The following is a 57,671-nucleotide window of genomic DNA, read 5'->3' as shown; positions in this document are numbered from 1 at the left end:
ATAAAATCAGGCATATCAGATTTTAATGAAGAATTACTTATGGAATTAAAGAAATTTGCTGATATAGATTTATTTTATAATGTGCAACCGAGTAAACAAGAAATTCTTGATAATTTTGCTTTTTATAATATTGAAGAATTATATAAAGATAGTATTCGCTCTAAATATGATACAATCGTATATCATATGGGTAATAATGTAGAATATCATAAATGTATTGCTGAAACATTTATGCAGTTTCCTGGTATTTTAGAGCTGCATGATTTTTCACTGCATAATTATCTTGCAGGAGATACATATGTACGAAATGATGTTCAAGCTTATGTAGAAGGTGTTCGTTATAGTCATGGAGAAAAAGGCGTAAAAATAGTTCAGAAATTTATAGCTGGACAAGCAAAAGCTCCATGGGAAACTCATTCCTTGGAATTAACTGTGAATAAACACTTAATAGATCGTGCAAAAGGTGTTATTGTTCATTCAGATATGGCTAAACAAATGGTAAAAGGTATAAGACCTGAGGTTCCGGTAATTAATATACCTCTGCACACGCCGGATATTTTAGCAGATTATGAAGTGAATAAAATTGAAGCTAAGAAAAAATTGAATATAGACGGTAAAACTTATGTATTTGGATCGTTTGGCTATGCAACTAGGGCAAAAAGAATAATTGAAACGCTAGAAGCATTAGGTATGTTTTATAAAAAAGTAACTAAAGATTTTCATTACTTCATAGTTGGTAAAGTGGATGGTATTGATGTTGAAAGTAAAATCCAAGAGTTATCAATTCAAGATAATGTAACTGTTACTGGGTTTACTGAGTTAGAAGATTTTAAAACTTATATGAGTGCGTGCGATATATGTATTAATTTAAGGTATCCTACACATGGCGAATCTTCAGCTAGTTTGCATCGCATGTTAGGGATGGGGAAAGCTGTTATCGTCTCAAATATAGGTAGCTTTGATGAATATCCAGATGAAATTGTTTTAAAAGTTCGGTGTGATTGCGATGAAATAACAGATATCTACAATGCATTATGTGAACTAACAAATAATAGTTCAATAATGAAGCAGCGAAATAAAAGTGCTTTTGAGTATGCTAATAAGTATTGCAATTTGGAAATGAATGCATGCAAATATTTTGAATTCTATCAGAATGTATGTAATAACAGTTTTATTGAAAGAGGAATAGATTATTTTATTGACAAGCTATTTGAACTAAATATTGTAGAAGAACATTATATTGACTACTTGATTAATGTGAGAAAAATTAATAAAATTATTGAAAGATATTAATAATCGTTTACAGATAAGGAGAAAACGATGAATATAAATTTGAAAAGAATAAATTGGGATTTGGCTTCTAGAACAATAATAATTATTTTTTTTATTGTTTTTATGTTATTAGCAACATTGACACCAACAGCTCCAACTGGTGAAAGCGATGATTATATGTTGTCTACTATATCATTGGAAAATAGGTTTTCTTTAAGAATGACAGAAAAAGATGTTGAACAAGCAAAAAAAGATTTTCCAGAGCATTATGCATATATAAGGGCCTCATGGGATAACGGTATGCCAGATTATTTTAGTATTGTTAAAGGGGAAGTATATCCATGGTACATGGGTACTTATTCGATAACTTGTATTCCTATGAAAATATTACTAAAAACATTGGGATTAAGTCAATCGTATGCATTCGCAATAACAAATATATTTTGGTACGTTCTTTCACTTTTGGTAGTATTTTTTAAATTAAAAGTGAGTCGAAAGAATGTTTTTTTTACAATCTTATTATTAGTAAGTACACCAACAGTGCTTTATTATTTTTGGCCTTCTGCTGAAATTTTTATCTTTTCATTAGTTGTTATATCATTAGTATATTTTACAAATAGTAATCATAAATTAGCTGGATTATTTGTTTCGTTGGCGGGTACATTAAACCCAGCTATTATGGCATATGGAGCAGTGATTATATTAGACTATTTTACTAAAATGTATACTGAATCAATACAAAAAGGTGAAAAAAACATTATTAATGTTTTGCTAAAAAATATAAAAGATATCATAATTCTAATAATCTGTTTTCTGCCATCATTAACAACATTTATATATAATTACATTCATTTTAAAATGTTTAATTTGCAGAATGTACTCGGTTTAGCGAGGACTGACCTTATATTTGAAAGATTTTTAACGTATATCTTTGATTTGAATTTGGGATTTTTACCTTATTTCACAATTGCATTATTTTTATTTTTTGTTATTGCAATATATGGAATTTTTAAGAAGGATAGAATGTCACTAATGTTTATTTTAGCCTTTTTGCTTACTGTATTAACATATTCTAGCACTTGGCATATAAACTGTGGAATGACGGGAATAGCAAGATATAATGCGTGGACTTTTCCAATAATGATATTCTTTTTAACTACTCAAGCCACACGAATAATATCTGGTAAATCAGTGAAAAAATATTTATATAGTTTATTACTATGTTCTAGTATTTTAACTACTACTATTGTTGTTTATATAAGAAAATCAGAGACGGGAATGGATTACCGATATTTTTCTCCTATTGCATCTAAAATACTTGATAATTTCCCCTCTCTTTATAATCCATATAGATACACGTTTATTTCAAGAACAAATCATATAGATGGTGGATACTGGGAAGAGACAACAGAGCCAGTTATTTATACTGATAAGGATGGATTTATCAGAAAAATTTTACTAAGTCCTAATACTACCACTAATTTATTAGATTGTATAAAAGGTAGTGAATCTGACTTAAAAGAAATCAAGAAAGAATTAAATGATATTAATGACTATAATAAATGGAATTATATAAATATCGGAAAAAACATTGAACTTAAAACTAAGGTTTATAATGCCCCAGAAGAATTTATTGCAAGTGGAGATCAGGATATTCAAAAATTCACAAAAGGAGTTTATGGAAATGAAGGTTCCTTTAATTGGTTATCTTCAAATGCTTTGATATGTCTAGTAAGTAAAAAAATTGAAATGCATGGTTTGAATTCCAAATTTAATATACCAATAGATTTGAATAGATTAAGCAATGAATCATTAAAGATTGATTTTTATGTTAATGACATTTTAGTCGAAAGTATTCCAATTAATAAAATAGGTAGCTATAATATTCATATTGATAAAAATAAAATTAAAAAAGCGGATGATCAATATTATGAAATTAAAATAATTACAAATGGAGTATATAATCCATACAAAGCAGGAGTGAGTCAGGACAACAGAGATTTAAGTATTCAATTAGAATATTTGGGTTGAAATTATTATTTATTAGGATTATGAAAGGTAATAAGTAAGATGATTCATATAAAAAAGAAAAGACTATACATAATTTCATTGTTTTTTTTAGTACTAGTAAATATAATTTTTTTTATAGGCTGGCTAAGCCCTATCTATGCTATTATATGTTGTTTGGGTATTGGAATATGTTTTATAAAGGCTAGTAATGTAATTTGCAATACAGTTCTTCAAAATGATTGTATTGACATAGAAATAAGTGCTATAATATTATTAACTGTTTTAGTAACTTTAATTGTTTTTTTATCTGGTATAGGAGGTTTTTTTTCGCAAACTTATGATCATATAGCTAGAAACCCTATTTTTAGAGATATTGTAGAACAGAAATGGCCTGTAGTTTACAGCGAAACAAACAATGCATTAGTTTATTATTTTGGATATTGGCTATTACCTGCAATTGCAGGCAAATTAGGAATATTAATTTTCGGTAATTATATTGGTTGGGAAATTGCCAATATTGCATTGTTTTTATATAGTGTGTTTAATATTTTATTAGTATTACTTCTAATTATGTCGTTTATATCTAAAAATGCACCCATTAAAACGATAAATAAAAAAATAATTATTATAATAGTAAGTATTTTCACAGTATTTGGTGGGCTAGATATTATAGGATATATATTTAGGCAGCTTTTGCAAGTAGGTACAATGAATGATTTTGTAAATCATCATATAGACCATTATTTTAAAGAAGCTGCAGTGATTAATGGTAATTTAATACAATTAATGTATGTTTTTAACCAAACAATACCCGCCTTCATAGCAACTTGTTTGTTTGTTAACCTTAAGGAAAATTATTCAATTTATGCATTACTCGGATTTTCTATCCTTATTTCATCACCATTTCCTTTAATTGGTTTAGCCACACTTATGATAATATATGTAATTAAATTAGCATTAACAAAGAAAATTAATGTGAAAGAATTATTTTCAATTCCTAATTGTATCAGCACACTAATATTCTTACCAATTTATTATTTATTTTATCATGGTGCTAGCAATATTATTACAATAAAAAATATTGTAGCGACATATGGCATTAAAAGGAGTATACTTGTTGTTATAATTGTATTTCTGCTTGAATTTGGCTTATATACATTTTGCATTATACATGAATATAAAAAGGATATTTTGCTATATGCTGCAAATATATCGATGGTTGTATTTTTCTTTATTTCTTTAGATGGTACAATGGATTTTACTGCAAGAACTACAATACCTGGATGTTTTTATATTATGATTTTGGTAATTGAATTTATCTGTAAAAAAGTTAAAACAGATAAAATAACATTTGGTATTTATGGTCTTATCATATTGTTATCGATAGCAGGTATATCTCCATTAATTGATTTAACTAATTTGGTAAGTCAAATATATCAAATGGGTACCGTACGGGTTCCCTTTGATCCGTATTATACTCTTAGAGATAAAAGTTATGATTCTGACATTTGGTTTTTAAAACAATATGTAGTAGAAAATCCATCTGAAGATTTATTTTTTAAAAAATTAAGCAAGATGGAAAAAATTGAGGATAAAAATCTACCAATCATAACTACCAAACAAAAAGATGGAATTACGTATATTTCAAAAGTCACTTTAACTAAAAGTTCTATAGCTAAATTTTTATCGGTTATTCACTCTAAAGACATAAGTTATCTGAATAACAAATTGAGTGATATTAAACTTGATGATAAAATATACGTAATTGAATTTGATGACAATATGGTTTTTCCTAACAATAGACAACCACTGGACCCGAATAATTTGAAACTGGAAATTAGTTGGGACAATTATGCTAAAAAATATAGTGAAAACAATACGAAAATATTGGCCGATATTAAAGTGAAAAATATTAGTAATACAACTATATTAGCAGGGCAATTGGAACAACCAGCGTTGCGGACTGGTATAGTAATTTCTCTTCTTACAGAAGAAGGCGAAATAATTACCTACTCATATAGTTATGTATATACATTGTCGACAATTTTTCCGGGACAGGAAAAGACATTCGTGGTACCTATACCAAAACCAATGGAAAAGGGAAAATATAAATTGTCAGTTGATTTCTTTCAAGATGCGGACTTGAACGGAGATAATGCATTTAATTACAATAGTATAAATTATAAAAAAAATATTTTTTATGATATTATAATAAAATAAAAGAGTATTTAATATGAAAATTTATTTTTGATCTCAAAGTGATGGTTTTCTTATGATAGTTATAATTGGTTCTTTGTTAAATAACCGTAATTTTCTAACTGTTTAATTTTTATAATAATTAAAATTTATAAACGGGTAAATACCATGGGATCAGCATTTTATTGTCATTAGTGACATAAAATTGTAAGATATTATATTATTAGAGTATGATTGAAAGGAGAGTATGGGAGTTTAAATTATATATTCCATATAAACGTAAGATGAAAGTTGTATTGTTAGCAGGAGGATTTGGAACACGAATTAGCGAAGAGAGTCATTTAAAACCCAAGCCAATGATTGAGGTTGGCGATATGCCAATATTATGGCATATAATGAAATCGTATTCAGCTTATGGTTATAACGATTTTGTAATCTGCTGTGGTTATAAGGCTTATGTTATTAAACAATATTTTGCAGATTACTATTTTCATAGAAGTGATATTACTTTTGATTTTGCCGATGGTAATAGACTTGAGATACATGATAATTTCGCTGAGCCCTGGAAGGTAACACTTGTTGATACTGGGCTCAATACAATGACAGGAGGTCGTATTAAACGTATTCAAAAGTATATAGGCGAAGAGCCTTTTATGCTTACATATGGAGATGGAGTAAGTGATGTAGATATACAAAAGCTGGTTGAATTTCACAAGTCTCATGGCAAGATAGCTACCATGACAGCAATTCAACCTGATGGTCGGTTTGGTGTATTGGATATTAACAACAATCAAATTAATGCATTTCGGGAAAAAAGCAAACAGGACAGTGGATATATTAATGCTGGATTTATGGTATTAGAACCTCAGATTTTCAATTATATTAAAGATGATAGCACTATATTAGAAAAAGAGCCACTAGAGACAATTGCTAGCGAAGGACAATTAATGGCGTATAAACACAGAGGGTTTTGGCAATGTATGGATACTCAACGTGACAAGCAGCAGTTAGAACAACTATGGGAGAGTGGCAAAGCACCTTGGAGGATTTGGTAATGTTGGATTTTTATAAAGGTAAGAAAGTATTTATCACAGGTCATACTGGGTTTAAGGGAACATGGTTGACAAAAATGTTAGTGAATTTAGGTGCGGAAGTAACAGGATACTCTTTAAATCCTAACACAGTACCAGATTTATTCTCTATAAGTAAGGTAAAAGAAAAGATTACATCTGTTATTGGGGATATCAGAGATTTATCCTCACTAAAAAAAGCAATTGATAATGCTCAGCCTGAGATTGTTTTTCATCTTGCAGCTCAGCCAATAGTGCGTGAAAGTTATATAGATCCGCTATATACATATGAAACTAATGTAATGGGGACTGTAAATGTTTTGGAATGTATTAGAACAACTAATTTTATAAAATCTTTTCTTAATGTTACAACAGATAAAGTATATGAAAACAAGGAATGGGAATGGGGATATAGAGAAAATGATCCATTGGATGGTTTTGATCCATATTCAAACAGTAAATCATGTTCAGAACTTGTAACACATAGTTATAAAAAGTCTTTTTTTGCGGATAGTAAAGTAGCAATTTCTACAGCTAGAGCAGGTAATGTAATTGGAGGTGGCGATTTTGCAAATGATAGAATTATACCGGATTGCGTAAGAGCGGCTTTTAAACATGAAACTATTATTGTAAGAAATCCACATTCTACGAGACCTTATCAGCATGTATTGGAGCCTTTATATGCGTATTTATTGATTGCTATGAAGCAATATGAGAATCCTGATATTGCAGATTTTTATAATGTAGGACCGGATGATATTGATTGTATAACAACTGGGACATTGGTAGATCTATTTTGCTCAAAATGGGGTGAAAATCAAGAATGGGCAAATATATCATTAGATGGACCACATGAAGCTAATTTTCTTAAGTTGGATTGCTCAAAAATAAAAAATATATTTAATTGGAATCCGAGATGGAGCGTTGAATTAGCAATTGAAAAAACAGTGGAATGGTCTAAGGCATATCAAAAGGGAGAGAATATACCAGAATTGATGGACAAGCAAATTATAGAATTTATGAAATAGATAAAGGGGCACAAAAGATGAAAAGTATACTTATTACAGGAGCTAATGGGTTTGTCGGAAGTCATTTAACTAAGTTATTTTCTGATAGAGGTAAAAAGGTATATGCATTAGTTCAGAAGGATACGAATTATGAATCTATAAAAGACTTGGATAATGTAAAAATTATGATATTCGACTTAAAAAATGTTCAAGAAATACAAAAAGAGTTGCCTTTAAATATCGATGTACTTTATCATTTAGCTTGGGTAGGAGTTAGTTCTACACTCAAAAACGATGAAGAAATACAGTTAAAGAATATAGAATATAGCTTAAATATATTAAAACTAGCTCGGGAAATAGGTATTAAAAAGATTATTTTTACTGGATCTGTTTCAGAATATGCATATAATAAGGAAGCAGTGAGCGGAATAGATATACCTAGTCCAGCTGATTTTTATAGTGCTACAAAGGTTGCAACACATTACGTTTGTGATATTTACGCCAGACTAAACAATCTTAATTTTATTTGGGTTTTAATTTCTAGTATATATGGTCCGGGTAGGGAAGATAATAATTTGATTACATATTCAATTAAGTCGTTTTTGAAGAAAGAACGTCCAAGTTTTACGAGACTTGAGCAGAGATGGGATTATATATATATTGATGATTTATTGGAAGCTTTATATAGTGTTGGAGAAGCTGGAAAAAATCAAATGATTTATCCAATTGGAAGCGGCGAAAATTTTCAACTATATCATTATGTTAAAGTCATTAGGAATTTAATTGATAAGAATCTACCAATAGGAATTGGAGATTTACCATATAAAACCAAACAAATTGATAATTCTGTTGTTGACATATCAAAGTTAAAAAGTGATACAGGATATATTCCTAAATATTCATTTGAAAGAGGGATATCAAAAACCATAGAGTATTTCAAGCAAAAATATACAGAAGAATGAGGTTATATATGATGTACGATTGTATTATTGTAGGTGCTGGTTTCTGCGGTAGTGTTATAGCAAGAAAGTTGGCGGAAGAATCCAACAAAAAAGTATTAATCCTTGAGAAAAGAAACCATATAGCCGGAAACGCTTATGACGAATTTAATGAATATGGAATACTGATACAAAAATATGGACCTCATATATTTCATACAAATAGTGATGAAGTTTATGCATTCATTACTCGATATGGAGCATGGAAAGATTATAGATTAAATTGCGAAGTTTTTATGGATGGAGTATATACTCCTTCACCTTTTAATTTTAAAACAATAGATACCTTTTATCCAGAGGAATATGCAAGAAAATTAAAACAGAATATTTTAGAAGAATACCCTAATCGAGATAAAGCTACAATAGTTGAAATGTTAGAATCTAAAAATCCTATTGTTAAACAGTACGCTAACATGCTTTTTGAAAAAGATTATAGTCTATACACTGCAAAGCAATGGGGAATAGAGCCTAGCAAGATTGATATTAGTGTATTAAAGAGGGTTCCGGTTCGTTTTAATTATGAAGATAGATATTTTGATGACAAGTATGAATGCTTTCCTAAAAAAGGGTATACTAATTTTTTTGAAAATTTATTGAACCATGAGAATATTACGGTCAAAACCAATATAGATGCTTTAAAAGAAATACAGATAGATGATAAAAAAGGAAAAGTCTATATTAACTCAATAGAAACTAAAGTTCCGGTGGTGTTTACTGGTGCCATTGATGAATTGCTTGCTTATAAGTACGGTAAACTCCCGTATCGTTCACTATATTTTAAATATGAAACAAAGGACCTGGACAGCTTTCAAAATGCTCCTGTTGTTGCTTATCCTCAGGTGCCAGATTATACTAGAGTTACTGAATATACAAAACTTCCCCATCAAGATGGTCATGGTAAAACTACAATTGCATATGAGTATCCTTTACAATATAAATATGATAGTGATTTAGAAATTGAACCCTATTATCCTATTATAAATGATAGTAATTTTAACCTTTATAGTGAATATTTAAATCATTTAAAAGATATTAAAAGCTTATTTTTGTGTGGTAGATTAGCGGATTATAAATACTATAATATGGATAATGCTATAGAAAGAGCTTTTTTAGTATATCAATCTATTATAAAGTATATCTCTGATTAATGTAAAGTGCTAACAGATAAAAATATCGAAAGGATATATGATAATGAAAACAATAACTATAGTAATTCCAACTTATAAAGAAGAGGCAAATATAGTGCCTGCTTATGAAGAAGTTACAAAAGTAATGACTGAAGAATTAATAAATTATAATTATGAAATTATGTTTATAGATAATGATTCACCTGATAATACTAGACTATTGATTGAACAACTTTGTAAAAAAGACAGGCATGTTAAAGCAATATTTAATGCAAGAAATTTTGGTCAAATGCGTTCACATTTTTATGGGTTAAGGCAAGCACAAGGAGATTGTGCAATTTTATTACATGCAGATTTACAAAATCCTCCCAAAGTTATGGTTGAGTTTGTAAAAGAGTGGGAAAAAGGAGCTAAAGTTGTAATTGGGATAAAGGATAATAGCAAAGAAAGCAAATTTATGTTCTTTGCAAGATCTTGTTATTATAGAATTATGGCTAAAATTTCAGATGTAGAGCAAATAAGACATTTTTCCGATTTTGAACTGCTTGACAAAGATTTTTTGGATGTAATAAGAGATTTACACGATCCCATGCCTTATTTAAGAGGCATTGTTTCAGAGTTAGGTTTTAAAATGGCAAGAGTGCATTACTCTCAAAATAAGAGAGAAAGAGGAAAGACTACTGCTAACTTTAAGGTGCTTTATGATTTTGGAATGTTAGGAATTACTTCATATTCTAAATCCATTATGAGATTAGCAACAAAATTAGGGTTTGTATTATCCGGGATTAGTGTAATTATAGCAATAGTTACATTTATTATGAAAATTTGCAACTGGAATTCATTCCCAACTGGTGTTGCGGCTATTGGAGTTGGAGTATTTCTCTTGGGTTCGGTTCAACTGTTTTTTATTGGTTTTTTGGGAGAATATATCTTAAATATCAATACAAGAATTATGGATAGACCTCTAGTAATTGAAGAAAAAAGAATAAATTTTGATAATATAGAAGTAAATGAATAATTATAGAAGGTAAATATCGAAAAAGTTATTTTTACCTTTTAAATTAAAAAGGATAAGCTAACATGAAGATAAGTATAAAGTTAATTCGTGAAATAATATTATATGGTATAATTGGAATTATAAGTTCAGGAACTGATGCAACACTTTTTACAATTATGGTCTATAAGTTATCTTTTCCAAGTATATTGTCTAACTGTATAAGTGTTTTTGTCGGTATAATTATTAGTTTTATTCTCAACATTAATTTTAATTTTAAAACAAAAGATAGGATGCTAAAGCGCTTTACATTATTTTTCTCAATAGGTATGGTTGGATTAGGTCTATCTACTTTTATTATTACTTTAGGAGAAAGGTTACAGTTTAATATTTTTATTGTTAAGCTAGGATCGATTATTATAGTTGCATTAATACAATACATATTAAATAAATTTATATCATTTAAAAAAAATAATATAGTTACAAAACAATTTTAATAATAAAATATGTAATTTCAATGTTTGTAATAGTAAGTTTTATGAAATTCAAAAAACCTTAAAAGCCTCGTTTCTATACAATATAATCTAAAAAATTAATAATTTAGCTTATATTGTATTAACAGGCTAATACATATATTAGAGTAGTAAGGATCGCCAATATTCTAGTGTATCTAAAATGGTTCTGTCAAGGTTGATAATACCATTCCAAGCAGTACAATCATGTAATTTACGTATATCAGCCTCAATTAATGGTATATCCACAGGTCTCAATTTGTATCTATCAACATCAACTTTTATATTTACTTTAGTATGTGTAAGTATTCTCTGAAGAATTTCTTTTATGGAAATTGCATTTCCGCAACCAACATTATAAGTTTCGCTAGCATGTCCCTTTTGAATTAACAAAGAATAAGCCCTTACTACATCACGAACATCCGTAAAATCTCTTTTAACATCTAAATTGCCAACTCTAATCACTGGTTCCCTCAATCCCTTTTCGATTTCAGCAACCTGTTTACAAAAATCAGCAACTACAAACATAGGGGATTGTCTGGGACCAATATGATTAAAAGCTCTAACCATAATTATGTCCATTTGGTAAGCATCTGAATAAATCTTTCCAATCATGTTTTGACATGCTTTTGTGGCAGCATAAATATTACCAGGGCGGACATGATTGTTTTCATTAATAGGTATTTCATCTGGTAATACATAGCCATATTCTTCACCAGAACCTATTAATAGAATTCGTGGTTTATAATCTAATTCCTTTACAGCATCTAATACATTTACACAGCCTTTAATATTTACATCTATTGTAAGGGCAGGATTTTTCCATGAAAGTGATACTGAGCTTTGAGCTGCTAAATGAAAAATATAATCTGGATGTACCTCATTTAATATTGCGAATATCGCTTTCTTATCTAATATATCTAAATCATAAATAGAGATATTATCTTGTTCAATGATTTCATTTTCCAGCTTCGTAACTGCAACTGACCATCCACAATCATTAAGTAGATGGTCAGTCAGATAGTATCCAACGAAGCCGGCGCCTCCTATAATTAATGCTTTCATAAGACACCTCCATATTGGTTTTATGTAGACTATTTTATATTGCTAATTTTTATTTCTTTTGCAACTAATTCCATATCATTGGTAATCATTCTCTCGACAAGATTGGCAAAGGATATCTCTCTTTTCCAACCTAAGTTTTTTTCTGCTTTAGTTGGATCGCCTAGTAATATATCCACCTCAGCCGGGCGGAAGAATTTGGGATTGATTTTGACAATAGTTTTACCAGTAGCTTTATCAACTCCGATTTCATCAACTCCGTTTCCCTGCCATTCAATGGTAATATCTACATGGTTAAATGCGATTTCCACAAATTCACGTACGGTTCTTGTTTCATTTGTTGCAATTACATAATCATCCGGAGTATCCTGCTGAAGCATTAACCACATAGCTTTTACATAATCTTTGGAATGACCCCAGTCACGTTTGGAATCCATGTTACCAAGTTCTAAATGATCCTGAACTCCTAACTTGATTCTTGCAACAGCATCTGTAATTTTTCTTGTAACGAATTCTTTACCTCGGCGTTCACTTTCATGATTGAATAATATGCCGCTGCAAGAGAATAAATTGTAACTTTCACGATAATTCTTTGTAATCCAGTGACCATATAGTTTTGCAACACCGTAGGGACTTCGTGGATAAAAGGGAGTAGTTTCTTTTTGAGGTATTTCTTGTACTAAACCAAACATCTCACTGGTGGATGCCTGATAAAAACGGGCTGTTGGTTTTACTGTCCGAATTGCCTCTAACATATTAGTTACACCAAGTGCATCAATATCAGCAGTTGCAAGAGGTTGTTCCCAACTAGTAGCTACAAAGGATTGGGCAGCCAGGTTATAAACTTCATCTGCCTGAGATATTCTCATGGCACTAATTAATGATATTACATCTGTCATATCAGCATAGATAAAATTAATTTTATCTTTAATATGTTCCACATTGCCGTAATCTACAACACTCTTTCTTCTCATTATTCCATATACATTATAGCCTTTTTCTAAAAGCAATTCAGCGAGGTATGAACCATCCTGTCCTGTAATTCCGGTAATTAAAGCATTTTTCATATTAGTAACTCCTTGGTTTATGTTTTTTCTTTATAGGATAATAATTCTACTTATATGTATTCATTTCTATTACATATTTTAAGATTCTCTAGAATCTTTTTTATATCTCCGGCACTGTCTTTATCGCATATAAGAGTAGCATCTTCCGTATCAACAACTATAAGATTTTCTATTCCTACAGCAGCGATTAATTTCTTTCCGCCTTCAATAATGCAGTTCTTTGATTCGATTGTTATAACATTACCATCAACAACATTGCCATATTCGTTGGATTTTTTGATCCGTTCCACTGCAAGCCAGGAACCCACATCATCCCAACCAAAGGTTCCCGGAAGTGTATATATATTCTTAGATTTTTCCATAATGCCATAATCAATGGAAATAGACTGAAAATTTCTAAATTCCTTTTCGAGGATAATTTCTTCTTCTTCAGTGCCTATTGATTCTTGAATATTTAAGAGACCTTGATATGTTACAGGCATAAGTTCTTTCATTTTATTAAGGATAGAAGATACTTTCCATACGAACATTCCGCTGTTCCACAGATATTCATCTGTAGCCAAGTATTCTTTCGCTACTTCAAGACTTGGCTTCTCAACAAAACGGTCTACCTCAAAGGCTCGTCCTTCTCCAAGGCTGGGATTAAACTTAATGTAGCCATACCCTGTTTCCGGATAATCGGGTGTAATCCCAATTGTAACAATATTACTATTTTTCTGAGCTATTTCGCTGGCATCTTTTAAAGTATTTATAAACATACTGTTATATTTTATTAAGTGATCAGAGGGTAATACCAGCATGATAGCATCATCATATTTATTAGCTATATGTACAGCTCCCAAACCAATACAGGGGGCAGTATTCCTACTATAAGGTTCACATAGGATATTCTCTTTGGGTATATTGGGTAGTTGTTCAAGAACGAGAGATTTATAATCCTTGTTAGTAGATATATAGATATCCTCCATTGCAACTAGTGGCAGTATCCGTTCAATCGTTAATTGAATCATGGTCTTGCCATCACCAGTGAGAGATAGAAACTGCTTTGGTAAGTTTTTTCTACTTTTGGGCCAGAAACGTTCACCACGTCCACCAGCCATTATTAGTGCTGTTGTTTTCATTTGTTGGTTTTCTCTCCCTTATATGTTTGATTATTCACATATTTATATATTACATGATAGCTTAGGATATTGCAAATATATCTTAAAATAAATACATAAACATAGCTTGCAGTTCTTATTTGATAATTTATTTATGTGAGTTTATTCATAATAAAATATAACAATATGTATTTAATACTACTTTATACTACTTAGTAGTATTTCCTAATTTAAGTTAAAAAAAATGCTAGTATGTATATAAGAGAATAAAATCTAAATAATCTATAACATGAAAGGAAGCAAATCGAATGGAATCAATACTCAAAAAATTATATTATAGTAACATTACCCAAGATGAAATTAATTATACCAATACCCCTGAATACAAAAATTATAGCCTTAAGATTATTGAAGTTATGGAATTGTTAAAGAAGAAGGTAGGAGATGAAGATTATAAAACCATTGTTAAATTAATAGAACTGCATACGGAATCAGGAGCATATGAATCCGCAGATGCCTTTGCCTGCGGGGTTAAATATGGTGCGTTAATTATGTTAGAGGTATTACAGGACAAAATTTATAATAAAAGCTCGAGTTTAGACAAACAAACCAATAACATATGAGTTTCATAATGTAATTCAGAAAGTCATTCAATAATATCATTCAGAAGATATAAACAATTCTATCCCATTAACCGAAATAATCATGGTATTTTATTTATTTCAAATAAACAGGCTGAATTCAAGAACAGCTAATAGGATATGAATCAGTCTCATATAGAAAGAAGAGTCAACCAATGACAGCAAAAAAAATCATCCTCTTCAAAGGTCAAATCGAAACCCTTGGCTATTTCTCAGAACAACTAGCCAAAGCCTTTCACCAAATGGGTTATGAAGTATATATCTTTGATTTTGGTAAAGAATACCAAGGCATCAACGACCTCATCTGGTTCTGTGAAAAAGAGAATACCGTAATGATCACCTTCAACTTCATAGGAATCAACGGTGAAGAAATCTTCGATGTTGGTAACGGAATCACATTATGGGATCAGCGTGAAATCTTGTGTGTAAATATCATAGTAGATCATCCCTTTTATTATCACGAATTATTGAAGAAGCCACCGAAAAGATATCTTTTATTCTGTATTGACCAACACCATGTAACATATATGGAGCGGTTCTTCCCTGAAATAAAATACGTTTCTTTCTTACCCCTTGGCGGCACTAAGTTAAGCGATGTTTTTATTCCATATGAAGATAGAAAGTACGATATTGTTTTTACCGGTAATTACACCCCGCCGCATACCTTTGATAAATACATGAACCGGATTGATGAAGACTATACAAGGTTTTATCGTACCATCATAGAGGACTTAATGAATAATCCGGACAAGACCATAGAAGCAGCAATAGAAAAGCAGACCAGAGCAGAAATAGAAGGTGTCACCGAGGAAGATTTAAAGAATGCATTTGCATCTATGATTTTTATAGACCTGTATATCCGATTTCATTTCAGGGGGTTAGTGGTGCAAACGCTAGTCGATCATGGTTTTCGTGTTGATGTTTTTGGAAAGGGCTGGGATTTGCTCCAATGCAGGAAAAAGAGTAATCTGATTCAACATGGTCCAGTCGATTCCCAGGAATGTATCCGTAATATAATGGATTCCCGGATCTCCCTTAATGTTATGCCCTGGTTTAAAGCGGGTGCCCATGACAGGATTTTTAATTCCATGTTAAGTAAGGCTGTCTGCCTAAGTGATGGCAGTACATATATACAGGAGCAGTTTACGGATAATGTGGATCTGTCGGTGTACTCACTAAAGAATATTGACAGGCTTCCAGCAATTACAGAGGCTTTGTTAACGAATATAGAAAAAGCGAAGGTTATTGCGGAAAGTGGATATCAAATGGCCTTAGCAGAGCATACCTGGCGGAATCGTGCTACAGTGTTGTCGGAGGCAATTAAGCGGGAAGATATGTGGTAAATAGTTAACTTGATTTAAAGAGCTTTTTATCGGCTAAACTCGCTTATGTCTTAATATGTCAAAATAGTAAAACTATTGTCATTTAATGGTGAATGTCATGGTTATTATTACCGTTTAATTTCTGTAATGCATGGATTATTGCAAAATATACTAAATTATTATAAATTTCTACAATTGAACTGTGAAGCGAAAAAATATAATATAAGTAAGTAAATATATAATTATGAAGTATTAATTTTGGACGGCATTGCAGAGAAGACAAAACAAGACGAACAAAGTGAGGAAAAGTACAAATGAAGAATGGAAAAAGAGGCGTTAGAAATTGGCTGGTAAAACTGATGGTAGGTATCGTATTCGTATCATCTGTACTAACTAACCCAGGTACAAAAGCAGAAGCAGCAGTGAAAGCACCGGTAATTTCAAAGGCAGTAGATGTTGTCGTTGGCGGAACGTACCGTTTTGAAATTAACAACCGTGTAAAGAATTCGACCTGTCAATGGACATCAAATAACAAGAAGGTTGCAACGGTAACGAATAAGGGGGTAGTAACTGGGGTAAAGAACGGTACTGCCGATATTACCTGTAAGGTAGAAACGTCGAAGGAGACAGTTTACTTACTCAGTAAAGTAACAGTCAGGGATTTAGCAGAAGCCGTTAAAATCAGCAACAAGGTTACTACATTGAACTTAGGACAGAAATATGATTTAAACAGAACCCTTACCCCGGCTGATTCCAACGACAGAACGATTTGGAGTTCTTCCAATACCGGTATTGCAAAACCTGACAGCCTTGGTAAAATCACTGCATTAAAGGTGGGAAAGGTTAAGATTACGGCTACGACTCTTAGTGGTAAGTCAGATACAGTCACCATCCAGGTGGTGGATAAAGAAGGCACCGTCAAGAATCAGACTGAAATAAATAGAATGCTGAACAGCGGAGCAGCACAAATTACTCTTAAAACAAAGGCTGCAATTAATATTAATATACCGGAAGGCAACTATCAAAAGCAAACCCTTATCGTGGATGCTCCCAATGCTGATGTGACGAATAAAGGTATCTTTAAAGCCGTGGAGATCCGTCATATAAAGGCAAATACCTGGTATGAGGAGGCAGTTGGAAATATTATTAGTGTATCTGCTCCAACCTCCAGGGTAGCTGTCATCGACGGCGCTTGTGCATCGATTCATGTTACTAGCGGCACTGAGAATTTTACGTTACTTAATAATGGAGCAGTGGACGAGCTGCGAATAGATGCAGCAGCTCATGTTAATATTAGCGGAAATCCCACTGCTTCGACTCCGGTATATGCCAATACAGCCGGTGCTACAATCACTTCCAGTATTCCATTAACCTTAGCTTGTACTGAAAAAATTAATCTAGTTATCCTGCCAGGAGCGGAAGCAACCATTATTCAGGTTGAAAGTGAGGACTTAATACCTGTCATTACTGGAAGTTCTCCGATAAAAGTTATTGTGGGAACTGGTGAAAATGCAAGAAGTATAGAAGTAGAGCCTACGAATGCTTCGGTGAATGACACAGTCGGCGGAACACCTTCTACACCAAATGAACCGTCGAACCCAGGTACTCCGTCAAATCCGGGTATGCCCACTAATCCGGAAAATCCAGCAGTAGGTTCTATTGCCGGTCGTGTTACAGTAGTTTCGGGAAGTAGTATTAGTGTATCAGAAGATGCAACTGCCGAAGCCATTACCCTGGAACCCCTAGCCGGTGCTAATGTTCGGATTCTTAAGTATGTTGGTGATGCTGCAAGTGCAATCGAGGCGATTAATACCAATCCGGATGTGGTAGTACCCTGTGTCACCGGAGATGGCTATTTTACTGCGAATAATCTGGAAACGGGTAATTATATAGTGGTATTTGCAAAGCAGGATTACAAAGTCATAGTAAAGCTTGCCACAGTAGAAGAGAATTCAGAAAGTGTTGTAAATGCAACAATGGATAAGCTAGAACCTGGGGAAGATATTACAAAGGGTATTGCCAATGGTTTAATCATCAATTCCCTTACCGGTATGGCAGTGGATGAAAATCTTGAGTTTACCTTACAAATATATAGTGGTTTTGATAATACCACGGATTTGATTTCGACAGAAACAATAGAGGGCGGAGTTTACAGTGTCCAGCTTGCGGAAGGTCATTATACATTTAAACTAACCGATACCAGGACACCAGAAGACGGTGTAACTTATAAAACAGCGACCCACAATGTTATTGTGCTTGGTGGTACGCTTTTTACGAATCAGGATATTAGTTTAACTTTGTTAGAGGATTAAAAATAGAAAGCAGGCATTCTCCTCAGGTATGTACTTAAAGGGGAGATGCCTGCTTTTTTGTGTTTCATTTAAGTAAGATAGATATGTGAGTATAATAAAAAGTTTGTATCGCTGTATCCCTTCTACTCCATCCTACCCATTTCGTTATAATCCTCTACCAGTGAATTGGTAGTTTCCAGCACCATACCTTTTTTTGACCGAAAAGCAAGCTTTAAGAAAATGGGTGAAATAACCGTAGTAATGATAACCGTAATAATAATGGGACCAAAAAATACAGAAGATAAAAGCCCAAGCGCTGCCCCTTTATTAGCAATAATTAAAGCTACTTCCCCTCTTGATATCATGCCGCAGCCAATCTGCATGGATTCCTGATTCGTGTAACCGCATAGCTTTGCACCAATTCCGCAGCCTACGATTTTGGTAAGGATTGCAAGGAAGAGCAGCAGGAGGGAGAAGATAATAATCTGTCCGGTCATAGCTGGGAGTACGACTTTCAGACCGATGCTTGCGAAAAAGATCGGTGAAAGAAATATATAGGACAGGGTATTAAAGCGGGATGCAATGTAGTTGGAACGGGGCAGGGTCGAAATAATCAGACCAGCCATAAAGGCACCTGTGATATCAGCGACTCCGAAGACTTCATCTGCTAAATAGGATAGTACCAGACAGAAGGCAAAGGCTACAATGACAAAACGCCGCTTATCTCCTTTACAACGTTTTATATATAATCCGAACAGGTAATGAAAGATAAATCCAATCACTGCCGTCAATAAAAAGAAACTGATAATCAGCAGCAGGATTTTGGATAGTTTTACCGAAGTGTCAGCGAGACTGGTGACTATGGTAAGGGCAATTATGCCCAGTATGTCATCAATGAGAGCCGCACCAAGGATTGCATTGCCTGCACGGGTATTTAATTTACCGATTTCTTTTAGGGTTTCCACGGTTATACTCACAGAGGTAGCGGTAAGTATGACACCAATGAACATATTCTGCAGAAATACACTTGCAGAGGCATCTGAGCCGATTCTGGTGTTATATATCGCCGCAATCACATATCCGCCCAGAAAAGGGACAATAACCCCAATTAGAGCTATGATAGCGGAAGCTTTACCGGTTTTTTTAAGTTCTTTTACATCGGTTTCCAGACCGGCGGTGAACATAAGTACAATAACGCCAATTTCGGAAGTTTTATTAATAAAATCTGTTTCCTTAAGGATATTAAGGACAGCAGGTCCGAAAATTAATCCTGCCAGCAGGGCTCCAACCACCTGGGGCATTTGAAAACGTTTTGTAACTAATCCTAAGAGTTTGGTACTGATTAAAATGATTGCTAGATCAAGCAGAAAATCGTATGATTCCATATAACTAGTCTCCTTTGGTCGTATGCTATTTTATCTGGAGTCAAAACTCCAGGTTATAAACAGATACGGATACAACTTTGTATCTATTTATAACCTGGCATGTTTTAGGCATTAGTATTAGTTTAGATTAAAATGACTGATAAGTCAACTAAATACATGAATATGTTCCAAATAGCAGCATAATCTGAGAAAGTGCAACATGATCAGCCACAGAAGAGGACGTTTATTCCACCTTAATCAGTTGATTCATATCCTCTGCTATACTCTTAAGGGTTTCTGCACTGCTTGCCAGTTCCTCGCTCATAGCCAGGTTCTGGTTAATGGATTCAAATACCTGGTTAAAGTTAGTGATGGTCTGGTTGGTTGTGTCAGTAATCCGGGAATTAAAATCCACCGTATTCTCAGTCTCCTTTAACATGGTCTGGGTGAGTGTACTGATTTCGTTAATGTTTTTACCGGAGTCCTTAAGGCTTGTAATCATGTCATTTATATTTTGTACGGCAGTACTTAATATGGTGTTGCCATTGCTTACTTTCTCTGTATTTTCTGCCATTAAGGTTTTGACCTGGAGGACCCGGTTCTTAAATTCCTGGGTGATGGAGGCGACTTCACTTAAGGATTTATTAGTATCCTCCGCAAGTTTCCTGATTTCATCCGCTACGACGGCAAAGCCTTTGCCTTGTTCACCTGCCCTGGCAGCTTCGATGGAGGCATTCAGGGAGAGTAGATTGGTCTGTTCGGAGATTTGCTTTATGATTTCTAAGATATTGTCTATCTGACCGGATTTTTCTTCAAGGATATGTGTTGCCTCTAGCGTATTTTCGATGTCTCCCTTGATATCAATAATAATGCTTAAGGTTTCGCTTAGGGCACTTTCATTATTATTTGACAGTTCGATTAATTTTGTGGATTTATATTCGGTATCCTTTACTTTATCAGCGATGGAGCTATAAGTGGTTAGGAGTTTTGACAGGCTTTGGCTGTTGGCTTTGATACCATTTAACATCTGATCCGAATCTTTTACGGCATCTTTGCTGGTGACGGCGATTTCTTCTACAGAAGCGCTTTCCTCCGTTGCTATTTCCTCCAGGTTTTCACTGGAGACTAAAAGGGACTGGGCATATTCGGATACTTTTTGAAATAGGATAAGGTTCTTTTCATTATGGTTTCGCAGAATTTCTTCATTGTCTTCTACGGTCTTTAAAATACTGGAGGAAAAGTAGGTGAACAAAAGTATACCAAAGGAGATTAAGCTGATTACCACAATCCTTAAAATCATTTCCCGGATCAGGTGATCCCCGCTTGGAAGGGTAGACTTATTGAAGAGGAAAATAACTACTTGTGACAGGGTTCCCATTAAGATAAATGCAAGGTTTAATTTGTTATCCAAAAACAGTGCCCCAAGGATTATGAAATAGAATACACAGGCCCAGATTTCCTTTGAAGGCACCAAAAGACCGATATAGACATAGTTTACATAGGAAAAGAGAAGGATGATGATTTTGAGTGCCTGGAACGCTTTGGTGATATGTTCCCGGTCTTTTGCGGTCTGGTCATACATTACTTTGAAGGTTATTAACTCTGCCGCCATAAGTGCGGCCAGAATTCCTAAAGAGCTCCACTGGATTTCCTCATAGAAACCGGTCAGTTTTAAAAATATGAATAAGGAGGCCGCAAGGAAAGCACTGATGGAGTAAATGATTAGTACAAATTTCAGTGTTTTAAATTGATATTGAATGATGGTGTTTTTTTCGTTTGGCATAATTGATTCCTCTTTTCTTTTGTTTGATTACCATTGATATAATAAAGCTGTCATAGAATAACCGGAGGCTACCGAACAAAAGATAACCAGCTCATCTTGGTTAAAGTGTGCCGTCTTTAATTTATCCTCCAATGCCATAATTGGACTGGTACAGCCGGTATAGCCGTATTTGTCACCAATATAAAAAGCCCTGCTCATATCGGTATTTAGCTGTCGCATGGTTAATTCAAGATCAGTTTTTGAGAACTGGGACATAAAGTACTGGGTTACCTGCTTCGGAGTGTATCTAAAATCAGCCAATAAATTTGTTATCAGCTCAGACCATTTCCCGGAAAGAAAATCAAAATCAAAGGGTTTCCACAGCATTTTCCTCTCGTCTGTACTGACTGTTTCTGAAGAGATCTTTGACATGCCGCAGGCCGGCATGGTGATTGACCAGTAATAAGTGTCATCGGTAAACATTCTGGAACCAAGTAATCCCCGTTCCGTGGCTTCTTCTTTTTTCTCCAGAATGATTGCGGCTGCACCGTCACCGGTACAGGCATAAGCAACCATATCATCTTTCCTTGCCTGGGGGCTGATTAGCAGTGAACCGACGATTAGCACTTTATTAAATTTTACATCTGTTTTTAGGTATCTGGCAGCCGTATCCATTGCTGTTAACATACCGATACAGTTGGCATTCATATCAAATACAGCATGCGCATTCACTGCTTTTATTTGATTTTTTATGAGCAGGGCACAACAGGGCGAGAGATACTCTGGCGTATCCGACACTGAGATAATCATATCCAGTTCCTCAGTCCTGATTCCTGAGTTATGAAGTGCTGCTTTGGCGGCATTTACAGCCATAGTAAGACTGGTTTCTTCTTCGCTTGCAAGAGTCCGGATTTCTCTGCCTAATTTGTGCAGTAATGCGCTGGCATGTTCCGAAGCGTTGTAAGCTTTAAAGTGATCAATATAGTATTGGTTGTCGATTTGATTTTGGGGATGATATGAGCCAACCCCTGCAATATGTACATTTTTAAACATACTTCCTCCCATCTGCGTATCCTGGTACGCGTAAAAAACAAGAAACTCTGTGTTTTGAAAGTAAATACAAAGGTAATAATAAGTTCAGGTGTTTCTTTACAAATCTGCAAGCTGCCTGATATCTGTCTTAAGCTGCCCGAGGCTTCCCCCTCGGTACTTTGAGAAATTTATATAAGTTTTTTATTATCTTTTAACAAAGTTACATAAAAAAATAGATGACACCAAGAAAATGCCATCTATCCTCAAAGCATACTCTCAGCAGCCTGGCAATCCTGGGATATCTCCTTTAGATCCATGGCTTTGCGTCCTTACCTTTTGATAAGTTTGCTCTTAATAATAATTCACATATGGGTGTCGTACCTTATGAAACAAATTATAACATGAATGTTGTTTTTATCAATAGTTGTTTGTAAAATTTTACAATATTATATTGTATCATAGTATAATGTTTTATATTATGGCAGAAAAACAAAGATAATGTAGTTTTTACGCTGAAGCCGACAGGTTATGATACCCTGGTATGTTCTAACTTATTGTTGTTCCGCACTTTTCAATCTGTTAAAATATAGATTGAGTAATAAAAATTATTACGTGATTGCAAAACTACGATGTTGTATCTATTTATCAATCTACTACAATTCAAGAGCCGAATTTTCCTTGGAGAACAAGGAAGCTTTATAAGTCGTAAGCGATAAGCTGGTTACTGGCCATGAGTTTATGAGAATGGTATAATGCTGGAAAGTTAGGCTTAAAGGGAAGTGACGATTCAATTGGTAACGCTACGATACTAATACAACAGCGGTATTATGTTTGCGATAGAAGAAAAGAGGGATTTATGATTAACGAAAAAACAATAAATGATATTAATAAATGTATAAAAAAACTTGCCGTTACTACTGCATTTTTAACTATGGATAACTATATACAGCACGGGGATACAACCTGCCTGTGGCACAGTATTGCGGTTGCTTATTATAGTCTGTTTCTGGTAAGGTTATTTCACCTGCGCTGCAACCGACAGAGTCTTTTAATGGGAGCATTATTTCATGATTATTATTTATATGACTGGCATGTGAAAGACCCCTCACATAGATTCCATGGTTTCAGGCATCCCAAAACGGCACTTAAAAATACCAGGAAGGTCAGAAAAATGAATGAGGTTGAAATGGATATTATCATGAAACATATGTTTCCGTTAACGCCGTTTCCTCCGGTATATAAGGAAAGTATAATTGTATGTATAGTGGATAAAATATGCTCTACTTACGAAGTTTTTTGTAGAAACACATACAAATTGCTTAAGAAGGAGTGCCGACTTTACAGCTGCATTTAATGGAAACAGCTTTCATTATACCTGAAAGATTCATAAACACACCTGGAAAAACATTTAGAAAAATGAACCTTGAAAAACATTTAGAAAAATCAGGCAGAACCTGGAAAAACATTTAAAAAAATGTATTGACATTTTTATATTTAGTTAGTATACTAACTATCCTGAGAGGTGATAGGAATGCTTGAGGATAAAGACATTGGGTTTATCTTGCATCGGGCAGCCATGTCTGCGAAGTGTAAGTTTTCCTGTAAATTAAATGAGTTCGGTATTACACCGGGGCAATTCATGGTTTTAAAAGAGATTTTTAAACATCAGTCTGAAACCGGCGAATCAGGGCTTTCCCCTGCAGGCATTGCGGAAAGGCTGCAATTTGACAGACCTACCGTTACCGGTATCATTGACAGGTTAGAAGCCCAGGAGTGGGCAGAGCGGGTAATTAATCCAAAGGATAAGAGATCCTGTCTGATTAAAATTACAGACAAAGCACTGGATAAATTAAAACTGCTAGAGGAGATAAATCTTGTGAATCAAAATAAGATTCTTAATGGATTTAGTGAGGAAGAGAAGACTTCCTTTAAAAATTATCTGCTGCGGGTTATCGATAATTTTATGGAACCCCAGGATAATTAATTGTTGCAAAAGTGAAAGCAAGGGTTGGTTTACAACAGGAGAGGTTAAATGAACAATTCAAAACAACTAGGTGAAATGAAAGTCATCAATTTATTAATTAAATTTTCAATTCCGGCAATTGTAGGTATGCTGGTTAATGCTTTATACAATGTGGTAGACAGGGTGTTTATCGGCAATGGTGTAGGTAAAATGGGAATAGCAGGTGTTACCATCGGCTTTCCGATTATGCTGCTGATGATGGCCTTTTCCATGCTGATTGGTATTGGTGCCAATTCCCTCGTATCAATTAAATTAGGTCAGAACCAAAAAGAGGAAGCGCAAATTATCTTTGGTAATTCCATCAGTTTACTGGTTATTTCCTCCCTGATCTTAACAGTAGTTGGATTAGTATATCTCGATCCAATTCTTAAAGTTCTAGGTGCAAGTGAAGATATCTTACCTTATGCCAGAGATTATATGCAGATCATATTAATCGGTGGTGTTTTCCAATCTCTTGGGATGGGCATGAATAACTTTATACGTTCCGAAGGAAATCCCAAAATAGCGATGTACACCATGTTAATCGGTGCTATCCTGAATACTATCTTGGACCCTTTATTTATCTTTGTTTTCGATATGGGTATGCAGGGGGCTGCAATTGCTACTATTTTAGCCCAGTTTTTTTCAGCGGTCTGGGTAATTGCGTATTTCTTAAGGGGTAAAAGTTTATTTAAAATCAACTGGGCCGGTTTGAGTTTAAAATCCTCTGTGGTGGGTCGTATTCTGGTATTAGGAACTGCTCCCTTTGCCATGCAGATTGCTGCAAGTGTACAGAATTTTATTATGAATAAAAGTTTAGTTATTTATGGTGGGGATATTGCCATCTCCGGTATGGGAATTGTCAATAGTATCATTACGTTAATGATTATGCCGCTTTTTGGTATTAACCAGGGAGTTCAGCCTATTATTGGATATAATTATGGTGCCAAGAAGTATGACAGAGTAAAGGAAGCATACAAGCTGGCAGTTATATTTGCTACGATTGTGGTGGTGATCGGTTGGATTGTAACCAGGGTTTTCCCGGAACAGCTGGTTTATTTGTTTAACAGTAAGGATCAAGAATTAATTGCGTTTGGTACGTCCGCGACCAGGACATTCTTAGTGTTTTTACCTGTGGTCGGTTTTCAGATTATTTCCTCCAATTATTTTCAGGCCATCGGAAAGCCAACACATTCCGCTTTGCTTGGTCTTTCCAGACAAGTCTTAATACTAATACCGGCTTTGCTCATATTACCTAAATTCTTTGGATTACAAGGTGTTATTTCAGCCGGACCTTTGGCAGACGTCATATCCACCATCGTGACGGGTATCTTTATATCGATTGAGCTTAGAAAGCTGAATGAAAAACATGAGGCGAGTGTAGCAGATCATGCGGCTTTGGGAAATGTGGATATGGGAGAGATTGATATTGTTGATATGGAGTAAATTTGATATCTAAAATGTGGATGAAATACCTGGGTGTTCACTCCGATTGTGGATACTTTTGAAAGTTTTCGGGGGCTAGGTTATAGATAACACTTTTATAAAGACTTTAAAATTTAATTGTATCATAACGAGATACAGTAACCGGAAAATAGTTAGGTACTGAGTACAATTTAAACAATTGCTTTTTTTGTTTAAATTGTACTCAGTACCTTTCTTTATGTTGAATGGATTGCTGACTTACTTTAATATGGTTTTTTTAACAACAAGCTAAATTATATTTTGTCAAGGCTCTGTTTCTAAATCAGGCCATGGGGCTTGTTCTTTATGACAAAAGTCTGTTCTTAATGGATATAATCTTGTTCTTAATGAACACAATCCTGTTCTTAATGGACAGAACCTTATCCTTAATGGACATAACCTTGTTCTTAATGAACAGAACTTAATTCTTAATGGACACAATCCTGTTCTTGATGGACAGAACCTTATCCTTAATGGACATAACCTTGTTCTTAATGAACAGAACCTAATTCTTAATGGACATAATCCTATTCTTAATGAACATAACTCTTATGAAAGAAAAAAATAGAAGGTAATTATTGGATATGCAGCCTTAAGGTTACGTCATACATTTTAATATAAAAATTCATATACAATTTTTCTTTGATACCGTTCTCCTTTTAACGTGATTCCATCAGAACCTTCCCCCAAATGCAAGGCATCAGGAAAGTCCTGAGCTTCCAATGCGATGGCACAGCTTATGTATGTTGGAGTGTTGTTTTTTAGTCTATATTCACTTCCTATAAACCCCCCGGAATATAATACCAGGCAGGGAGCATTCGTATATAATTTAAGCCCTGCCGTATGCTCTGAATCCCAAAGGGTTACCGCCGGAGCATTACGTAGAGCGGCATTTCGTATGTCAAACCCGTTGTTATAGCCCTTTGCGATTATAGTTTGCGGGTGATTGGGATAACTCTCAAGATTATCTTTTAATGATACCGGGGAGCCAAAATCAAAGGGGGAGTTCTCAATCGGTAATAATTGCAGGGGGAGGTGCTCTTCGTTATTGGCAATATAGGAATTGGCATCTATGTTTAATATCTGTGACAGACCGGGAGCGTTTAGACCGGATAGGTTAAAATACGTATGGTTTGACAGGTTAAAATAAGTATCACGGTCTGAAGTACCGGAATATTGAATTTCAAATCGTCCCGAGTTATCCAAGGTATAGGAGACACTAATTTCTCTGTTTCCTGGATACCCCTCCTGCCCGTCTGTTAAGACAGTACTAAGGGTTAGACTAACAAAATTTTTGCCCTTTATCCGCTCTTTTAAACTCCAATTCTGATAAGACACAGAAGAAACCCCACCATGAAGATGATGTCTCCCGTCATTTTGACTTAATTGATAGTTGTTGCTGCCTATTGTCATTTCTCCGTTGCGGATACGTCCGGCATTTGGTCCTAAGCTGGAACCGGGATAGAGGGGATTATGTATGTAATCCTCCCAGTTCTTAAGGGTAAGAGTAATGGTACGCAGACCGGTATCTTTATCCGGTAGGGCAATCTCCATAATCGTTCCTCCGTAAGAGAGTATGGAGATGTTAATATTATTGTCATTTACTAAGGTATATAAAAAGATAGAATCCTGTGATAAATTGCCTAAATATTTTTCTGTTATGTTCATAATAGCCTCTTTCTGCACTCATTTATTTTGCTGTTCTGGATTTGCTCAGATATTCTTTTAAATCTTCCTCAGCCTTATTCAATATACTTTAGACTCATATCAGTTAAGTCCCAATTGTTCCAGACTTTGATATCCATAGGGTACTATACAATTTGTATGAAAAACTGGCAATATAGATGAATAAACAGAGCAATATTTACAAAGAGCAGAGCAAGATAAATTAATGTATTGTCTTTGATACAGCGTTATAATCTGGTTGTAACTGAAAACAAAAGAACTGGAGGTGAAGGCTTTAAGTTATAACAGAAGTTTTAAACATAGATTTCGGGTCTAGGCAAGGAAGATTGAATAACAGAATAGGAGAGGGTTTATGATGAAAAGATTAAGAAAAGTAACGAGTCTGGTTTTTGCATTACTATTATGTGTTGTAATGGCAGCAGGCTGCAGCAGTAACTCTGGCGGGAACAAAGAGACGAAAGCTGTAGACGGTGCCCAGACAGGAACCGGTGAAAAAGTAGAATTAACTTTTGCCATCTGGGATGCAAATCAGCAGGCGGGAATGCAAGCTATGGCAGATGCTTTTATGAAAGACAATTCGAATATAACCATTAAAGTTGAGGTAACTCCCTGGGATCAGTACTGGACAAAATTAAATGCGGCGGCAACCGGCGGTAATATGCCCGATATCTTCTGGATGCATCCGGAACAGATCTATAACTATGTAGAAGGTAATGCCTTAATGAATTTAGCGGATAAGATTAATGGCTCTGCAACAGTCAGAATTACTATTATAACCTGATCTGGCAGAATGGTTCAGATGTTATCAATAAAGATGAAACAGATTCTTTATATGATGATCCGAAAACTATTGATGCAATCAAGTACGCAGTTTCTTTTATTAATAAAGGGTTCTCTCCAACGGCAGAGGATTTCGCCAATACCACACCGGACCAGTATTTTGAGTCGGGAAAAGCAGCGATGATTACGGCAGGTTCCTGGATGGCCAATGAGTATCTGTCTATTGATGGATTAAATATCGATGTGGCTCCCATGCCAAAACAGGCACAAAGGGGTTCTATTTGCGGCGGTATGGGGTATTCCATAGCAGCGAAAACGAAACATCCCGAGGAAGCCTGGAAGTTCGTGGAGTATTTAGGCGGTATGGATGCTAACATAATTCAGTCAAAATCCGGAGCAGCGATTTCTGCTTATGAAGGTTCACAAGAACCCTGGGCCGAAGGATTTCCCAAAATCAAAGCTCAGGTATTTATCGATGCGGCAGATTACGGGTATTCAACTCAGTATGTGGAATCCAGAAGAGACTGGGTAACCTTGGAAGAAGACATTATGACACAGATATTTACAGGAAGTATCAGCGCAGAAGATGGCTGTAAACAAATAGCTGATCAGGTACAGGCAATCCTGGATAATAAATAAGTTGAATAAATTAAAATAACTAAAGCAAATTGAAATAACTGAAGAAAAAAACTGAAGCAAATTGAAAACTGAAGCAAAAAAACTAAAACAAATTGAAAACTAAAACAAATTGAAAAACTAAAATAATTTGTAATAACAGAAGCAAAATTGAAATAACTGAAGTAAATGGATGGTGATTGAAGGTAATTACTATCCATTTATTTCGCATCCATGGATGAATTAAGGATATAGGAGTTTTGCCGTGAAATTAAGTCTTTCCCGCTCTGATTTGCGGCAGTGCCATACATCTCATCTGCAAGCAGATGCGGTATGTATCAGGAACCAGGTAAAAAACTTATTATCAAACAATAAGTTTGTGACAGCGCACCACAAACTTGATTGGCTGAAGAGCGTGCGCAAGAATAGAGGTGACGTTAAAATGAAAATGAATTCTTCAATAATAAGCAAAAGGAAGGTAAAGATATGGATTTGGGCCTATGTGTTAGTGGCTCCGACAGTTTTACTGATACTTCTTTTAAATGTATGGCCGATTCTACAGACCAGCTGGTACAGCTTTAACGAACTAAAAGGGATGGCCGCGCCTAAATGGGTGGGTTTTGACAATTACCGAAAAGCCTTTTTGGATAAGGAATTACTAAAATCTTTACTGAATACGTTTCTCTACGCAGTAGTATCGGTTCCTGTGGGAGTTGCATTATCCCTGCTTGTAGCCGTATTCCTGAATGTCAATATACGAGCAAAAGGGTTTTTCAGAACGTTATATTTTATCCCTGTTGTATCAGCTCCAGCGGCCATTGCCATGGTATGGAGATGGCTTTACAATGCTCAATATGGTTTGATCAATTACGGGTTATCCTTAACCGGTATAAAAGGTCCGAACTGGCTTGGAGACAGCAGATTTATATTATCTGCGGTTATTATTGTTGGCATATGGTCTATGATTGGTTATAATATGATCATTTTGCTGGCAGGTCTGCAGGATATTCCAAAAACTTTTTACGAGGCTGCAGAAATAGATGGCGCAGGGCCCTTCTATAAGTTTAGAAACATTACCCTTCCTCTGGTTTCTCCGACCTTATTCTTTGTTACTCTTACTACCTTCATCAGTTCGTTTCAGGTCTTTGACCATATCTATATGATGGTGGGGCAAAGCAATCCGGCTAAAAAAGCGGCTCAGTCTGTTGTTTATATGTATTATCAGTATACCTTTGTCAACTACAATAAAGGATATGGCTCAACGATTGCCACCATTTTGTTGCTTATAATTTTGCTCATAACCTTTATTCAGATGAAACTGCAGAAGAAATGGGTATTTTATCGATAGGAGAAATCACATGGACAGGAAAATAAGGAAAGGCAATATTATCATATATCTATTATTAATCTTAGGAAGTATTATTATGGTGCTTCCCTTTATCTGGAGTGTTTTGACCTCCTTTAAAAACTTGACTGAATCCCTGCAGGTACCGCCTAAAATCCTGCCGGACAAATGGAGCATGGTGAATTTTAAAAGTGTGTGGAATACACTTCCCTTTACAAGCTTTTTTACGAATACCTTTATCATGATAGCAGTCAGATTAATCACCTCTACAATCTTTAGTGCCATGGCAGCTTACGCCTTTGCAAGACTCGACTTTCCCGGCAGAGGAGTCTTGTTTACGCTGGTACTTCTGCCTATGATGGTGCCGTCACAGATTTTTATTTTGCCCCAGTATCTTATCGTATCGAAATTAGGCTGGGCAAATACGGTGAAAGCCCTGATCGTTCCAGGTATTGTCAGTACTTTCGGAACGTTTCTGCTGCGGCAGTTCTTCTTGGGGATTCCAGATGAACTAGAGGAAGCCGCAATACTCGACGGCTGCAATACAGGCCAGGTTTTTGCTAAAATTATGCTTCCCCTGGCAAAATCCGGTATCGTATCACTCATTATATTTACCTCCCTTTTTGCCTGGAAGGATTTAATGTGGCCCTTAATTGTTAATATGACTCCCGAAAAAATGCCGCTGTCCTCTGGTCTGGCCTTACTCCAGGGACAATATACCACCAATTATCCCGAATTAATGGCAGGCTCCGTAATAGCAATTATACCTATGGTAGTATTGTTTATTGTATTCCAGAAACAGTTCGTGGAAGGTATTGCAACCACTGGTTCAAAGAACTAAACGATTAAAATTTAGATAGGAGATACTATATGTCCATACAGATTTATAATAATAAGACATTTCTTTTAAGTACGGAACAAACATCCTATGTAGTCCAAATAGATGATAGTGGAATTCTGAGCCATTTATACTGGGGCAGGAAACTTCCTGATATAGAAGATTTCACGGGCAGGATACCTACACGGGATAATTCCTATCATGCCTCCATCGATAAGACCATGGAGGAATGCTCGTCCTTTGGAATGATGCGATACAAGGAAACCTCCATGAAAGTCCGTTATGCGGACGGTACCGGAGATTTCCGATATCGGGTAACAGGTTATCAGGCAGAGAAAGACTGCTTACGGATTACTTTGGAGGATGCTTTTTATCCCCTTAAGGTCACTTTGTATTATGAAGTATTTGAACAGGAGAATATAATTAAGAGATACCAAAAGGCTGAAAATCAGGGAGACACAGACATCTTATTAGAACGCTTTTATTCAGCAGAATACGGAATTCCGGGGACTTCTTATGAGGTGATTAATTTCAACGGAACCTGGGGAGCAGAATTTCGAAAATATTCAGATAAAGTCAACGCCGGGAAAAAAGTATTTGAAAGTTTAAGAGGTTCTACTGCACATGTGGCAAATCCCTGCTTTATCGTACATAACGGCGCCAGGGAATATGAAGGAGAAGTTTATTACGGTGTTCTTGAGTATTCCGGTAATTTTAAAATAGTTGCAGAAGCCACTCCTTATGAGTACTTAAATGTTTTAATTGGTGTCAGTGATACGGATTTTACCTGGATCTTAAAACCCGGAGAAAGTTTCGCAACACCAGCAGCTTATTGCGGATATTCCCACCAGGGCTTTTCTGATATGAGCCATACCCTTCATAGGTTCTGTTTAAAGGAACTGGTACCAGAAGCCTTTGCAGATAAGTCCCTTAAGGTTTTATATAATTCCTGGTATGCTACACTATTTGATGTAGAGTTTGAAGACCAGGTTAAATTAGCTAAGAGGGCAGCCGGTCTTGGTGCGGAATTATTCGTAATTGATGACGGCTGGTTTGGGGAACGGAATTCCGATACCAGTTCACTTGGGGACTGGCAGGTAAGCAAAAAGAAGTTTCCGGAGGGTCTTACACCCCTTATTGACGAGGTAAACCGCTTAAATATGGGATTTGGCCTCTGGCTTGAACCGGAAATGGTCAATGAAGACAGCAATCTGTATCGGGAGCATCCAGACTGGGTTTACCGGTTTCCCAACCGTCCGGTACTGAAAGGGAGAAATCAGTATGCCCTTAATTTAACCAAAGAAGAAGTGGTGCAGTTTATGATTGCTTCCATAGATAACCTGTTAACGGAATATAAAATCGACTATATAAAATGGGATATGAACCGGCCTGTTGCGGAAACCGGAGGTACAAGCGAAGTTTTTGGTGAAGGGAAAGAAGTATGGGTAAAACACACCCGGAATTTATACCGTGTTATAGAAGAATGCAGAAAAAGACATCCGGATGTTGAAGTTGAAGCATGTGCTTCCGGCGGAGGACGTGTGGATTACGGGGCTATGCGCTTTTTTGACGAATATTGGCCCAGTGATAATGTAGACCCCCTGGACCGCCTGGAAATCCAGGAAAGTTACAGTTATATCTATCCGGCAAAATATATGCGCGCCTGGGTAACGGATAGTCCGGATGGTTTCACTAAGAGAAAGGTACCAATTACTTTTGCGCTTCATACGGCTATGTGCGGAGCTTTGGGTATTGGTAATAACTTAAATACGTTAAGCCTCGCCGAGGCGGAGGAGATTAAAAAACAGGTAGCCATATATAAAAGAATCCGGGATATTATTCAGTTTGGCAGGCTTTACCGTTTAAAAAGTTTAACAAAAGATGAGTTTCATGCAGTCCAGTATCAGAAAGATGGACATAATATTATCTTTGCTTTTCTGATAAACGGCAGATATGGTAAAGAACAGTATCACTTAAAAGTGAAAGACCTGATACCTGACTGCCGCTACCGCGTCAGGATAAATGAATTAGAATATAGTAAATCGGGTGCTTATTTCATGTACTACGGTATCGATGTGACTTTAAAGGGTGACTATGACAGTCAGCTTATTGAACTAGATCGTATCTGACTATAAGGAGGTATCAGAAAACCGTTCCCTATAATCGGAAGGCTTCATTCCGACTACTTTCTTAAAAGAGGTGCAGAAATTACTTTCACTGGTAAAACCGCAGCTAAAGCAGATTTCCTTAACCGGATATCTGGAGGATTTCAGATAAAATTTAGCTGCGTTTATTCTGGCTGTAATAATATATTCATGTGGAGTAAAACCCGTTTCCTTTTTAAAAAGTCTGGTAAAGTAATAAGGACTTAAGGAAACTCTGGAAGCTAATTCATTGAGACTGATATTCCGGTTGATATTATCACAGATGAAGGCAATGGTTTCTTCAATGGTTTCGGAATGACTGTAACTTGGTCTGACTTCGCCCGCAAAGGTAATAAGGGCAGTCAGCAGATTGGTTATATATTGGGAGATTACCGCTTCACTAAGCAAAGTATTGGTTGAAAAGGAGGTATATATTTTGTTTAGTTTATTTTCAAAGGAATAGGTATCTTTTAAGGTAATCACATTGCCGGAGCGGGATACGATATAATCGCAGTATTCCCTGGAGGTATTACCGTAAAAGTGGATCCATAAAGTTTCCATATCGCCATGCGCTTTATAGGAATGGGGTTTATAGCAGTCTATGAGTACTGCCTGTCCGGCGGAGAAAGACATAGATTTACCGTCAATGGTAACGGAGCCCTGTCCCCTTTTAATGAACATGATTAAATAACTGTCATATTTATTCCTGGAAACCGCGTAATTGTTATCGCAATAATAATGACCGGTACACATCAGGCAGAAGAACATCTGCCTCGCCTGGGCACTGGCAGTATGAAAATAGATGGCGGATTCGGTTGACAATCCCATATCAATCGGTTTCATATAAGTTACCTCCTTTGGTTTTGATTCAATAAAAAGAACTAATTTTAAAACTTCAGAATGAAAAACGGAATTATAAAGCTATTATAAAACATTAGAAATAGCACGTCAACAGGGAAAGTGGACTGTAGATAGTAAAAAAGCCGGATTGGTATTAAGAGCAATTTTTAAAAACATTACAGCAAACCAGACTAATGCCAAAGAGAGTTTAGCATTGTATAATTCAATTACAGATAAAAAACCACCCGGAAGAGGTTAACCTGATTCCGGGAGTTATTTAGAATAAGGGAGGTATCAGCTTGAAAGAAGAATTTTATGGCGTTAAAGCCTGGGAGGAAGTCGTTACGATTCCTACTTACGAAATAGGAGAACCGGGTAAAAATCCGATATTTTCGGAAAAAAGGGTATACCAGGGCAGCTCCGGAAAAGTATATCCGTATCCGGTTATTGAGAAAATAAGTGATATCAAAAAGGATAAGGAATATCGCGCAGTATATCTGGAAAATCAGTATATTAAGGTTATGATCCTGCCGGAATTGGGCGGAAGGATTCAAAGAGCTTATGACAAAACCAATGATTATGATTTTGTATATTATAATCAGGTGGTAAAACCGGCGTTAGTGGGGCTTACCGGACCTTGGATATCAGGAGGAATTGAATTTAACTGGCCTCAGCATCACAGACCTACCACTTTTTTACCGGTGGATCATAAGATACAGGAGAACGAGGATGGCAGCAGGACGGTTTTGGTTGGTGACGTGGATCAGATGTACGGCACGAAGGGTATTGCAGCGTTTACCCTGTATCCGGATAAGGCGTTCATTGAAATCAAAGGACAATTGTATAACCGGACTCCATTTCCCCAAACCTTTCTCTGGTGGGCGAATCCGGCGGTAGCGGTAAATGAGTATACCCAGTCTATTTTTCCTCCGGATGTACACGCTGTTATGGATCATGGAAAAAGGGATGTATCTAAATTCCCGATAGCAACGGGAGTTTATTATAAAAAGGACTACAGCGACGGTGTCGATATATCCAGATATAAGAATATTCCGGTTCCTACCTCTTATATGGCGGAACGGTCCGAGTATGACTTCGTTGGAGGATACGACTACAGCAAAAGTGCCGGTATTCTTCATGTGGCAGACCACCATATCTCACCCGGCAAAAAGCAGTGGACCTGGGGCAGCGGGGATTTCGGAAAAGCCTGGGATCGGAATCTCACCGATGAAGACGGTCCTTATATTGAATTAATGACAGGAGTATATACGGATAACCAGCCGGATTTCTCTTGGTTAAAACCCTTTGAAGAAAAGACCTTTAAGCAGTATTTCATGCCCTATAAAACCGTTGGAGAAGTCAAGAATGCAACGATTCATGCAATGGTGAATATTAAATGCCGTGAACACAGTGTTTATTTATGTGTCTATGGAACTCAGGATTATGATAAAGCAAAAGTAGTATTAAAGCATAAAAATGAAATTGTAAATACTGATATGGTAAGGATATCTCCGGTTCATATTTATGAGAATACTATTCCGGTATCGTATATAGAGGAATCCGATTTGACGGTAGAGGTTTATGATACGGAGGAACAATTATTAGTGAGCTATTCGCCGGTTAAAAAGAAAATCGAAAAGCTTCCCAAACCGGCGGAACCGGCAAAAGATCCCTCCGATCTTAAGACCAATGAAGAATTATATTTTACAGGGCTTCATATTGAACAGTACAGACATGCTACCTATGAGCCGGATGATTATTATCTGGAAGGGCTGAAACGGGACGGGGGAGATGTACGGATTAATACTGCTTATGGTTCTCTTTTATTCCGAAGAGGGGCAATTACGGAAGCTGAAAGGTATTTTAGAAAAGCCATAGAACGTCTGACCTGGAAGAATCCGAACCCCTATAGCAGTGAAGCTTATTATTATCTAGGCCTGTCGCTGTTCTTTCAGGATAACATGTCGGAAGCTTTTGATGCCTTTTATAAAGCGGCCTGGTCCAATGAACAGCAGGAAATGTCCTTTTATTACCTGGCAGTCATCGCTGCAAGAAATAAAACGTATGCAGAGGCGTTGGAATTCATCGAGAAGGCCTTAATTAAAAACAGCCATAATATGAAAGCCAGAGGATTAAAAGCTATTATATTAAGGTACTTAGGACAAAGGGAAGAGGCCAGGAGCTTTATTGAGGAAAGCCTGAAAATTGACTGTTTTGATTATGTAAGTGGTTTTGAAAAGATACGGAATAAAGCAGCAGATGAGAAAGATTTAGCAACAGATGAGAATGAATTAACAGCAGATGAGAATGAATTAACAGCAGATGAAAAAGAACTAATTCAGCTTATGCGTGACTTTTCAGAGAATTTTATTCAGACAGCCAGAGACTACGGGGAAGTGGGCAGGTATGAAGAAGCAGTCGAAGTATTAAGGTTATGCCAGAAAGAAAATCCCCTGTTAAAATATTATGAAGCCTATTATCTGAGTAAAATGGGTGAGACGAAAAAAGCGTTCGAAGCCTTAACCCAGGCACAGAAGTTTAAGGACTTATATTGTTTTCCTAATAAATTAGAGGATATTCCGGTTCTTCAGTTTGCCATTGATAAGAACAAAGAGGATGGGAAAGCTCCTTATCTCCTTGGTAACTTATACTATGATAAGAAGCAGTATCAGACTGCTAAGAATCTGTGGGAATTAAGTGCCCGGATAGATCCTGCTTTTCCGGGAGTCTTCAGAAATCTTTCCCATGTGTACTTCAATAAGGACAGGGAACCCGCCAAAGCCAGAGAAGCCTTGGAGAAAGCCTTATCCCTTGATCAAAAAGATGACCGGATCTTATTTGAGCTTGACCAATTATATAAAAAGTTAAATCTACCGGCGGGTCAGAGGCTGGTATTATATGAAACTTATCCGGATACTTTTAAGAACAGGGATGATATGTATATCGAATATATCACTCTTTTAAATCAGACCGGCAGCTATAGACCGGCCCTTAAGCTTATGCTTAATCACAGGTTCCACCCTTGGGAAGGCGGAGAAGGTAAAGTAACTGCCCAGTATAAAACCTCACTTTTAGAAATCGCCAAAGAAGAGATGGAAAAAGGGGAATATGAAACCGCCATAAGCAATTTAGAAGCAGCTTTGGTTTATCCGGAAAACCTTGGGGAAGGGAAACTGGAGGGAACGAAGGATAACCATCTTAACTACTATTTAGGCTGTGCCTTAGAAGCAATTGGTAAAGCTGCGGCTGCGGAGGAATACTTTCAACTGGCTGCGGCAGGTAATGAGGAACCGGCAGGCATGATGTATTATAACGACCAGCCGGCAGATATGATTTTGTATCAGGGTCTTGCTTTAAGAAAGCTTGGAAAAACCACTGCTGCCAACGCCAGATTTTATAAATTAATTGACTATGGGGAACAGCATATGTTTGATAACGTACGGATCGATTATTTTGCGGTATCACTGCCTGATTTTATGATTTTTGAAGAGGACTGGAACAAAAGAAATGTGGTCCATTGTTATTATCTGATAGGACTTGGTAATCTGGGACTTGGTAATATCCTTAAGGCAAAAGAAGCGTTCGCAAAGGTTTTAGAGCTGGATAAAAACCACTTGAATTGTATTTTGTATCATAACCTTGCTGATCTTCATAATTAAAGTGGTGATTTATTATTCTCGCATCCAAATGATTCATTTAGAAAAAAGTATATAATCAAAAAGAAATACCGATATGTTGCTAGAACATACTTTTAAGTATTGGATTCCAACAGCATATCGGTCTATTTATTAGCTTAATAGTTCTTATTTAAGAATAAAATTATTATTGAAAGTCCTTCATATAATCACCATGCGCAGCGATTAACTCATCACACATGTTACGGATGTCTTCCATGTTTAATTCTGCGGCTGTATGAGGATCAAGCATGGCAGCACGGTAAATGTAATCACGGTCTTTGGTTACCGCCGCTTCAATGGTTAAAAGCTGAACATTGATGTTGGTCATATTCATAGCTGCACACTGTACCGGCAGTCTGCCTACATGACAGGGATTAACACCATTCTTATCGATCATACAGGGTACTTCCACACAGGCATCTGCGGGCAGGTTATCTATAAGTCCGGTATTTAAAACATTGCCTCCGATTTTATAAGGAATACCCGTTACAACAGCTTCCATGATGTAAGAAGCATATTCTTTGGAACGGTCATGGGTAATTTCGCCGTTATCCAGGATTCTTGACTTTTCTTCTTCCCAACCGGCAATCTGGTTAACACATCTGCGGGGATATTCATCCAAAGGTATGTTGTATTGTTCAATCATTTCCGGATATCTGGATTTAATAAACAAAGGGTTGTATTCTGCATTATGTTCACTGGATTCGGTGCAGTAGTAACCGAAATTTCTGATATATTCGTAACGTACCATATCATTGTGTTTTTCTTCTGCATTTTTCTTTGCCGCACGTCTTTTAATTTCAGGATATAAGTCATTGCCGTCTTTATCTTTTAATTCCAGCAGCCAGCCCATATGATTGATACCTGCAATCAATTCCTTACGGCCCTCCAGCTTATCCTCCATATCAAGAGCTTTTAATAAGTGTTCGGAACAAACCTGGACACTGTGGCAGAGACCTACGGTACGGATTTTGGTATAGCGCTGCATATATCCGGTTAGCATAGCCATTGGATTGGTATAATTTAAGAACAGCGTATCCGGGCAGACTTCCTCCATATCTCTAGCAAAATCAGCCATAACGGGAATGGTTCGGAGTGCCCTCATAATACCGCCGATTCCTAAGGTGTCTGCGATGGTCTGTTTTAAACCGAATTTTTTTGGGATTTCAAAATCCGTGATGGTGCAGGGGTCATAACCGCCTACCTGAATGGCATTTACAACAAAATCGGCATTCCTTAAGGCATCTTTACGGTTTGGTACATCCAGATAAGTTTTAATAACAGCTCGGCCCTGATTTACGTTTTTGTTGATTGCGTCCAGGATGATCTTGGATTCTTCCAGTCTCTTTGCATCAATATCATACAGTGCGATTTCACTTTCACAAAGGGAAGGCGTACACATGCAATCTCCCAGTACATTCCTTGCAAATACGGTACTTCCGGCGCCTAAAAAAGTTATTTTTATCATAATATTTCCTCCTGATTTCTTGTATTTCCTATATGCAGATTGTATAATAGGAGTCAGGGTTATGTCCTTTTAATTTGTTTCATTTTAATTGTCAATTTGTTGAATATTAAAAATAGACATAACGATAACTGCTTGAACCTAGAACATAACTAGTAATTTACGGGTTAATTGGGTATTCATTATGATGCATAACATAACAACTGTAAATTTAAGATGCGAAAAATTGTTTTAGAATATGTTTGATTCGAGTTTATAAGACATCCTAACGTGTATTCTATATATACGATGGTATATGTTTAATAGTATATATTAAAAACACAAAGTTGACCTTTCGACACTCGAAGCATATTTGGAGTCTGAAATAAATAATGAATTTAATCATAATAAGAAAAGGGAAAGAAATTCATGAAAACTACTAGAAAGCCAATCAACCTATATTACTGCGGCAGGGAGGAGTGTGACCCGGGACATTACTTTGGTCCGGCAGTCAGACCACATTATTTGATGCATTTTATCTTAAGGGGGAAGGGTTTTTATGAAGTAGGGGAGAAGCGGTATGAGCTTAAAATGGGGGAAGCGTTTTTAATAAGACCTCAGGAAATAACTTACTATGAAGCGGATCAAGAGGATCCCTGGGAATATGCCTGGGCAGCGTTTGAGGGGGAGGCAGCCGAAGATATGCTGCTGACCGCAGGAATCACCCCTGAAAATTTAGTATGTGAGATTATGAAATTGGAGGACTGCGGGAAATATTTAAAACTTATGGTAGAGAGATTTAATCACCCCGGTTATCATGAATATGAGCTTACCGGGTATTTATATTTGATTTTTTCCACCATAGCCAGAGTGGAAACAAGAAGGGAAGAGGCTGCGGAACAGGGATATTATGAAAAAGCCCTGTCTTATATCCGGCATAATTACTCCTACGATATCCGGGTCACGGACATCGCAAGATATGTGGGAATCGACAGAACTTATCTGTTTAAAATATTCAAAGAATATGAGAACAAATCCGTGAAACGATATCTGACGGAATACCGTATCCTCTCTGCTAAATATATGCTGTCAGATACCAGTTATAATATGACCGAAGTTGCATTGTCCTGCGGCTTTTATGATCTGCCTTCCTTTTGCAGGAATTTTAAAAACCTGGAGGGAATGACGCCTGTGCAGTACCGGTCGATTAGAAAAATGGATAAACAAGTTAATTAATAAAGCCAGTAAAATAAAAGTCGGCTTAGGACCCATTTTCTCGTTGTGTTTCCTTCATGAGCCGTCTATAGGTTACCGGGCTGACGCCTTTACGGTTATGGAATACTCTTACAAAGGTGCTGTAGGAGGAATAACCTACTTCATAGGTAATATCCGTTATGGACATTTTGGAGGAGGTCAGCAGGCTGCAGGCATTTTCAATTCGCAGGTCCATAAGGAAGGCATGAAAACTGATTCCAAGGCACTGTTTAAAGATGGTGCTTATGTAGGGTTCGCTCAGATAGAAGAGTTTGGACAGGCTTTTTAAGGTGATATTGGTATTCCAGTTTTTATAAACGTAATGGATAATAGACCAGGTATCATTTCCAACTGTTGATTGGAGGCTTTCACTTACCTTTGTAATTTGGACTCTGCGGTACCGGTCAATTAGTATAAATAATTCTATGATTTTCGCTTTTATCATGAAATTCTTCCATACCTTCTCATCTTTAAATTCTGTATGAAGTTCACTTAACAGCAGATATACTTTTTGGGCTGTCTCCGACTCAATATCATAAATGGTTCTGGTGTTAAAATCCTTATCAAATAAAAGTTTATTCATAACCAGCCCATATTCATCCTGGTCGAATAAGGTTTTGGTCGAAAGGCACAGATTATAAAGGAGGACTTTGGAGTTCTCCTTTATATGCATTTCATGGACCTGATACGGAAATATAACAGCAAAAGTACCGGGTTTCATCCGATGCTCCACCCCGTTGATTTTTTCCACACCCTCACCTTCGAATACATAATGAAGCTCTAGAAAGCTATGTCCATGAGGTTTCACATCATTTTTAATATCATGAATCGAAATGTCAAAGAAAAAATTGGTATTTTTTTCTGTAAGATATGCTGGGAACATGACCTGTCCTCTCTTCCTGTGAATTAATTCTATTATAATACAATCTGTGAATTAGTTCCATCCTATTTCTGACAAACTACTTTTCCTATAATTTTTCCCAGTTAAAAAAATGAGAGGTTTCCCATAAAAACTGCTATGATTTTTAGCTTTAAAATGTATACAATGCAGTTAATACAGATAGTTGAAGATGGTTTAACTAATACATAATGAGAAAGGAATTGTATCCATGGAAGGCAGCTTGTTTAACATACAGAGATTTTCAATACATGACGGACCAGGCATTAGAACGACAGTTTTCTTTAAAGGGTGTAATCTTAACTGCAAATGGTGTCATAATCCGGAATCCATAAAAAAGAAGAACCAGCTGGAGTTCTATCCTGAAAAATGCATTGGCTGCGGCGCCTGCTTCCAGGTATGTCTTTACGGTGCTCATTATCTGAACGGGGAAGGAGACCACAGGATAGACCGTTCAAAATGTACCGGCTGCCTCTTATGTACGAAGACCTGTTACGCAAATGCACTGATCGGGGTTGGACAGAAGGTTACAGTGCCCTATCTTTTAAAGTCCATATTGGAAGATAAACTGTATTATGAGAACTCTAACGGGGGAGTCACCTTTTCCGGAGGAGAGGTCATGCTCCAGCTTGAGTTTCTGATTGAAATTCTTACTAAGTGCCGTGATTTTGGAATCCATACCGCTGTGGATACGGCAGGTTGTGTACCCTGGAGTTATTTTGAGCAGATACTGCCCATGACGGATTTGTTTTTATACGACGTCAAAGCAGCAGATTCCAAACGCCATAAGCTGCTCACCGGAGTAGAGAATCACCTGATACTAGAGAATTTAAGACGGCTGTCTGAGGAAGGCAAAGACATCATTGTGAGAATTCCTTTCATACCGGGACAAAACGACGATCAGATATCAGAAATCGCTGAGCTTCTAAAACCCTTAAGGATAATAAAAGCAGAAGTAATGCCCTACCACAAGTTAGGTAACAGCAAATATGCCGCGCTTGGAATTGAGAACAAGCTGCTTCACACGGAAACACCAGCCGAGGAGATGGTTCAGGAGGCGGTTGAAATTTTGAGAAGCTATGGGATTAAGGCTGATAAAACGTGAGTTTTTCTTATATTTGGTTTTATTAAGTAATCAAGAGGTAAAATGCCTTTCGGTTCTTAAACTGTTAAGTTAATAAATTGATCAACAATAAAAAGCAAAAATTAAAGAATAATAAAAACATAAAAAATGAAAAAATATAAAAATGAAAAAATATAAAAATGAAAAAATATAAAAATGAAAAAGATGATAAATATAAAAAATGAAAAATATAAAAAAGTACAAAAAATATAAAAATTTATTAAAATTATAAGGAATTATAAAAAAATACAAGAAATCATAAGAAATAGTAAGTAATTATAACAAATAACAAAATAACAACAACAAAATAACAATTACAAAAACATAGGGGGATATCAGCCATGTTAAATACGGAGAAGGTAATCGTATCACCACTTTATGAGAAGAGGATCCATAACCTACATGAGGATAAGTTAAAAATCAATGAAGTGAAACGGAAAGAACTTGGACATTTGGATTTTGATGACTGGGGATTTGTACATTATCCGGATTTTACATTCGAAGCAAAACCCAATCATCCCTCCGGTATTGTCTGCGGACCCCTTGCGATCGGAGAACACTTAAGAAGATTCTTTCATGAAATACCAAAGTATATCAATCCAAACAGTGCACTGGCAGGTGCCTGGATTGGTCCTTTCAGTAATTATGTAAAGATTGAAATTGCACCAGAGGATCAGCCGGTGGAACTCTTTGATAGTTGGAAAAAGTATGACACAAGACCGGGGTTTGGTGGTATGAACCATTGCGCCGGAGATATGACCATTGGGTTAAAACTTGGCTGGGGAGGACTTTTAGAGAAAATACGGTATTACAGGGAACTTAATGCACCGGTGGATACCGGATTTTATGATGGGGAAGAACAGGTAGTGCTTGGCATGCAGGAGTGGATAAAAGCCCTTAGTCAGGAGGCAAAAGCACTGGCAGAGGCAGAAAATGATCCCTTAATCAAAATCAATTACCTTGCAATGGCGGACTGTAATACCTGGCTTATTGATAATCCGCCAAGGACCTTAAGAGAGGCCTGTCAGTTCCTTGCCCACTTTCAGACCCTGGACCGGACCTACTTTGTCGGAGGCGCCTTGGATCAGTTGGATGAGATACTAAGACCATATTATGAAAAAGATTCTAAGGACGGGATAATAACCGATGAAGAGGCTGTATGGTATATTGCCAGTCTTCTGTTTAATGATACTCATTATTCCCAGATAGCAGGGCTTACACCGGATGGAACAAAAGACATGACCAGCCGGATGTCATTTATCATACTGGATGCCATGCATCTGCTTCGTATTCCCAGCAATATCGCGTTAAGAGTCCATGACAAGGTCAACTCAGTGCTTTTAAGGCGTTCACTGGAATACACCATAGAAGACGGATCGGGTGTGGATTATTCCTGTAATATTGGCTGTGAGCAGGGCTTTTCAAAGAATGGCTATCCTTTGCAGTTAGCAAGGAAAAGAGCCAAAGTAGGCTGTAACTGGACCTGTATACCCGGAGAAGAATATCCCCTTCAGGATGTTACCAGGTGTAATCTGGGCTTTGCCCTGCATTATGCATTACAGGATATCAGGCAGGAGCCTTCACTTAATGCACTTTTTGACCGGTTCTGTTATCATACCAAAATCATAGTCGACAGCATCAAAGCCGGTTATGATAAGCATTACGAGGTAATGGGCAGGAATAAGCCGGAAATGGTTTATAACCTTTTTATGCACGGACCGATTGAACGGGGACTGAATTGCTCCGAAGGCGGAGTAGATATTTTAAACTTTAATATTGACGGAGTAGCCCTGGCAACCGTAGCAGATTCTTTTGCTGCAATCCAACAGCGCCTTGTCCTGGAAAAACGAATCACCTGGGAGAAACTCTATGAGGTTCTTGATACTAATTATGAAGGTGCTGAAAATATCCGTATTATGCTGAAAAATATCAAAAGACTTGGTTCACCGGATTCTCTTGCTGGTGAATGGGCAAAAAAGATAAGGGATTATTTTGTACAATGCTGTAAAGAAGAAGGTACACCAAAGTACCACCTGCCAATAATACCCGGCATGTTTTCCCACGGCACGATTCTTGAGTTAGGGTCAAAACTGCCGGCAACGCCTAACGGAAGAAAGTACGGGGAAGCCATATCCCATTCCAATGAGCCGGATCCAGGGTTTGCTATTGGGCTGCATACCTTTTCCCCCACCTTAAAAGCCAATGCCGTAGCCCAGTTGCAGCCAGGATTTGGAAATTCCGCACCCTTGCATCTGGATATCGATTTGGAACTTTTAAAACATGAAGGTGGAATTGATGCACTGATTGCATTAATCCATGCCCACAATCAGATGGGGGGTACTTTAATTAACTTAAACTGCCTGACGGAAAAGAAACTATTAGAGGCTCATGATGATCCTTCCAAACATCCGGATCTGATCGTGCGGGTAACCGGATATTCTGCCTTTTTCGCTTCCCTTTCCAAGGAGTATAGACAGCAGATTGTGGACCGGTTCTTATCGGCTTGATGTTACGAAACAACACGCAATATACTTAGGGACTACTTGCGGAAGTTTGTTCGAATCATTGTCACCGCACAGTATATTTGAAGACATTTAAACTTGTATGTTATTTAAAATTAACATATAGAAAAAGAATTGGAGGAGTAATTATGTTTAAAGTAGCATTAATAAGTAAATGGCACGTTCATGCACAGGGGTATGCAGAAATAATCAAATCATTTCCTGATGCAGAGATAACCTGTGTATGGGATGAAGAACCGGAACGGGGAAGAGAGTGGGCGATGTCTTTAGGAGTCCAGTTTGAAGAGGATATGGATAAACTCTTAGCCAGGGAAGATGTGGAGGGTATCTTAATCTGTTCTCCCACAAGTCTTCATACCGAAATTATGAAGAAAGCCGCACAGGCAGGCAAGCACATATTCACGGAAAAAGCCATGGCTCTTACTAAGAAGGAATGTGAAGAAATTACCGCCGAAGTTAAAAAAGCCGGAGTTAAGTTTGCAATATCCTTCCCGGCACGGACTACACCGACTAATCTTTATGCTAAAAGTGTAATTGATGCCGGCTTGGTAGGCAAAGTCAATTTACTTCGTATTCGGAATGGCCACGACGGTGCTCTTAATAACTGGCTGCCGGAGTATTGGTATGATGAAACAAAAGCCGGCGGCGGTGCTATGATGGATCTGGGCTGCCATCCCATGTACCTATCCAGCTGGATTTTAGGTAAACCGGTAAGGATATCTTCTATGTTCAGCCATTTCACAGAAAGGGCAGTTGAGGATAATTCCGTCTGCACCATTGAGTTTGAGAATCACGCGGTAGCGATTGTAGAAACCAGTCTTGTTACTTACAAAACCCCTTCTATGGTAGAAGTTTATGGTACCGAAGGAACTTTAATTATCTGTGATAATATGGTTAAACTGACCTCCAAGAAGATGGATGAGGAATTTAACGGCTGGGTAACCCCCTCAAAGCTCCCGGAAGCATTACCTCATCCGCTGCGTCAATGGGTGGATGGCGTGCTTTATAATAAACCGATTCTATTTGATGCAGAAGCCGGAACCAGGCTCACCGAGCTTTTGGAGGCTGCTTATATTGCCAATAAAGAAAAGAGGGAAGTGCAGATATGAGTAAAAAATTAAGAATAGGGATTATTGGAACCGGTGGTATTGCCGGTGCCCATATGGCTGCTTATAAAAAGTTTGAAGATGTGGAGATTGTGGGCGGTGCAGATATTGTACCCGGTAAAGCTAGAGAATTCTTAGATAAGTGGGAGTTGCCAAAAGCCCAGGCTTTTCAAAGTGCCAGAGAACTCCTTGAGAATGTGGAAATGGACGGCGTAAGTATATGTACTTACAATACTACCCATGCGGAATGTACCATTGCAGCCTTAGAAGCAGGTCTACATGTGCAGTGTGAAAAACCCATGTCCTTTACCTTACAGGAAGCGGTAGACATGGTGAAAGCCTCGAAAAAAGCCAATAAAATATTAACCATCGGTTTTCAGCCACGTTATGATATCGGACGGAAAAAAGTAGATGATATCATTGCCTCCGGAGCCCTTGGAAAGGTTTATTACATACAAAGCGGCGGCGGCAGAAGAAGAGGTATCCCGGGAGGAACCTTTGTTGAAGGAGAAAAAGCCGGTTTTGGCTGTCTTGGTGATATCGGCTGTTATTCCATCGATCAGTGCCTCCATGCGGTTAGTTATCCAAAGCCCTTAACGGTATCCGCTATGGCCTCGGATTATTTCGGAAAGAACCCAAAATACTTCTCAGGTGCGGATACCTTTAATGTAGATGATTTTTCTGTGGCATTTGTGCGTATGGAACATGATTTGACATTTATATTTAAGCAATCCTGGGCTATGCATGCCGATTCCCTGGGTGATACGTTATGGCTTGGTACCGAAGGCGGCATTAAGATTAAAAATGAGTTCGATTATGCGAATAAACCCTCCCGGGTTATGTATTTTACCGACGTAAACGGTCAGAATATCGACAGTTACGTGCTGCCCTCCCTGCCCTTTGACGCATACGAATCCCCGAAACAGGTAGATATCTTTGAGGCAAAGGTCCGCGATTTCTGCGATGCTATTATACAAGGCCGTCCATCACCAATCCCTGGGGAAGAAATTATATACAACCAGGCAATCTGCGATGGGATCTATCGTTCCAGTAAGTTAAAGAGAGAAGTGGAAATAGAGATTCCAAAACTGGATTAAAGGGAATAAAACCAATAAGCTAACGAATAAACGGTATAAATGGCAAGACATCTCATCGTAATAATTTTAATCGATAAATGGTGCATTTTTAGGTACTGTATTAAAAGCTTTTTTAAAGGCTCTGGAAAAGGTGGAATAATTCTTAAAGCCGCTTTCAAAACAGGCTTCAGTGATGGAACTTCCCTTTTGTACCAGACTCTTTGCAAGGAGCAGGCGTTTTTCGGTAATATAATTTCCGATGGTATAACCAGTGCCCTCCTTAAAAAAATGCATTAAGTAATAACGGTTAAGGTAAAATTTAGCCGCTAAATTGTCAATGGTCATATCTTCTATAAGGTGTTCATTGATATAATCCAGAATTTCAAGAAGTTTTGTATTGGCCATATCCGAATCCTGATAATTAATGCGGTTGGATATGGCCGTTCTGTTTAACTGGATCATAAATTCCAAAAATAAAATCTTCTGATATAATTCGTTGGCAAAATCATTATTATGGAGGGAGTGTTCCAGTTCCAGGCATACCTGATAGAGCTTACTCTTATCCATGGAATGGATTCTTAAAACATTGGAATGCTCTTTTTTAGCCCGTTCAAAACAGTAATTCAGATCATAATCCTTCTCCTTATAAGAGCGGATAAACTCAGGAGAAACATAGATAATAACCCGTTCGTAAGTAGATTCTTCTAGAAATGACGGCTTATGTATTTCACCGGCATTGACCAAAACGATGTCGTAGGGTTTCAGAAGATAATTTCTGCCTTCAATGGAATAGCTTATATTGCCACGCAAAAAAATCATGATCTTATTAAAGTCATGATAGTGAAAGTCAAATTCTTTCTTCTTATCATCTATATTATGAAATATCCTAAAATCATCATTTAAATAACCCAGTTTGTCAAAATCCTTCATATATAGCTCCTGTTTCTTTGGAGTAATCTGATTATTCAATATCTTAATTGCTGGAATGTTAGGTTGGTATATTATATCATAGTATTCTTATTGGTTTTACTTAAAAAGTTGTTTTTATCTTTTATCAATTTTAATTCTATTTTATCATCAGAAACAAAATCTTCATAGTCTTTTGGAAACAAATTTTTTGAACTATATTGGTCAAAGAAACTTTTTATATCTTAATCATTTATGAAATCATAATTAGGAACTATTTCTTTTAAGTCATCATCAAATGTAGCAAAATTAGCATTAGCTGGAGCTATTACTCTGCTAACATAAATTCCTTTTAAACACTTTCTGCACCAAATTTGTAGATATCCAATTTTTGTTTTCTCATCCCCGACATATATATACTCAATCCCATACTCTCCACAATTAGGACATTTTACTCGATGGTTATCTTTCGGGTGTGCTGTTATTTTAGGTATTATGCTTATCCAATCTTTATTCATTTGTTTCCTCTATTCATTAAATTATTATAATCCCACCAGCTTTTTTCTGAGTCAAATGCAGCCTTTTCAAATTTACCATCTGTATATTAAAAGTGTAATTTTAAATTATAATCCTCATAGTATTTCATCATCATCAAATAATTTATAAAGTTCCTCATTATCATAAATATCGACTTTTTGATTATTTACTGGTATACCATTGTGATCTAACACATGGCTCACTTGCTTACTGCTATCCGATACCATAATTGTTAACTCATCCATTCCCTCTAAAGTATTTTCTTCAAGGTATGAGCGAATCATCCATGTAACCTCATTTGTAATATGATTATTTTCATCCAGGTATACTGCCTTATTTATATCCTCTGGAATTAAACCATCAATGTTATACAATTTATGATATTCTTTTGCTATATGATAAGCTTCTTTAGCTGTTAATATTGTGTGTATTTTTATATTCTCAATTCTACAAAAATGATTCATACTATTGACCTCCTAATATGGCTCAATTTATTGATATACCATTCTGAAAGTGCCAATTCAGCCTCGTCAATTTCTGCTAATTACTTGACCAGTACTTATAATTAAATCCAGCTGCGACATTTGTAAGAAGTATTTTTCTTTTTATCAATAATAACTTTTTAGTATTCTGTTTTGCTTTGAAGGTTTATCCTTTATATGCTTTTCTTATAAATTAAATTCACTATCAATTGTATTTAAGGTTTTTCCAATCAAATCTTTTTCATTATAATTACCTGCATCCAATTGAATATCAAGAGCACTACCAGAGCCATCGCTTAGCTTCATCAAAGCAACTCCTTTAACGGTATATAGAAATGCTGTTTGTATTTTTATCGCTGACATCTTTTCTCCCTCAATTAACGGTTTTTTTATGATTAAATAAGCTGGTTAAAATTACATTAACTCCCTTTTAAGCCAAATTGCTTTAAAAGAAGCTTTTCTATATCGGCATGGATTCATCGATGGAGTAAAAGCTTCGTAAATGTATATGTAATTGTAGATGAACAGATGTGTCTCCAAACTACTATTCTCTAATAAGCTTTTTCTATTGAAATAATTTTACAATTATTAAAGTTTACATTAGGTATTCTATAACTTGATAAAATGCTTTGTATAATTTCTGGTAATTCTGAAATTTGTAATTCGTAAGACGGTGTACATATAAGTATATATCCGTCTGTAGAATCTTGCTCATTAGAAATATCAAAACAATATAAACCTTTTTGAGATATTTTTTTGCATTCTTGCAAATATTCTTTTCTTGGATATTTAGGCACTTCAAATATAACTTCTTCTACGATGCGAGGACTGAAGTTTTCAAAAAACTCACACACTACATCAAGTTTTTCTCTTGATTCACATATAAATTCAGGGACTATCTTACTTCCACCTGATGTAAATTGGGCGATTCTACCATTTTCATCAATACCATACCATTCAATATCTTCAAGTTCTAAGTCAATTTCAGTTATTCTCATTATTTTCTCCTTCTATCTACTTTAAGAAAAAGTCGCATCTATGGCTATTTTTTTATATGGCTTCAAGTCGCATACATGCAGCTATTTAAAAATCTGGGTGAAGAATATTTCCGCTCAATTCCTGCACTAAAACAGGGGTGAACCATGGGGGCGAAAATGATGCAGGTTAAAGGCAGGTGCACCTTACGGCGCTCCTGCCGGTTTCAGCAGCCGGCAATGCCGACTGCATAAGGATTTTTATCAAAACCTTTCTTTCTTATTAGGTGGTCATCAATAAATCAATAGTTACCTGCCAGGTGGTCGTAGTTACAATGAAACCAGATAAATTCAAGACTTTCTAATGTGTCTGTATGGTACACCGCATCAAAAATCATCAACTTATCCTTACTAATATTAATCATAAATATATGGAAGATATATTTCTCCGACTACACAGTCTAACATATCACTAATATTTTCTCCATTCTTTACTAGACAGCCATCAGTATAACTAAAAAATTTCCCTTCATTAGTCATCAATAAAATCATATTACCTCTAGCGATTTCACCGATTGGATAAAACTCATTTTCTTTTATTTCTGCAACTTCAGGAAATTCTTCTAATATTTTATTAAAAAACTCTTTTCTAATATTATTACCTAGTGCAGAAAAAGGATTAAAACTTACCGTTTCTATTGTGTTAAAAGGAGATCCTTTTTTAGGAAATTTGAACTCCAACATCCCATAATTCTCCAAAAACCTCTGCACAATATCAATCAATACAAATCCCCTTTGTTCATATATTTCTTTAATTTCTTTAATATTTATTTTTCTATCTAAAAACCATCCAGACTCTTCTAACCTCTTTAATGTAATATCATTCATATATTATTCTCCATTTGGCATAAGAAAACCATTAAATGTTATTTTGCAGTTATCACAAGGAGGAGCATATTCTCCCGTATTGACCGTTTTAGTATTTATGAAAATATTGTCTATATCCGCACCATTTTGTAATGCTTTATTTGTTGCATATACTTCTGCACAATTATCAACTGACCATGGTTCGTAGCTAGATTTCTCTCTATATGGATTGTTTAAATCATTTGCTGCAATATTCTTAGTATTATTAATCCGAGCCTGTAGACTTGGTTCAATAATATCCCCGTTCATATAATCGGGTTTTGATGGATTATATCCTTTCTTTCCAGAATATCCAAGATATATATCACCAGTATTCATATCAACAGCAGCACTAATTTTAGTAGAACTATATGCATCACCATTTGGTTTTTTAATATTTCCACTATTCATGTTGGATATCTCCATATCAAGTGCATCATTTGAGGTTTTTTCAGCCACTCCTTTCCAGTATTTTTCATAGCCCTCCAAATCTTTTGAAGACATTCCATTCCTAAAAGAACCATCGGTTCCACTTATATTACCCGAACCCTTAGCTAAATCACTAACCTTCTCAAGCCCCGATGCATCATTCCCTGCATTCGCATATACCTGCTTAATATTACTCTCTAAAGTTACAATACCATTCTTTTTACCATGATTCAAGTCAGAAAAATCCATGGAGCCTTTATTTTTTAACCAACTTCCATCCATTTTTCTTAAACAGCTTTGCAACACCTACCCCTATTTCCGCAAAACCAACGACATCGCAGAATATCTCGGTAACATCGATTGCATTTGCGCTTAAATTCGTTATGGTATTGAAGGTACCATTATCAAAGTTAGTCTGTCGCAAGACATCCGATAGCTTGTCCTGCTTTCCATAGACTAATGCCCAGGATATTTCGCAAACAGATGAAAAAACGAGATAATGGGAGAAAATGGAAGAAATACGTAATACAAGCTCTTGCAATTAGGAAATTATGTAAACCAATTAGCTATCAGTGGTTTGCATATTGATTTAATTGAGAGTATAACGAGTGTATAAATTGTGGGAGTTTAAATAATATTTTAGGAGGTTATGCTATGGGAAATTTTTTTAAGGATTTAAAGGACAATCTAATCGGACAGTACAATACCTGTCCCGCTTACAAGTATCTATGTGACAGCCAGGGGTTTGACCCATGTGTACATCTGAATACGCCGGTGGATTTACAAGAGGCGCCGTTTATTGCAACAACTTTGTTTAAAAAGTCAGCCCAAATGTATACTAGCTTGTTACGGGTACCCCTTGAGGCGGTTGACAAATGGACAGTGTCCAGCAGTACCAGCGGTGACCCCAGTATTGTGGGGAGACAGGTTTGTGATATTATGCAGATGCAGAGATTTAACGAGCTTAACAAGGATGTATACTGCCCCAATACAGAGCAGGATTTGGTATTTTATCCAAGACCGGAAGTAATGAAAAAATATAGAAGTGAGGTTATCTATGGAAAAGAGACCGAATCCTATATGGGTAATCTTTTAGACTCTTTTCACTTTAAAGAGAACACGGTATTTGTGATTAAACCGGAGGGAGATAACCTGACGGTAGATATGGAGGAGTTTATCAGGTTTTTAATGGTACACGATGGATTTGACCACCATTTATCCATTCGGGGTTCAACCCCTTTACTTTATAGCGCAGTCAGCAAGTTAAAGGAAACTATGAATCCTTTTTGTCTGGGAAAGCACGTATTGGTACATACAGGCGGTGGAGGCTGGGATGGCAAGAAAGGAACTGTAAGCATTGGAACCAATATCAGAAAGCAGGAGTTTGTTGAATGCATATCAGATTTTCTTGGCATACCGGAAGAGAATTTCATTGATTCCTACTCCTTTACGGAAAACTGTTTTCCACTTACTGGCCGTTATTCCAAGGAATATAAAGACTTTTTATTTCAGATTCCAAGCTGGGGAAAAGTTGTAATCCGCGATACCAGGACGTTAAAACCGTTACAGAATAGAGGAGAACAGGGCTTTATCCAAATGATGAATGCATACGGAACGGCTACCTTTGCCGGAGCCTCCATTTTAGTGGACGATATTGGAGAAATTGTTTCCGATCAGGAATACCCGGACGGCAGCAGGCGGCTTACCGCCATGCGGATTATCGGAAGAGTAAAAGGTGCGGAAGCAAAAGGCTGCGGTGCTACTCTGAATGTGGATAAGAAGGAATGAAGGAGGATAGTGTGAAATCAAAAGACATTTCACACCCTGATTTGAGGCAGTGCCACATCTGCGAGCAGATGCGGCATGCAATGGGAGCTAGTGTGAAATAAAAGACATTTCACACCCGCAAGTTTGTGCTTGCGCACCACAAACTTGGTATGCGCAAAGAGCGTGCGCAAGAATAGAGGATAAAACTATGAAAATCGAATATACTTGTGGAAATACAGCTCTATCTAGAAATATTAATGACTTAGAACTTGAACTCATTAGTTCCGATGAGAATGAGATTTTAGCAGAAATAGAAAGGCTTCACGCAAATAAAGCGAAAACTCATGAAATTCCTTTACAGAATACCTTGGATTTACTGGATCAATGCGGCAGGTTATGGTTAGACCGGGATTATTCCAGAAAGCATGTGGAGATTCTGTCACATATTTTAAATCAGAGCCAGGAACTGGTTACTTACGAACTTGAGAATTCCATGCAAATGCTATTAAAGGAGAATCTGGTAAATCTGGTAAAAGAGGAACTGGGCTTTGGTGAAATATTGGATAACTGGGTCAGGACAAGCTATGGGGAAGTACACAGGCAGCCAAGGGGAGTATTGTTTCATAATATATCCGGCAATGCGTTTGTTGTAATTCCTACCAGCATATCCATGGGGTTACTGTCAAAGAATTGTAATTTAGTTAAAGTATCTGCCGATGAACCGTATTTTGCCTATGCTTTTTATAACAGTCTGTGTGAAATTGACCCAGAGGTAAAGAAACGTTTATCTGTGTTGTATTTTAGAAGTGATAACACGAAAATATATGACACCATTGTGAAAAATACAGACAGTGTGGTTCATTGGGGCGGCGAATACTCCGGCAGGATTATGGCAAGGTTATGCGCTAAATATGACCGTCATCTGATTCTGCATGGGGCAAAAATCAGTTTTGAAGTAATTGACCGGACAGAGGACATTAAAACCACGGCAGAAGCCATTGCAAAGGATATGGTCTGCTGGGAGCAAAAGGCATGCTTATCTCCAAGAATTATATTTGTCAATGCCCAAAATGATATGGAATTACTTGCAAAATCCATGGGAGAAGCCTTGGAAAACTATACGAAGACACTGCCAAAGGCATATTTAAATCCCTGGACTTCCATAAAAGGAATTCAGGACAGGCAGTATTGTCTTCTAAAATACGGGGTAAAGGAAAAACAGGAGGTGAAATTATATTCTTCTTACAATGCCGACTATACCATTATTTTAAATAGTAAAATGCCGGATAAGGAGGATATTGACCGGTGCTTTAACCGCTTTATCTTTGTATGCCCCTATGAAAGTACGGAAGAAGTACTAGCCTATGTAGAAAAAAATCTGAAAGCATATTTGCAGACCATGGGATACCGCGGAGAAGATGAGAGCTTTATAGAAAAGATGACGTTACTGGGTGTCAGTATCGTGACAAAACCCGGTGAGATGACGCTGCATTATCCCGGCACTTCCCATGATGGTATACATAATCTAAGTGAGATGACTTATGTGGTCAGCAGGCAGATTTAAGAATATTGGGAGGTGTTACCTATGAATTTGAATAAGAAAAATATAGTTATAACCGGAGCCTCCTCCGGCATAGGAAAGGAAATTTTAAAGAAACTTATGCAATACGAGGTAAACGTAGTCGCGGTTGCAAGAAATGTATCTAAAATACCCGCTAATCAAAAAGTAATTCCCTATTCCTGTGATGTCTCTAATAAAGAAGAGGTGGATAAGTTATTTGATTTTGCAGCAGAAAAACTGGGAAGTATTGATATATTTATCGCAAATGCAGGCTTTGGTTATTGTGAGCAGATTAAGGACGCAAATTGGGAACATATTGCGGATATCTTTTGTACTAATGTATTTTCTCCCATCTATTCAGTAGAAAAGATGAGGGTGATAAATGGAGAAAGAAAATATTCCGTAGTAATAACCTGTTCGGCGGTCAGTGAAGTCCCGCTTCCCGGTTATACCCTGTATTGTGCCACAAAGCATGCCCTTAACGGCTTTGGAAGAGTTTTTCAATATGAAGCAAAAAAGAATGAGATTATATCATTTGTTTATCCAATTGCTACTAAAACCAAATTCTTTGCAAAAGCAGCAGAAAAAGCTCCGGTTCCATGGCCGGTTCAGGCATCGGATAAAGTGGCGGAAAGTGTTATAAGGGGAATTGAAAAGGAAAAACGGTTTATCTATCCTTCAAAAACATTTATCGTATTACGAGCCATAAACCGGATTTTCCCGTTTACCAATACGATATATGGAAAAATACAAAATGCTAAATTTCAGAAGTGGCTGCAAAAAACACAGGTCTAGCCACAATAATACGATTCTTACCACGCGCAATTTATAGCATAAACCCAAGAGGGTATGCTAGCAGCAAGGAAGATTCGTTTGAAATAAATACAGAGAGTGCTTTTTCTCTTAGAATGAAATTGCCGCTTATAAGGCGTAAGGAGGTTATCTTGAAAAAATTTAGAGGGGAAACTATAATAATTGCTTTACTTTTTACAGTATCAACAATATTGGGGCTTGTGTCAGCTCCATGCAAACAGGTCTTTGCCCAGGAAGAAACCGGTAATCATTACCCGGTTGTAATGGTACATGGCTTGTTTGGCTGGGGTAATAATGAAGTTGCCGGAATTAATTACTGGGGTGGTGCAGAAAGCCTCAGTCAAAAGCTGAATGACAATGGCTATACCGTCTATACACCCTCCGTTGGACCAATTTCTAGTAACTGGGACCGGGCCTGTGAGTTATACGCCTATATGAAAGGCGGAACTGTGGACTATGGAGAGGCACATGCGAAAAAATATGGGCATGCCAGATATGGAAGAACGTATACCGGTGTTTATCCCCAGTTTGGAACCACCGATGAAAATGGAATTATTCAAAAGGTACATTTAATTGGACATAGCATGGGCGGGCAGACAATCAGAGTTTTAGCACAGCTCTTAGAAACCGGCAGTCCAGAGGAGATTGCGGCCACCACAGACGGAAGTCTGAGTCCCCTTTTTGCCGGTGGAAAGTCCTGGATTGCCAGTATCTCTACCATAGCTACACCCCATAACGGCAGCCAGGAGGCATATTCCCAAAATAAAATAGAGCCCTTCGCACATCAGATCTTTGCCGCCCTTGCCGCTATAACCGGAACAGAAATTAGCGCAGGGAACTATAATCTTGATTTAAAAATGGATCAGTGGGGGCTTAAAAGAACAGACAGTGAATCTTACTTTAGTTATTATAACCGAGTAATGAACAGCAATCTGTGGAAAAACACCAAAGATATAAGTCTGTGGGATTTAACGCCGGAAGGTGCGAAAGAGCTGAATGAAAAAGTACCGGCTATGAAGGATGTGTATTACTTTTCCCTAGCCTGTTCGGATACTCACGAAGATATCCTTACACATTATCAGGTACCAAACCTGAATATGCATCCCATCCTTTGGAAAAGTTCAATTTTTATGGGAATGTACACAAACCGAACTCCCGGTGAAGTTACAATTGACAATACCTGGTGGGAAAATGACGGAGTTGTAAGTGTAAATTCAGCCATCTACCCGACCCTTAATTCCACCGATCAAATGGTAGACTACAATGGTACACCACAATTAGGAGTCTGGAATTATCTTGGCAAGCTTAATAATATCGACCACCTGGAAGTAGTTACCATGGAGAATAACAGAAGCTTACTGGAGGGGCAATTCTTTGATTTGTTACAAATATTAAAAAATCTGCCAGAATAGGTGTAAGATGAAAATGTGCTTTAAAGCGGTGTAAAAGCTGCTTTAAAGCACATTTAATCAAAGCGTATCTTTTCCATCAACTTGTTTTATTCAGCGAGCAGTTATACCTTTCCGGTCAGAAGTGCTATGCAGTCCTTAGATTAAATTATTTGTGCTATATTAATCTGCTCCGAAGGAATGTCTTCACTATACTGCCATTTTCCAGTTGAAATAATTTTCTGTTTAACGGTTTCGCTTGGCGGA

The 57,671-nt window shown here is 36.6% G+C and carries 48 protein-coding genes and 1 riboswitch (2 of these 49 only partly in view); of the genes, 30 read left to right on the top strand and 18 right to left on the bottom strand.

Features of this window, described 5'->3' with window-relative positions; genetic code table 11:
- The 9 genes from QA584_RS22275 to QA584_RS22235 all read left to right on the top strand — a co-directional run.
- Window positions 1-1,293 carry the 3' portion of a glycosyltransferase gene (locus QA584_RS22275; RefSeq protein ID WP_278271305.1) on the top strand. The gene continues 33 nt to the left of window position 1, outside the view, so 1,293 of the gene's 1,326 nt are visible here — the last part of the coding sequence; its start codon lies off the left edge, out of view; it ends in the stop codon at window positions 1,291-1,293.
- 27 nt (window positions 1,294-1,320) lie between these two features.
- A complete protein-coding gene (locus tag QA584_RS22270; protein ID WP_278271304.1) occupies window positions 1,321-3,303 on the top strand; it encodes a hypothetical protein in 1,983 nt (660 codons plus the stop codon).
- 39 nt (window positions 3,304-3,342) lie between these two features.
- Window positions 3,343-5,502, top strand: coding sequence for a hypothetical protein (locus QA584_RS22265; RefSeq protein WP_278271303.1), 2,160 nt, complete (start codon window positions 3,343-3,345; stop codon window positions 5,500-5,502).
- Window positions 5,503-5,762: 260 nt separating this feature from the next.
- Entirely contained in the window at window positions 5,763-6,533 is a 771-nt protein-coding gene (gene rfbF / locus QA584_RS22260; RefSeq protein WP_278275223.1) for a glucose-1-phosphate cytidylyltransferase, read from the top strand.
- Window positions 6,497-7,576, top strand: a complete 1,080-nt coding sequence (rfbG, locus tag QA584_RS22255; RefSeq protein WP_278271302.1) for a CDP-glucose 4,6-dehydratase — start codon at window positions 6,497-6,499, stop codon at window positions 7,574-7,576. Before rfbF ends, rfbG begins: the two co-directional genes overlap by 37 nt.
- 17 nt (window positions 7,577-7,593) lie before the next feature.
- Window positions 7,594-8,517: an NAD-dependent epimerase/dehydratase family protein gene (locus QA584_RS22250; RefSeq protein ID WP_278271301.1), complete on the top strand. Its 924-nt coding sequence runs from the start codon at window positions 7,594-7,596 to the stop codon at window positions 8,515-8,517.
- An 8-nt stretch (window positions 8,518-8,525) separates the two neighbouring features.
- Entirely contained in the window at window positions 8,526-9,701 is a 1,176-nt protein-coding gene (gene glf, locus QA584_RS22245) for a UDP-galactopyranose mutase (RefSeq protein WP_278271300.1), read from the top strand.
- 43 nt (window positions 9,702-9,744) lie between these two features.
- Window positions 9,745-10,698, top strand: coding sequence for a glycosyltransferase family 2 protein (locus QA584_RS22240; RefSeq protein ID WP_278271299.1), 954 nt, complete (start codon window positions 9,745-9,747; stop codon window positions 10,696-10,698).
- A gap of 62 nt (window positions 10,699-10,760) precedes the next feature.
- Entirely contained in the window at window positions 10,761-11,171 is a 411-nt protein-coding gene (locus QA584_RS22235; RefSeq protein ID WP_278271298.1) for a GtrA family protein, read from the top strand.
- Between the two features lie 138 nt (window positions 11,172-11,309).
- On the opposite strand, the gene QA584_RS22230 is transcribed toward QA584_RS22235, so the two are convergent.
- Genes QA584_RS22230 through QA584_RS22220 form a run of 3 tightly spaced genes read right to left on the bottom strand, consistent with a single transcriptional unit; the run spans window position 11,310 to window position 14,436 of the window.
- Window positions 11,310-12,251 carry a GDP-mannose 4,6-dehydratase gene (locus tag QA584_RS22230; RefSeq protein ID WP_278271297.1) on the bottom strand — a complete coding sequence of 314 codons (942 nt, stop codon included), beginning with the start codon at window positions 12,249-12,251 and terminating at the stop codon, window positions 11,310-11,312.
- Between the two features lie 29 nt (window positions 12,252-12,280).
- The gene (gmd, locus tag QA584_RS22225; protein WP_278271296.1) at window positions 12,281-13,315 is read right to left on the bottom strand and encodes a GDP-mannose 4,6-dehydratase; all 1,035 of its coding nucleotides are present in this window, start codon (window positions 13,313-13,315) and stop codon (window positions 12,281-12,283) included.
- A gap of 50 nt (window positions 13,316-13,365) precedes the next feature.
- Window positions 13,366-14,436, bottom strand: a complete 1,071-nt coding sequence (locus QA584_RS22220; protein WP_278271295.1) for a mannose-1-phosphate guanylyltransferase — start codon at window positions 14,434-14,436, stop codon at window positions 13,366-13,368.
- A gap of 287 nt (window positions 14,437-14,723) precedes the next feature.
- Between QA584_RS22220 and QA584_RS22215 the strand changes: the two genes are divergently transcribed.
- The 3 genes from QA584_RS22215 (at window position 14,724) to QA584_RS22205 (ending at window position 18,690) form a co-directional block, all read left to right on the top strand.
- Window positions 14,724-15,038, top strand: a complete 315-nt coding sequence (locus tag QA584_RS22215; RefSeq protein WP_278271294.1) for a DUF6809 family protein — start codon at window positions 14,724-14,726, stop codon at window positions 15,036-15,038.
- Between the two features lie 173 nt (window positions 15,039-15,211).
- A complete protein-coding gene (locus QA584_RS22210) occupies window positions 15,212-16,399 on the top strand; it encodes a glycosyltransferase family protein (protein ID WP_278271293.1) in 1,188 nt (395 codons plus the stop codon).
- A 293-nt stretch (window positions 16,400-16,692) separates the two neighbouring features.
- Window positions 16,693-18,690 (top strand): Ig-like domain-containing protein, encoded by a 1,998-nt coding sequence (locus QA584_RS22205; protein ID WP_278271292.1) that lies wholly within the window; start codon window positions 16,693-16,695, stop codon window positions 18,688-18,690.
- 122 nt (window positions 18,691-18,812) lie between these two features.
- On the opposite strand, the gene QA584_RS22200 is transcribed toward QA584_RS22205, so the two are convergent.
- From QA584_RS22200 to QA584_RS22190, 3 genes are all read right to left on the bottom strand, one after another.
- Window positions 18,813-20,054 carry a cation:proton antiporter gene (locus QA584_RS22200; protein WP_278271291.1) on the bottom strand — a complete coding sequence of 414 codons (1,242 nt, stop codon included), beginning with the start codon at window positions 20,052-20,054 and terminating at the stop codon, window positions 18,813-18,815.
- 223 nt (window positions 20,055-20,277) lie between these two features.
- The gene (locus QA584_RS22195; protein WP_278271290.1) at window positions 20,278-21,816 is read right to left on the bottom strand and encodes a methyl-accepting chemotaxis protein; all 1,539 of its coding nucleotides are present in this window, start codon (window positions 21,814-21,816) and stop codon (window positions 20,278-20,280) included.
- 27 nt (window positions 21,817-21,843) lie between these two features.
- Window positions 21,844-22,848: a 3-oxoacyl-[acyl-carrier-protein] synthase III C-terminal domain-containing protein gene (locus QA584_RS22190; protein ID WP_278271289.1), complete on the bottom strand. Its 1,005-nt coding sequence runs from the start codon at window positions 22,846-22,848 to the stop codon at window positions 21,844-21,846.
- 254 nt (window positions 22,849-23,102) lie between these two features.
- A riboswitch (cyclic di-GMP riboswitch) is annotated at window positions 23,103-23,187 on the bottom strand.
- Between the two features lie 496 nt (window positions 23,188-23,683).
- Here QA584_RS22190 and QA584_RS22185 point away from each other — a divergent pair.
- The 3 genes from QA584_RS22185 (at window position 23,684) to QA584_RS22175 (ending at window position 26,275) form a co-directional block, all read left to right on the top strand.
- Window positions 23,684-24,181: a phosphohydrolase gene (locus QA584_RS22185; protein WP_278271288.1), complete on the top strand. Its 498-nt coding sequence runs from the start codon at window positions 23,684-23,686 to the stop codon at window positions 24,179-24,181.
- Between the two features lie 177 nt (window positions 24,182-24,358).
- The gene (locus tag QA584_RS22180) at window positions 24,359-24,811 is read left to right on the top strand and encodes a MarR family winged helix-turn-helix transcriptional regulator (protein WP_278271287.1); all 453 of its coding nucleotides are present in this window, start codon (window positions 24,359-24,361) and stop codon (window positions 24,809-24,811) included.
- A 48-nt stretch (window positions 24,812-24,859) separates the two neighbouring features.
- Window positions 24,860-26,275, top strand: a complete 1,416-nt coding sequence (locus QA584_RS22175; protein WP_278271286.1) for an MATE family efflux transporter — start codon at window positions 24,860-24,862, stop codon at window positions 26,273-26,275.
- 630 nt (window positions 26,276-26,905) lie between these two features.
- On the opposite strand, the gene QA584_RS22170 is transcribed toward QA584_RS22175, so the two are convergent.
- Window positions 26,906-27,961, bottom strand: a complete 1,056-nt coding sequence (locus QA584_RS22170) for an aldose epimerase family protein (protein WP_278271285.1) — start codon at window positions 27,959-27,961, stop codon at window positions 26,906-26,908.
- Window positions 27,962-28,331: 370 nt separating this feature from the next.
- On the opposite strand from QA584_RS22170, the gene QA584_RS22165 reads away from it, so the two are divergent.
- The 5 genes from QA584_RS22165 (at window position 28,332) to QA584_RS22145 (ending at window position 33,686) form a co-directional block, all read left to right on the top strand.
- The gene (locus QA584_RS22165) at window positions 28,332-28,760 is read left to right on the top strand and encodes an ABC transporter substrate-binding protein (RefSeq protein WP_278271284.1); all 429 of its coding nucleotides are present in this window, start codon (window positions 28,332-28,334) and stop codon (window positions 28,758-28,760) included.
- Window positions 28,757-29,398, top strand: coding sequence for an extracellular solute-binding protein (locus QA584_RS22160; protein WP_331487951.1), 642 nt, complete (start codon window positions 28,757-28,759; stop codon window positions 29,396-29,398). Before QA584_RS22165 ends, QA584_RS22160 begins: the two co-directional genes overlap by 4 nt.
- 418 nt (window positions 29,399-29,816) lie before the next feature.
- Window positions 29,817-30,722, top strand: coding sequence for a carbohydrate ABC transporter permease (locus QA584_RS22155; RefSeq protein ID WP_278271283.1), 906 nt, complete (start codon window positions 29,817-29,819; stop codon window positions 30,720-30,722).
- Between the two features lie 10 nt (window positions 30,723-30,732).
- Window positions 30,733-31,560 carry a carbohydrate ABC transporter permease gene (locus tag QA584_RS22150; protein WP_278271282.1) on the top strand — a complete coding sequence of 276 codons (828 nt, stop codon included), beginning with the start codon at window positions 30,733-30,735 and terminating at the stop codon, window positions 31,558-31,560.
- Between the two features lie 29 nt (window positions 31,561-31,589).
- Window positions 31,590-33,686: an alpha-galactosidase gene (locus QA584_RS22145; RefSeq protein ID WP_278271281.1), complete on the top strand. Its 2,097-nt coding sequence runs from the start codon at window positions 31,590-31,592 to the stop codon at window positions 33,684-33,686.
- On the opposite strand, the gene QA584_RS22140 is transcribed toward QA584_RS22145, so the two are convergent.
- Complete coding sequence (locus QA584_RS22140) at window positions 33,687-34,544, bottom strand: AraC family transcriptional regulator (protein WP_278271280.1); 858 nt, start codon at window positions 34,542-34,544, stop codon at window positions 33,687-33,689.
- A gap of 296 nt (window positions 34,545-34,840) precedes the next feature.
- On the opposite strand from QA584_RS22140, the gene QA584_RS22135 reads away from it, so the two are divergent.
- On the top strand, window positions 34,841-38,200 hold the full coding sequence (locus tag QA584_RS22135) for a DUF5107 domain-containing protein (RefSeq protein ID WP_278271279.1): 3,360 nt from the start codon (window positions 34,841-34,843) through the stop codon (window positions 38,198-38,200).
- A gap of 163 nt (window positions 38,201-38,363) precedes the next feature.
- Here the strand turns inward: QA584_RS22135 and QA584_RS22130 are convergent, their stop codons facing one another.
- On the bottom strand, window positions 38,364-39,686 hold the full coding sequence (locus tag QA584_RS22130) for an alpha-glucosidase/alpha-galactosidase (RefSeq protein ID WP_278271278.1): 1,323 nt from the start codon (window positions 39,684-39,686) through the stop codon (window positions 38,364-38,366).
- Window positions 39,687-40,091: 405 nt separating this feature from the next.
- Here QA584_RS22130 and QA584_RS22125 point away from each other — a divergent pair, with 405 nt between their 5' ends.
- Window positions 40,092-40,898 (top strand): AraC family transcriptional regulator, encoded by an 807-nt coding sequence (locus QA584_RS22125; protein WP_278271277.1) that lies wholly within the window; start codon window positions 40,092-40,094, stop codon window positions 40,896-40,898.
- 25 nt (window positions 40,899-40,923) lie between these two features.
- Here the strand turns inward: QA584_RS22125 and QA584_RS22120 are convergent, their stop codons facing one another.
- Entirely contained in the window at window positions 40,924-41,799 is an 876-nt protein-coding gene (locus QA584_RS22120; protein WP_278271276.1) for an AraC family transcriptional regulator, read from the bottom strand.
- A gap of 226 nt (window positions 41,800-42,025) precedes the next feature.
- Here QA584_RS22120 and QA584_RS22115 point away from each other — a divergent pair, with 226 nt between their 5' ends.
- From QA584_RS22115 to QA584_RS22100, 4 genes are all read left to right on the top strand, one after another.
- Complete coding sequence (locus QA584_RS22115) at window positions 42,026-42,919, top strand: glycyl-radical enzyme activating protein (protein ID WP_278271275.1); 894 nt, start codon at window positions 42,026-42,028, stop codon at window positions 42,917-42,919.
- A 359-nt stretch (window positions 42,920-43,278) separates the two neighbouring features.
- Window positions 43,279-45,444: a pyruvate formate lyase family protein gene (locus QA584_RS22110; RefSeq protein ID WP_278271274.1), complete on the top strand. Its 2,166-nt coding sequence runs from the start codon at window positions 43,279-43,281 to the stop codon at window positions 45,442-45,444.
- Window positions 45,445-45,587: 143 nt separating this feature from the next.
- Entirely contained in the window at window positions 45,588-46,568 is a 981-nt protein-coding gene (locus tag QA584_RS22105) for a Gfo/Idh/MocA family protein (RefSeq protein WP_278271273.1), read from the top strand.
- Complete coding sequence (locus QA584_RS22100) at window positions 46,565-47,662, top strand: Gfo/Idh/MocA family protein (protein WP_278271272.1); 1,098 nt, start codon at window positions 46,565-46,567, stop codon at window positions 47,660-47,662. Before QA584_RS22105 ends, QA584_RS22100 begins: the two co-directional genes overlap by 4 nt.
- A 66-nt stretch (window positions 47,663-47,728) precedes the next feature.
- Here QA584_RS22100 and QA584_RS22095 read toward each other — a convergent pair whose 3' ends face one another.
- From QA584_RS22095 to QA584_RS22065, 7 genes are all read right to left on the bottom strand, one after another.
- A complete protein-coding gene (locus tag QA584_RS22095; RefSeq protein ID WP_278271271.1) occupies window positions 47,729-48,571 on the bottom strand; it encodes an AraC family transcriptional regulator in 843 nt (280 codons plus the stop codon).
- 221 nt (window positions 48,572-48,792) lie between these two features.
- The gene (locus QA584_RS22090) at window positions 48,793-49,065 is read right to left on the bottom strand and encodes a hypothetical protein (RefSeq protein ID WP_278271270.1); all 273 of its coding nucleotides are present in this window, start codon (window positions 49,063-49,065) and stop codon (window positions 48,793-48,795) included.
- A gap of 114 nt (window positions 49,066-49,179) precedes the next feature.
- A complete protein-coding gene (locus tag QA584_RS22085) occupies window positions 49,180-49,548 on the bottom strand; it encodes a hypothetical protein (protein WP_278271269.1) in 369 nt (122 codons plus the stop codon).
- A gap of 204 nt (window positions 49,549-49,752) precedes the next feature.
- Entirely contained in the window at window positions 49,753-49,929 is a 177-nt protein-coding gene (locus QA584_RS22080; protein ID WP_278271268.1) for a hypothetical protein, read from the bottom strand.
- A gap of 188 nt (window positions 49,930-50,117) precedes the next feature.
- The gene (locus QA584_RS22075) at window positions 50,118-50,564 is read right to left on the bottom strand and encodes a hypothetical protein (RefSeq protein ID WP_278271267.1); all 447 of its coding nucleotides are present in this window, start codon (window positions 50,562-50,564) and stop codon (window positions 50,118-50,120) included.
- A gap of 393 nt (window positions 50,565-50,957) precedes the next feature.
- Complete coding sequence (locus tag QA584_RS22070) at window positions 50,958-51,428, bottom strand: SUKH-3 domain-containing protein (protein ID WP_278271266.1); 471 nt, start codon at window positions 51,426-51,428, stop codon at window positions 50,958-50,960.
- 3 nt (window positions 51,429-51,431) lie between these two features.
- Window positions 51,432-52,157 carry a hypothetical protein gene (locus QA584_RS22065; protein WP_278271265.1) on the bottom strand — a complete coding sequence of 242 codons (726 nt, stop codon included), beginning with the start codon at window positions 52,155-52,157 and terminating at the stop codon, window positions 51,432-51,434.
- Between the two features lie 372 nt (window positions 52,158-52,529).
- Here QA584_RS22065 and QA584_RS22060 point away from each other — a divergent pair, with 372 nt between their 5' ends.
- The 4 genes from QA584_RS22060 to QA584_RS22045 all read left to right on the top strand — a co-directional run bounded on the left by QA584_RS22060 (window position 52,530) and on the right by QA584_RS22045 (window position 57,428).
- A complete protein-coding gene (locus QA584_RS22060; RefSeq protein ID WP_278271264.1) occupies window positions 52,530-53,663 on the top strand; it encodes a LuxE/PaaK family acyltransferase in 1,134 nt (377 codons plus the stop codon).
- Between the two features lie 187 nt (window positions 53,664-53,850).
- Window positions 53,851-55,206, top strand: a complete 1,356-nt coding sequence (locus QA584_RS22055; RefSeq protein ID WP_278271263.1) for an acyl-CoA reductase — start codon at window positions 53,851-53,853, stop codon at window positions 55,204-55,206.
- 21 nt (window positions 55,207-55,227) lie between these two features.
- Window positions 55,228-55,998 (top strand): SDR family NAD(P)-dependent oxidoreductase, encoded by a 771-nt coding sequence (locus QA584_RS22050; protein WP_278271262.1) that lies wholly within the window; start codon window positions 55,228-55,230, stop codon window positions 55,996-55,998.
- Window positions 55,999-56,147: 149 nt separating this feature from the next.
- Entirely contained in the window at window positions 56,148-57,428 is a 1,281-nt protein-coding gene (locus tag QA584_RS22045) for an esterase/lipase family protein (RefSeq protein WP_278271261.1), read from the top strand.
- Between the two features lie 140 nt (window positions 57,429-57,568).
- Here QA584_RS22045 and QA584_RS22040 read toward each other — a convergent pair whose 3' ends face one another.
- Window positions 57,569-57,671, bottom strand: the 3' end of a protein-coding gene (locus QA584_RS22040) for a hypothetical protein (protein WP_278271260.1). It continues 455 nt past the right edge of the window; only the last 103 of its 558 coding nucleotides appear in the window; its start codon lies off the right edge, out of view; its stop codon occupies window positions 57,569-57,571.

Origin of the sequence: Anaerocolumna sp. AGMB13025 (genome assembly GCF_029689925.1) — a bacterium.
GTDB lineage: Bacteria > Bacillota > Clostridia > Lachnospirales > Lachnospiraceae > Anaerocolumna.
The sequence above is the reverse complement of the archived record's forward strand: the minus strand, read 5'-3'. Positions and strand labels throughout refer to the sequence as shown.

Excerpts from the sequence above, each read along its gene's own strand:
- QA584_RS22120 (WP_278271276.1), bottom strand. The coding sequence starts at position 41,799 with ATGTTCCCAGCATATCTTACAGAAAAAAATACCAATTTTTTCTTTGAC.
- QA584_RS22125 (WP_278271277.1), top strand. The coding sequence starts at position 40,092 with ATGAAAACTACTAGAAAGCCAATCAACCTATATTACTGCGGCAGGGAG.
- QA584_RS22050 (WP_278271262.1), top strand. The coding sequence starts at position 55,228 with ATGAATTTGAATAAGAAAAATATAGTTATAACCGGAGCCTCCTCCGGC.
- QA584_RS22180 (WP_278271287.1), top strand. The coding sequence starts at position 24,359 with ATGCTTGAGGATAAAGACATTGGGTTTATCTTGCATCGGGCAGCCATG.
- QA584_RS22200 (WP_278271291.1), bottom strand. The coding sequence starts at position 20,054 with ATGGAATCATACGATTTTCTGCTTGATCTAGCAATCATTTTAATCAGT.
- QA584_RS22185 (WP_278271288.1), top strand. The coding sequence starts at position 23,684 with ATGATTAACGAAAAAACAATAAATGATATTAATAAATGTATAAAAAAA.
- QA584_RS22105 (WP_278271273.1), top strand. The coding sequence starts at position 45,588 with ATGTTTAAAGTAGCATTAATAAGTAAATGGCACGTTCATGCACAGGGG.
- QA584_RS22175 (WP_278271286.1), top strand. The coding sequence starts at position 24,860 with ATGAACAATTCAAAACAACTAGGTGAAATGAAAGTCATCAATTTATTA.
- QA584_RS22110 (WP_278271274.1), top strand. The coding sequence starts at position 43,279 with ATGTTAAATACGGAGAAGGTAATCGTATCACCACTTTATGAGAAGAGG.
- QA584_RS22155 (WP_278271283.1), top strand. The coding sequence starts at position 29,817 with ATGAAAATGAATTCTTCAATAATAAGCAAAAGGAAGGTAAAGATATGG.
- QA584_RS22075 (WP_278271267.1), bottom strand. The coding sequence starts at position 50,564 with ATGAGAATAACTGAAATTGACTTAGAACTTGAAGATATTGAATGGTAT.
- QA584_RS22215 (WP_278271294.1), top strand. The coding sequence starts at position 14,724 with ATGGAATCAATACTCAAAAAATTATATTATAGTAACATTACCCAAGAT.
- gmd (WP_278271296.1), bottom strand. The coding sequence starts at position 13,315 with ATGAAAAATGCTTTAATTACCGGAATTACAGGACAGGATGGTTCATAC.
- QA584_RS22080 (WP_278271268.1), bottom strand. The coding sequence starts at position 49,929 with ATGTCAGCGATAAAAATACAAACAGCATTTCTATATACCGTTAAAGGA.
- QA584_RS22170 (WP_278271285.1), bottom strand. The coding sequence starts at position 27,961 with ATGAACATAACAGAAAAATATTTAGGCAATTTATCACAGGATTCTATC.
- QA584_RS22070 (WP_278271266.1), bottom strand. The coding sequence starts at position 51,428 with ATGAATGATATTACATTAAAGAGGTTAGAAGAGTCTGGATGGTTTTTA.
- QA584_RS22270 (WP_278271304.1), top strand. The coding sequence starts at position 1,321 with ATGAATATAAATTTGAAAAGAATAAATTGGGATTTGGCTTCTAGAACA.
- QA584_RS22060 (WP_278271264.1), top strand. The coding sequence starts at position 52,530 with ATGGGAAATTTTTTTAAGGATTTAAAGGACAATCTAATCGGACAGTAC.
- rfbF (WP_278275223.1), top strand. The coding sequence starts at position 5,763 with ATGAAAGTTGTATTGTTAGCAGGAGGATTTGGAACACGAATTAGCGAA.
- QA584_RS22115 (WP_278271275.1), top strand. The coding sequence starts at position 42,026 with ATGGAAGGCAGCTTGTTTAACATACAGAGATTTTCAATACATGACGGA.
- QA584_RS22130 (WP_278271278.1), bottom strand. The coding sequence starts at position 39,686 with ATGATAAAAATAACTTTTTTAGGCGCCGGAAGTACCGTATTTGCAAGG.
- QA584_RS22205 (WP_278271292.1), top strand. The coding sequence starts at position 16,693 with ATGAAGAATGGAAAAAGAGGCGTTAGAAATTGGCTGGTAAAACTGATG.
- QA584_RS22065 (WP_278271265.1), bottom strand. The coding sequence starts at position 52,157 with ATGGATGGAAGTTGGTTAAAAAATAAAGGCTCCATGGATTTTTCTGAC.
- QA584_RS22230 (WP_278271297.1), bottom strand. The coding sequence starts at position 12,251 with ATGAAAGCATTAATTATAGGAGGCGCCGGCTTCGTTGGATACTATCTG.
- QA584_RS22100 (WP_278271272.1), top strand. The coding sequence starts at position 46,565 with ATGAGTAAAAAATTAAGAATAGGGATTATTGGAACCGGTGGTATTGCC.
- QA584_RS22090 (WP_278271270.1), bottom strand. The coding sequence starts at position 49,065 with ATGAATAAAGATTGGATAAGCATAATACCTAAAATAACAGCACACCCG.
- QA584_RS22250 (WP_278271301.1), top strand. The coding sequence starts at position 7,594 with ATGAAAAGTATACTTATTACAGGAGCTAATGGGTTTGTCGGAAGTCAT.
- QA584_RS22195 (WP_278271290.1), bottom strand. The coding sequence starts at position 21,816 with ATGCCAAACGAAAAAAACACCATCATTCAATATCAATTTAAAACACTG.
- QA584_RS22085 (WP_278271269.1), bottom strand. The coding sequence starts at position 49,548 with ATGAATCATTTTTGTAGAATTGAGAATATAAAAATACACACAATATTA.
- QA584_RS22165 (WP_278271284.1), top strand. The coding sequence starts at position 28,332 with ATGATGAAAAGATTAAGAAAAGTAACGAGTCTGGTTTTTGCATTACTA.
- glf (WP_278271300.1), top strand. The coding sequence starts at position 8,526 with ATGATGTACGATTGTATTATTGTAGGTGCTGGTTTCTGCGGTAGTGTT.
- QA584_RS22235 (WP_278271298.1), top strand. The coding sequence starts at position 10,761 with ATGAAGATAAGTATAAAGTTAATTCGTGAAATAATATTATATGGTATA.
- QA584_RS22140 (WP_278271280.1), bottom strand. The coding sequence starts at position 34,544 with ATGAAACCGATTGATATGGGATTGTCAACCGAATCCGCCATCTATTTT.
- QA584_RS22055 (WP_278271263.1), top strand. The coding sequence starts at position 53,851 with ATGAAAATCGAATATACTTGTGGAAATACAGCTCTATCTAGAAATATT.
- QA584_RS22145 (WP_278271281.1), top strand. The coding sequence starts at position 31,590 with ATGTCCATACAGATTTATAATAATAAGACATTTCTTTTAAGTACGGAA.
- QA584_RS22265 (WP_278271303.1), top strand. The coding sequence starts at position 3,343 with ATGATTCATATAAAAAAGAAAAGACTATACATAATTTCATTGTTTTTT.
- QA584_RS22220 (WP_278271295.1), bottom strand. The coding sequence starts at position 14,436 with ATGAAAACAACAGCACTAATAATGGCTGGTGGACGTGGTGAACGTTTC.
- QA584_RS22190 (WP_278271289.1), bottom strand. The coding sequence starts at position 22,848 with ATGTTTAAAAATGTACATATTGCAGGGGTTGGCTCATATCATCCCCAA.
- QA584_RS22095 (WP_278271271.1), bottom strand. The coding sequence starts at position 48,571 with ATGAAGGATTTTGACAAACTGGGTTATTTAAATGATGATTTTAGGATA.
- QA584_RS22150 (WP_278271282.1), top strand. The coding sequence starts at position 30,733 with ATGGACAGGAAAATAAGGAAAGGCAATATTATCATATATCTATTATTA.
- QA584_RS22240 (WP_278271299.1), top strand. The coding sequence starts at position 9,745 with ATGAAAACAATAACTATAGTAATTCCAACTTATAAAGAAGAGGCAAAT.
- QA584_RS22210 (WP_278271293.1), top strand. The coding sequence starts at position 15,212 with ATGACAGCAAAAAAAATCATCCTCTTCAAAGGTCAAATCGAAACCCTT.
- rfbG (WP_278271302.1), top strand. The coding sequence starts at position 6,497 with ATGGGAGAGTGGCAAAGCACCTTGGAGGATTTGGTAATGTTGGATTTT.